The 57,183-nt window shown below is 69.5% G+C and carries 48 protein-coding genes and 1 tRNA gene (1 of these 49 only partly in view); 30 read left to right on the top strand and 19 right to left on the bottom strand.

Annotation, left to right across the window (positions count from 1 at the left end):
• Positions 1–93: 93 nt before the first annotated feature.
• A complete protein-coding gene (locus tag ABZS61_RS28095) occupies positions 94–306 on the bottom strand; it encodes a hypothetical protein (protein ID WP_356427015.1) in 213 nt (70 codons plus the stop codon).
• On the opposite strand from ABZS61_RS28095, the gene ABZS61_RS28100 reads away from it, so the two are divergent.
• Positions 274–349 (top strand) — tRNA-Thr (locus ABZS61_RS28100). The genes ABZS61_RS28095 and ABZS61_RS28100 overlap by 33 nt on opposite strands.
• A gap of 164 nt (positions 350–513) precedes the next feature.
• On the opposite strand, the gene ABZS61_RS28105 is transcribed toward ABZS61_RS28100, so the two are convergent.
• A complete protein-coding gene (locus ABZS61_RS28105; RefSeq protein ID WP_356427018.1) occupies positions 514–3,141 on the bottom strand; it encodes a SpoIIE family protein phosphatase in 2,628 nt (875 codons plus the stop codon).
• 401 nt (positions 3,142–3,542) lie between these two features.
• Here ABZS61_RS28105 and ABZS61_RS28110 point away from each other — a divergent pair, with 401 nt between their 5' ends.
• The 11 genes from ABZS61_RS28110 to ABZS61_RS28160 all read left to right on the top strand — a co-directional run bounded on the left by ABZS61_RS28110 (position 3,543) and on the right by ABZS61_RS28160 (position 18,609).
• Positions 3,543–8,975 carry a HAMP domain-containing protein gene (locus ABZS61_RS28110; RefSeq protein WP_356427022.1) on the top strand — a complete coding sequence of 1,811 codons (5,433 nt, stop codon included), beginning with the start codon at positions 3,543–3,545 and terminating at the stop codon, positions 8,973–8,975.
• Positions 8,976–9,219: 244 nt separating this feature from the next.
• Positions 9,220–9,900 (top strand): response regulator, encoded by a 681-nt coding sequence (locus ABZS61_RS28115; RefSeq protein ID WP_356427025.1) that lies wholly within the window; start codon positions 9,220–9,222, stop codon positions 9,898–9,900.
• A gap of 109 nt (positions 9,901–10,009) precedes the next feature.
• Positions 10,010–12,772, top strand: a complete 2,763-nt coding sequence (locus ABZS61_RS28120) for a DNA translocase FtsK (RefSeq protein WP_356427028.1) — start codon at positions 10,010–10,012, stop codon at positions 12,770–12,772.
• A 213-nt stretch (positions 12,773–12,985) separates the two neighbouring features.
• Positions 12,986–13,786, top strand: coding sequence for a helix-turn-helix domain-containing protein (locus ABZS61_RS28125; RefSeq protein WP_356427032.1), 801 nt, complete (start codon positions 12,986–12,988; stop codon positions 13,784–13,786).
• Positions 13,787–13,942: 156 nt separating this feature from the next.
• Positions 13,943–15,424: a 30S ribosomal protein S12 methylthiotransferase RimO gene (gene rimO / locus ABZS61_RS28130; protein ID WP_356427035.1), complete on the top strand. Its 1,482-nt coding sequence runs from the start codon at positions 13,943–13,945 to the stop codon at positions 15,422–15,424.
• Positions 15,421–16,200 carry a CDP-diacylglycerol--glycerol-3-phosphate 3-phosphatidyltransferase gene (gene pgsA, locus ABZS61_RS28135; protein WP_356427038.1) on the top strand — a complete coding sequence of 260 codons (780 nt, stop codon included), beginning with the start codon at positions 15,421–15,423 and terminating at the stop codon, positions 16,198–16,200. The genes rimO and pgsA overlap by 4 nt, the downstream gene beginning before the upstream one ends.
• Entirely contained in the window at positions 16,197–16,709 is a 513-nt protein-coding gene (locus ABZS61_RS28140; RefSeq protein ID WP_356427041.1) for a CinA family protein, read from the top strand. The genes pgsA and ABZS61_RS28140 overlap by 4 nt, the downstream gene beginning before the upstream one ends.
• 109 nt (positions 16,710–16,818) lie before the next feature.
• On the top strand, positions 16,819–17,202 hold the full coding sequence (locus ABZS61_RS28145; RefSeq protein ID WP_356427045.1) for a helix-turn-helix transcriptional regulator: 384 nt from the start codon (positions 16,819–16,821) through the stop codon (positions 17,200–17,202).
• Positions 17,203–17,399: 197 nt separating this feature from the next.
• Positions 17,400–17,870 carry a DNA starvation/stationary phase protection protein gene (locus ABZS61_RS28150; protein ID WP_356427048.1) on the top strand — a complete coding sequence of 157 codons (471 nt, stop codon included), beginning with the start codon at positions 17,400–17,402 and terminating at the stop codon, positions 17,868–17,870.
• 55 nt (positions 17,871–17,925) lie between these two features.
• Positions 17,926–18,120, top strand: coding sequence for a CsbD family protein (locus ABZS61_RS28155; RefSeq protein WP_356427051.1), 195 nt, complete (start codon positions 17,926–17,928; stop codon positions 18,118–18,120).
• Positions 18,121–18,399: 279 nt separating this feature from the next.
• Positions 18,400–18,609, top strand: coding sequence for a hypothetical protein (locus ABZS61_RS28160; protein ID WP_356427054.1), 210 nt, complete (start codon positions 18,400–18,402; stop codon positions 18,607–18,609).
• A gap of 57 nt (positions 18,610–18,666) precedes the next feature.
• On the opposite strand, the gene ABZS61_RS28165 is transcribed toward ABZS61_RS28160, so the two are convergent.
• Both ABZS61_RS28165 and ABZS61_RS28170 read right to left on the bottom strand, forming a co-directional pair.
• Positions 18,667–19,473: a DNA-formamidopyrimidine glycosylase family protein gene (locus tag ABZS61_RS28165; protein ID WP_356427057.1), complete on the bottom strand. Its 807-nt coding sequence runs from the start codon at positions 19,471–19,473 to the stop codon at positions 18,667–18,669.
• 91 nt (positions 19,474–19,564) lie between these two features.
• A complete protein-coding gene (locus tag ABZS61_RS28170) occupies positions 19,565–24,250 on the bottom strand; it encodes a DEAD/DEAH box helicase (protein WP_356427061.1) in 4,686 nt (1,561 codons plus the stop codon).
• A gap of 102 nt (positions 24,251–24,352) precedes the next feature.
• Between ABZS61_RS28170 and ABZS61_RS28175 the strand changes: the two genes are divergently transcribed.
• The 3 genes from ABZS61_RS28175 to ABZS61_RS28185 are packed head-to-tail and all read left to right on the top strand — an operon-like array spanning position 24,353 to position 26,305.
• Positions 24,353–25,216 (top strand): AraC family transcriptional regulator, encoded by an 864-nt coding sequence (locus ABZS61_RS28175; protein WP_356427064.1) that lies wholly within the window; start codon positions 24,353–24,355, stop codon positions 25,214–25,216.
• A gap of 10 nt (positions 25,217–25,226) precedes the next feature.
• Complete coding sequence (locus ABZS61_RS28180) at positions 25,227–26,003, top strand: AzlC family ABC transporter permease (RefSeq protein WP_356427067.1); 777 nt, start codon at positions 25,227–25,229, stop codon at positions 26,001–26,003.
• Complete coding sequence (locus ABZS61_RS28185; RefSeq protein ID WP_356427070.1) at positions 26,000–26,305, top strand: AzlD domain-containing protein; 306 nt, start codon at positions 26,000–26,002, stop codon at positions 26,303–26,305. Before ABZS61_RS28180 ends, ABZS61_RS28185 begins: the two co-directional genes overlap by 4 nt.
• A gap of 15 nt (positions 26,306–26,320) precedes the next feature.
• On the opposite strand, the gene ABZS61_RS28190 is transcribed toward ABZS61_RS28185, so the two are convergent.
• Positions 26,321–27,235 carry a hypothetical protein gene (locus ABZS61_RS28190; protein WP_356427073.1) on the bottom strand — a complete coding sequence of 305 codons (915 nt, stop codon included), beginning with the start codon at positions 27,233–27,235 and terminating at the stop codon, positions 26,321–26,323.
• 79 nt (positions 27,236–27,314) lie between these two features.
• Here ABZS61_RS28190 and ABZS61_RS28195 point away from each other — a divergent pair, with 79 nt between their 5' ends.
• Together ABZS61_RS28195 and ABZS61_RS28200 are read left to right on the top strand one after the other, a co-directional pair.
• Positions 27,315–27,509 (top strand): DUF3046 domain-containing protein, encoded by a 195-nt coding sequence (locus ABZS61_RS28195; RefSeq protein ID WP_356427076.1) that lies wholly within the window; start codon positions 27,315–27,317, stop codon positions 27,507–27,509.
• Between the two features lie 163 nt (positions 27,510–27,672).
• Positions 27,673–28,791 (top strand): AI-2E family transporter, encoded by a 1,119-nt coding sequence (locus tag ABZS61_RS28200; RefSeq protein WP_356427334.1) that lies wholly within the window; start codon positions 27,673–27,675, stop codon positions 28,789–28,791.
• A gap of 81 nt (positions 28,792–28,872) precedes the next feature.
• On the opposite strand, the gene ABZS61_RS28205 is transcribed toward ABZS61_RS28200, so the two are convergent.
• Complete coding sequence (locus ABZS61_RS28205; protein ID WP_356427079.1) at positions 28,873–29,790, bottom strand: SDR family oxidoreductase; 918 nt, start codon at positions 29,788–29,790, stop codon at positions 28,873–28,875.
• A 268-nt stretch (positions 29,791–30,058) separates the two neighbouring features.
• Here ABZS61_RS28205 and recA point away from each other — a divergent pair, with 268 nt between their 5' ends.
• Positions 30,059–31,189: a recombinase RecA gene (recA, locus tag ABZS61_RS28210; protein ID WP_356427082.1), complete on the top strand. Its 1,131-nt coding sequence runs from the start codon at positions 30,059–30,061 to the stop codon at positions 31,187–31,189.
• A gap of 3 nt (positions 31,190–31,192) precedes the next feature.
• Positions 31,193–31,885, top strand: coding sequence for a recombination regulator RecX (gene recX / locus ABZS61_RS28215; protein WP_356427085.1), 693 nt, complete (start codon positions 31,193–31,195; stop codon positions 31,883–31,885).
• A gap of 160 nt (positions 31,886–32,045) precedes the next feature.
• On the opposite strand, the gene ABZS61_RS28220 is transcribed toward recX, so the two are convergent.
• From ABZS61_RS28220 to ABZS61_RS28260, 9 genes are all read right to left on the bottom strand, one after another.
• Positions 32,046–32,681 carry a hypothetical protein gene (locus ABZS61_RS28220; protein WP_356427089.1) on the bottom strand — a complete coding sequence of 212 codons (636 nt, stop codon included), beginning with the start codon at positions 32,679–32,681 and terminating at the stop codon, positions 32,046–32,048.
• A 224-nt stretch (positions 32,682–32,905) separates the two neighbouring features.
• Entirely contained in the window at positions 32,906–33,313 is a 408-nt protein-coding gene (locus ABZS61_RS28225; RefSeq protein ID WP_356427090.1) for a rhodanese-like domain-containing protein, read from the bottom strand.
• Complete coding sequence (locus ABZS61_RS28230; protein WP_356427091.1) at positions 33,310–33,861, bottom strand: cysteine dioxygenase; 552 nt, start codon at positions 33,859–33,861, stop codon at positions 33,310–33,312. Before ABZS61_RS28230 ends, ABZS61_RS28225 begins: the two co-directional genes overlap by 4 nt.
• 76 nt (positions 33,862–33,937) lie before the next feature.
• The gene (locus tag ABZS61_RS28235; RefSeq protein WP_311605579.1) at positions 33,938–34,024 is read right to left on the bottom strand and encodes a putative leader peptide; all 87 of its coding nucleotides are present in this window, start codon (positions 34,022–34,024) and stop codon (positions 33,938–33,940) included.
• 32 nt (positions 34,025–34,056) lie between these two features.
• A complete protein-coding gene (locus ABZS61_RS28240; protein WP_356427094.1) occupies positions 34,057–35,691 on the bottom strand; it encodes an FAD-dependent monooxygenase in 1,635 nt (544 codons plus the stop codon).
• Positions 35,692–35,879: 188 nt separating this feature from the next.
• Complete coding sequence (locus ABZS61_RS28245) at positions 35,880–36,794, bottom strand: amino acid ABC transporter permease (protein ID WP_356427097.1); 915 nt, start codon at positions 36,792–36,794, stop codon at positions 35,880–35,882.
• Positions 36,791–37,459, bottom strand: coding sequence for an amino acid ABC transporter permease (locus tag ABZS61_RS28250; protein ID WP_356427100.1), 669 nt, complete (start codon positions 37,457–37,459; stop codon positions 36,791–36,793). Before ABZS61_RS28250 ends, ABZS61_RS28245 begins: the two co-directional genes overlap by 4 nt.
• A gap of 98 nt (positions 37,460–37,557) precedes the next feature.
• Positions 37,558–38,403: a glutamate ABC transporter substrate-binding protein gene (locus tag ABZS61_RS28255; RefSeq protein WP_356427103.1), complete on the bottom strand. Its 846-nt coding sequence runs from the start codon at positions 38,401–38,403 to the stop codon at positions 37,558–37,560.
• Between the two features lie 64 nt (positions 38,404–38,467).
• Positions 38,468–39,253 carry an amino acid ABC transporter ATP-binding protein gene (locus ABZS61_RS28260; protein ID WP_351167801.1) on the bottom strand — a complete coding sequence of 262 codons (786 nt, stop codon included), beginning with the start codon at positions 39,251–39,253 and terminating at the stop codon, positions 38,468–38,470.
• Between the two features lie 343 nt (positions 39,254–39,596).
• Between ABZS61_RS28260 and ABZS61_RS28265 the strand changes: the two genes are divergently transcribed.
• A complete protein-coding gene (locus tag ABZS61_RS28265) occupies positions 39,597–40,289 on the top strand; it encodes a response regulator transcription factor (RefSeq protein WP_356427107.1) in 693 nt (230 codons plus the stop codon).
• A 15-nt stretch (positions 40,290–40,304) separates the two neighbouring features.
• Positions 40,305–41,699 carry a HAMP domain-containing sensor histidine kinase gene (locus tag ABZS61_RS28270; RefSeq protein ID WP_356427110.1) on the top strand — a complete coding sequence of 465 codons (1,395 nt, stop codon included), beginning with the start codon at positions 40,305–40,307 and terminating at the stop codon, positions 41,697–41,699.
• A gap of 10 nt (positions 41,700–41,709) precedes the next feature.
• Here the strand turns inward: ABZS61_RS28270 and ABZS61_RS28275 are convergent, their stop codons facing one another.
• The gene (locus ABZS61_RS28275) at positions 41,710–42,708 is read right to left on the bottom strand and encodes a TAXI family TRAP transporter solute-binding subunit (RefSeq protein ID WP_356427113.1); all 999 of its coding nucleotides are present in this window, start codon (positions 42,706–42,708) and stop codon (positions 41,710–41,712) included.
• A gap of 99 nt (positions 42,709–42,807) precedes the next feature.
• On the opposite strand from ABZS61_RS28275, the gene miaB reads away from it, so the two are divergent.
• Both miaB and ABZS61_RS28285 read left to right on the top strand, forming a co-directional pair.
• Positions 42,808–44,328 (top strand): tRNA (N6-isopentenyl adenosine(37)-C2)-methylthiotransferase MiaB, encoded by a 1,521-nt coding sequence (gene miaB / locus ABZS61_RS28280; RefSeq protein WP_356427116.1) that lies wholly within the window; start codon positions 42,808–42,810, stop codon positions 44,326–44,328.
• A 108-nt stretch (positions 44,329–44,436) separates the two neighbouring features.
• Entirely contained in the window at positions 44,437–45,156 is a 720-nt protein-coding gene (locus tag ABZS61_RS28285; RefSeq protein WP_356427119.1) for a class III extradiol dioxygenase subunit B-like domain-containing protein, read from the top strand.
• An 83-nt stretch (positions 45,157–45,239) separates the two neighbouring features.
• On the opposite strand, the gene ABZS61_RS28290 is transcribed toward ABZS61_RS28285, so the two are convergent.
• The gene (locus tag ABZS61_RS28290; RefSeq protein WP_356427122.1) at positions 45,240–45,494 is read right to left on the bottom strand and encodes an antitoxin; all 255 of its coding nucleotides are present in this window, start codon (positions 45,492–45,494) and stop codon (positions 45,240–45,242) included.
• A gap of 163 nt (positions 45,495–45,657) precedes the next feature.
• Between ABZS61_RS28290 and miaA the strand changes: the two genes are divergently transcribed.
• The 6 genes from miaA to hflX all read left to right on the top strand — a co-directional run bounded on the left by miaA (position 45,658) and on the right by hflX (position 53,726).
• Positions 45,658–46,596, top strand: a complete 939-nt coding sequence (gene miaA / locus ABZS61_RS28295) for a tRNA (adenosine(37)-N6)-dimethylallyltransferase MiaA (RefSeq protein ID WP_356427125.1) — start codon at positions 45,658–45,660, stop codon at positions 46,594–46,596.
• Between the two features lie 108 nt (positions 46,597–46,704).
• Positions 46,705–47,142: a hypothetical protein gene (locus ABZS61_RS28300; RefSeq protein ID WP_356427337.1), complete on the top strand. Its 438-nt coding sequence runs from the start codon at positions 46,705–46,707 to the stop codon at positions 47,140–47,142.
• Positions 47,143–47,245: 103 nt separating this feature from the next.
• Positions 47,246–48,118, top strand: coding sequence for a diaminopimelate epimerase (gene dapF / locus ABZS61_RS28305; RefSeq protein ID WP_356427128.1), 873 nt, complete (start codon positions 47,246–47,248; stop codon positions 48,116–48,118).
• A 140-nt stretch (positions 48,119–48,258) separates the two neighbouring features.
• Complete coding sequence (locus ABZS61_RS28310) at positions 48,259–50,406, top strand: HD domain-containing protein (RefSeq protein ID WP_356427131.1); 2,148 nt, start codon at positions 48,259–48,261, stop codon at positions 50,404–50,406.
• Between the two features lie 176 nt (positions 50,407–50,582).
• Entirely contained in the window at positions 50,583–52,073 is a 1,491-nt protein-coding gene (locus tag ABZS61_RS28315; protein ID WP_356427135.1) for a M1 family metallopeptidase, read from the top strand.
• A gap of 132 nt (positions 52,074–52,205) precedes the next feature.
• Positions 52,206–53,726, top strand: a complete 1,521-nt coding sequence (gene hflX / locus ABZS61_RS28320) for a GTPase HflX (protein WP_356427138.1) — start codon at positions 52,206–52,208, stop codon at positions 53,724–53,726.
• A 111-nt stretch (positions 53,727–53,837) separates the two neighbouring features.
• On the opposite strand, the gene ABZS61_RS28325 is transcribed toward hflX, so the two are convergent.
• Both ABZS61_RS28325 and ABZS61_RS28330 read right to left on the bottom strand, forming a co-directional pair.
• Positions 53,838–55,022 carry a hypothetical protein gene (locus ABZS61_RS28325; protein WP_356427141.1) on the bottom strand — a complete coding sequence of 395 codons (1,185 nt, stop codon included), beginning with the start codon at positions 55,020–55,022 and terminating at the stop codon, positions 53,838–53,840.
• Positions 55,023–55,254: 232 nt separating this feature from the next.
• Positions 55,255–56,475 (bottom strand): hypothetical protein, encoded by a 1,221-nt coding sequence (locus ABZS61_RS28330; protein WP_356427144.1) that lies wholly within the window; start codon positions 56,473–56,475, stop codon positions 55,255–55,257.
• 340 nt (positions 56,476–56,815) lie between these two features.
• On the opposite strand from ABZS61_RS28330, the gene ABZS61_RS28335 reads away from it, so the two are divergent.
• Positions 56,816–57,183 carry the 5' portion of a diaminobutyrate--2-oxoglutarate transaminase family protein gene (locus ABZS61_RS28335; RefSeq protein ID WP_356427147.1) on the top strand. 1,033 nt of this gene lie beyond the right edge of the window, so the window shows 368 of its 1,401 coding nt (coding positions 1–368); it begins with the start codon at positions 56,816–56,818; its stop codon lies off the right edge, out of view.

Below are 57,183 nucleotides of genomic sequence, written 5' to 3' on the forward strand. Positions count from 1 at the left end.
TACTGCAGGGGGGACCCTGTGGGAGAGTAGGACGCCGCCGAACAATTATTCCGGGAAAGCCCCGTGCCCTTGTGGCACGGGGCTTTTCTGCGTTCATGCCCCGGTCGGGAAGGACGTGTGCACATCGCGACGCCGGCCCTGCCACACCAGCACCACCCGCCGTGCCCGGAACGCGGCAGGCAACCCATGAACCCAGCTGAGAAACGTCGATCGGATGGTTTTGAGCATCCCTTCGTCCAGGGTATGCTTTAGCTCGTTGCCGCAAGGCGACAGGCCCCAATAGCTCAGTCGGTAGAGCGTCTCCATGGTAAGGAGAAGGTCTGCGGTTCGATTCCGCATTGGGGCTCCACCAAAGAGAAAGGCCCCCGCCTATGGCGAGGGCCTTTCTCGTTCGTGGGGACGATAGGGGCGTCAACCCCGATCCGGGGCCGTCACCTGAATGAGGGCGGCGCGAGCCCTCATTGAGTCCTTGCCGGTCGGGCACGGGAGCCCGCACGACCGGGGGCGCACCGGTCAGAAGTTCTGCGGCTCCGGGACGCGCATGGCGAGGATGGCCATGTCGTCCGACGCGGGTTCCGCCGCGAAGCGTTCCACCGCCCGCAGGATGCGGCCGGCCACCGCACCGGCCGTCAGGCCCGTACACATGGCAAGGACATCGGCCAGGCCGTCGTCGCCCAGCATGCGGGTGCCCTCACGGCGTTCGGTGACTCCGTCGGTGACGCACAGAAGGACGTCGCCGGGCTCGAGGGTGACTTCCTGCTCGTAGAGCTCCAGGTCCTCGATCACGCCGAGCAGCGGCTGAGGTTCGGCCGCCGCCTCCACGGAGCCGTCCTGCCGCAGGCGCAGCGGGAGCGGATGGCCGGCGCAGACGACCTTGAGCAGCGCGCTGCCGTCCTCCTGGGGCCACAACTCCCCGTAGAGGAGCGTGAGGAACCGGCTGCGGGCGCCCTCGTCGAGGATGGCCGCGTTGAGCCGTTCCAGTACGGCCGGGCCGGCGAAGCCCTCGCGGGCCAGCAGCCGCAGCGCGTGGCGGGCCAGACCCGTGACGGCCGCCGCCTCCGGTCCGGTACCGCAGACGTCACCGATGGCGAAGCCGTAGGCGCCGTCACGGATGGGGAACACGTCGTAGAAGTCGCCCCCGACCTCGTTGCCCTCGCCCGCCGCGCGGTAGATGACCTCGATCTCGACGTTGGGCACGTCCGGCAGGCCGGGGGGCAGCAGGCTGCGCTGGAGGGACTGGCTGATCGCCATGCGCTCCGAGTAGAGGCGGGCGTTGTCGAGGGCCAGAGCGGCCCTGCGGGACAAGTCCTCGGCCAGTTCCAGGATTTCCTGACGGAAGTGGTCGTCGGAGGGCTTGCCGAGGGTCAGCATGCCGATCACGCGGTTCCGCGCGACGAGCGGCAGCACGACGGTCTCGCCGCCTACGGCGGAGGCCGTCGCGAGCGTGGTGCGCGCTGCCGCCCCCATGCTCGCGGGCGCATCCCTGCCGAGGCTGCGTGTGGAGGTGCGAAGGGCCGCCTTGTGGGCTGCCGCGGCCGGTGCGGGCCAGATGCGGGCTCCCGGGGCCGGGACGGGGTCCGGAGGCTCGATGGAGGACAGCAGGGCCTTGATGCCGTCGATGAGTTCCTCGTCCTCGTGGAGCACGTAGGAGAGGTACGGCTCCGAGGACTGGTCGGCGATGGTGTAGACGGCGCACCAGGTGGCCAGCGTAGGTACCGTCATCTGGGCCATCAGCGCCAGCGTCTGGTCCCTGTCCAGCGTGCCGGCCAGCAGATCGGACGCCTCGACGAGGAAGGACAGGGAGCCTCGGCGCAGGCGTTCCAGCTCGCCCAGCCGGGCCGACTCGACGGCCAGCGCGATGCGGTCCGCGGCGAACTGAAGGCGCAGGGCCTCCTCGTTCGTGTACCGGCCGGGTGCTTCGGCCGCGACGCCCAGGGAACCGGTGAGTCTGCCCTCGACCTTGAGCGGGACAGTGACGACGGAGCGCATCCCCGTGTCGCTGAGGAGCGGTACGGCACCCGGTACCGCGGTGAGGTCCTCGTGGACCGCCGGCATCCGGGCCGAGCCGTAGCGGCCCGTTCCGGCCTCGACGGGAACCCGGGCGAAGCGCTGGCGGGCCGAGGGAAGGCCGGTCGTCGCCCGTACCTCCAGCTCCGTCTCGTCGTCGGTGGCCAGCAGCAGGAAAGCGGAATCCGCGTCGAGCATGTCCCGCGCCCGTTCGACCGTGCGCTGCAGCAGTCCGTCGAGGTCGTCGGGAGCGGGGGAACCGATGAAGACCTCGAACGGGTCCGTGGCGCGATTCTCGGCCGATGTGTCCGTAACCGGGGCGCGCACCGGGCTCTGGAGCACCGCCCGCTCGTAGTCGCGAACGAGAAGGCAGACCGTGGACGGCTCGCCCTGGGTGTCGCGGACTCTGAGGTGGGAGGCGTAGACGGGGATGACGCGCCCGTCGGCGCCCCGGATGCCGTAACTGCCCTCCCAGCGGGAGAGCCGCAGGGCGTCGGCGATGCCGGTGTTGGTGCCTGGTGTGTGCGGCCAGGCCGCGAAGTCGGTGAGCTGTTTCCCGGTGACCTTCTCGGCAGCGTGTCCGAACAGGAAGGCGGCGTCGTCGTTCCACGCGGCGATGGAGCCGGAGCGGTCGATCTGGACGACGGCGACCCGTACACGCTCGTCGGTGACCGGGAGCAGCTCCGTGGGCAGTACGGGACCCGCGGAGCGGATGCCCACGGGGCGGTCCGGAAGGTCGAGCTGGAACCAGACCTGCTTGTGCGTCGGCGTGTACTCGACTCCCCAGCGGGAAGCGAGTGCGGCGCAGAGCAGCAGTCCGCGGCCGCCTTCACGGTCCGGGCTGCCGAAGTCCAGGCCGGAGCTCTGGAGCGGGATCTCGCGTTCCGGATAGTGGTCGGAGACCTCGACGCGAACGCCGTCCTCGGTGCGCAGGCAGAGCACATCCGCGGCGGTGCCCGCGTGCACCACCGCGTTGGTCACAAGTTCACTGGTGAGGACGACGGCGTCGTCGACGACGTCGGTGTACCCCCACCCCTGAAGGGTGTCGCGGACGAATGCGCGGGCGATCGCCACCGAGCGTCCGACCGGATCGAAGGTGGCAGCCGCACGCGCGGTGATCACAGCACTCCCCATTTGGTGTCTCGTCGCTTCCCCGAGTCCTGTGCCCGTTTCTCGCCGCTTCGATTCGCCTGCCAGGCTAGACGCTCGCCAGGCGTCCCGTGTACAGGAGGGCCGACTTGGGCGCGCAGGCCACCTGCGGATGTGCGGGGGGCGCACAAGTATGGGGTCCCCGGTGAGGGAATTGGGGCAACCGTGGGACCCTGCACGCCGTCTGGTTCAGGCCTGGTACGTTTCAACGATTTGACGTTCGCATAGTCACCCGTCGACGGTGTGCTGTGCCGGTGAGTCAAAGTGGAAGTGGGCAAGCTTCCGGTTAAGGCCCGAGCGATACGGTCAACCCCTGCGGGAGGGACACGGTGGAGTCTGGCGTGGCGGCGCGGGGTTCAGGAACGCGCACAAAAGGCGGACAGCCCGTGAAGAAACAGCGCAATGGGACCATCGACGTGGATGCGGCAGCTCTGAACAGACTGCTTGCGGCTCTCGTGGCGATGCGCGACGGCAATTTCCGCAGGCGGCTCACCGTCTCGGGCGACGGCGTGCTCACGGAGATCGCAGCGGTCTTCAACGAGGTGGCCGACCGCAATCTTCATCTGACCGGCGAGCTGGCGCGCGTCCGTCGTGTGGTGGGGCGTGAGGGGAAACTCACCGAGCGTCTGGAGACCGGCGCCTGCGAGGGCTCCTGGGCAGCTGCGATCGATGCCTCCAACGAGCTCGTCGATGATCTGGCGCGCCCGGTGTCCGAGGTCGGACGGGTCCTTTCCGCGGTCGCCGACGGTGACCTCGAGCAGCGGATGGAACTGCGGTCGCACACGGCCGACGAGACGGCGCGCCCGCTGCGCGGCGAGTTCCTGAAGGTCTCCCGCACGGTCAACAACCTGGTCGATCAGCTGTCCGCGTTCACCGAGCAGGTGACGCGGGTCGCCGTCGAGGTGGGCACCGAGGGCAAGCTCGGCGGACAGGCCCAGGTGCGGGGGATGTCCGGGTCGTGGAAGGACCTCACGGACTCCGTGAACACCATGGCCTACCGGCTGACCGCTCAGGTGCGCGATATCGCCCTGGTGACGACGGCCGTGGCCAAGGGCGATCTGTCGCGGAAGGTCACCGTCCATGTGGCCGGCGAGATGCTTCAGCTCAAGAACACCGTCAACACGATGGTCGACCAGCTGTCGTCGTTCTCCTCCGAGGTGACCCGGGTCGCCCGCGAGGTGGGCACGGAGGGCGAACTCGGCGGACAGGCGACGGTGCCCGGAGTGGCCGGGGTCTGGAAGGACCTCACGGACTCCGTGAACACGATGGCCGGGAACCTGACGTCCCAGGTGCGCGGTATCGCCGAAGTGACGACAGCGGTCGCCAACGGTGACCTGTCGCAGAAGGTCACGGTGAGCGCCCGTGGCGAGGTCGCCCAGCTCGCCGAGACGATCAACCAGATGACCGAGACGCTGCGTACCTTCGCGGACGAAGTGACACGTGTGGCGAGCGAGGTCGGCGGCGAGGGGCTGCTCGGCGGCCAGGCACAGGTGCCCGGAGCGGCGGGCACCTGGAAGGACCTCACCGACTCGGTGAACACGGTCTTCCGGAACCTGACGACACAGGTGCGCGACATCGCGCAGGTGACGACCGCGGTGGCCAGCGGAGACATGACCCAGAAGGTCACCGTCGACGTGGCCGGCGAGATGCTGGAACTGAAGAACACCGTCAACACGATGGTCGACCAGCTCCAGGCCTTCGGTTCGGAGGTGACCCGGGTCGCCCGGGAGGTCGGCGTCGAGGGCCGGCTGGGCGGACAGGCCGAAGTGCCGGGCGCGGCGGGCACCTGGAAGGACCTCACCGACTCGGTGAACACCGCCTTCCGGAACCTGACGGGCCAGGTCCGTGACATCGCGCAGGTGACGACCGCGGTGGCCAACGGTGACCTGTCCCAGAAGGTCACCGTCGATGTCGCCGGCGAGATGCTGGAACTGAAGAACACCGTCAACACGATGGTGGCGCAGCTGTCGAACTTCGCCGACCAGGTGACCCGGATGGCCCGCGACGTGGGCACCGAGGGCCGCCTCGGCGGTCAGGCGCGTGTCGACGGCGTCTCCGGTACGTGGAAGGAACTCACCGACTCCGTCAACTTCATGGCGGGGAACCTCACCTCCCAGGTCCGTCAGATCGCCCAGGTGACCACGGCGGTGGCCCGGGGCGACCTGTCGCAGAAGATCGACGTGGACGCCCGGGGCGAGATCCTGGAGCTGAAGAACACCATCAACACGATGGTCGACCAGCTCTCGGCCTTCGCCGACCAGGTGACCCGGGTGGCCCGCGAAGTGGGCACGGACGGGCGGCTGGGCGGCCAGGCCCAGGTGCCCGGTGTGGCCGGTGTGTGGCGTGATCTGACCGACTCGGTGAACGGCATGGCGGGGAACCTCACCGCCCAGGTCCGCAACATCGCTCAGGTCGCCACGGCGGTGGCGCGGGGTGACCTGTCGCAGAAGATCGACGTGGATGCCCGGGGCGAGATCCTGGAGCTGAAGAACACCCTCAACACGATGGTCGACCAGCTCTCGAACTTCGCGGAGCAGGTGACCCGGGTTGCCCGCGAGGTGGGCACGGAGGGGATCCTCGGCGGGCAGGCGGAGGTGCAGGGCGTCTCCGGTACGTGGAAGGACCTCACCCAGTCCGTCAACGGCATGGCGAACAACCTGACCCTCCAGGTCCGCAACATCGCCGAGGTGACCACGGCGGTCGCCAAGGGCGATCTCTCCAAGAAGATCACCGTCGACGCCAAGGGCGAGATCCTCGAACTGGTGACGACGGTCAACACGATGGTCGACCAGCTGCTCAACTTCGCCGACGAGGTGACGCGAGTCGCCCGCGAGGTGGGCACCGAAGGGATCCTCGGCGGTCAGGCCCGGGTGCGCGGTGCGACGGGCATCTGGAAGGACCTCAGCGACAACGTCAACCTGATGGCCAACAACCTGACCAGCCAGGTGCGCAACATCTCCCGGGTCTCGTCCGCGGTCGCCAACGGCGACCTGACGAAGAAGGTCACCGTCGAGGCACGCGGCGAGGTCGCGGAGCTCGCCGACACCGTGAACACGATGGTGACGACCCTGTCCTCGTTCGCCGACGAGGTGACCCGTGTGGCGCGTGAGGTGGGTACCGAGGGTGAGCTGGGCGGCCAGGCACGTGTCCCGGGTGTCGCGGGCACCTGGAAGGACCTCACCGAGTCCGTGAACTCGATGGCGTCCAACCTGACCGGTCAGGTCCGCCAGATCGCGACGGTCACCACGGCGATCGCCAAGGGCGATCTCACGAAGAAGATCGACATCGATGCGCGCGGTGAGATCCAGGAGCTGAAGAACACCATCAACACGATGGTCGACCAGCTCTCGTCCTTCGCCGACCAGGTGACCCGGGTGGCCCGCGAAGTGGGTACCGAGGGACAGCTCGGCGGTCAGGCCCGGGTCCGCGACGTCGACGGGACGTGGCGCGACCTCACCGAGTCGGTGAACGAGATGGCCGGGAACCTGACCCGTCAGGTGCGTGCCATCGCCGCGGTCGCCACCGCGGTGACCCGGGGCGATCTCAACCTCAAGATCGACGTGGACGCGGCCGGCGAGATCCAGGTGCTGCAGGACAACATCAACACGATGATCGCCAACCTGCGTGACACCACCCTGGCCAACAAGGAGCAGGACTGGCTCAAGGGCAACCTCGCCCGGATCTCGGGCCTCATGCAGGGCCGTCGCGACCTGGACGACGTCGCCTCGTTGATCATGAGCGAGCTGACGCCGGTCGTGTCCGCCCAGCACGGTGCGTTCTTCCTGGCCATGACCACCGGTGACGCGGCCGAAGTGGGTGCGGACGGCGGCAAGGACAGCTCGTACGAGCTCCGCATGCGCGGCAGTTACGGCTACTCCGCGGGCTCCATGCCGACCTCCTTCCGGCCGGGGGAGACGCTCATCGGGACGGCGGCCGAGGAGAAGCGGACGATCCAGGTGGACCATGTGCCGCCGGGTTATCTGAAGATCTCCTCCGGCCTCGGCGAGGCACCGCCCGCGCACGTCATCGTGCTGCCGGTGCTGTTCGAGGGCAAGGTGCTCGGTGTGATCGAACTGGCGTCGTTCCAGCCGTTCACCCACATCCAGCGTGACTTCCTCAACCAGCTCGCAGAGATGATCGCGACGAGCGTCAACACCATCAGCGTGAACACGAAGACCGAGAAGCTGCTGGAACAGTCCCAGGAGCTCACCGAGCAGCTGCGCGACCGCTCCGAGGAGCTTGAGAACCGGCAGAAGGCGCTCCAGGCCTCCAACGCCGAACTGGAGGAGAAGGCCGAGCTGCTGGCCCAGCAGAACCGCGACATCGAGGTGAAGAACACCGAGATCGAGGAGGCCCGGCAGGTCCTGGAGGAGCGTGCCGAGCAGCTCGCGGTCTCGATGCGCTACAAGTCCGAGTTCCTCGCCAACATGTCGCACGAGCTGCGCACCCCGCTCAACTCGCTGCTGATTCTGGCCAAGTTGCTCGCGGACAACGCCGAGGGCAATCTCTCACCGAAGCAGGTGGAGTTCGCCGAGACGATCCACGGGGCGGGGTCCGACCTTCTTCAGCTGATCAACGACATCCTCGACCTGTCCAAGGTCGAGGCGGGCAAGATGGACGTCAGCCCGACCCGGATCGCACTGGTCCAGCTGGTCGACTACGTGGAGGCGACCTTCCGGCCGCTCACCGCGGAGAAGGGGCTCGACTTCTCCGTACGGGTGTCTCCGGAGCTGCCCGCCACGCTGCACACCGACGAGCAGAGGCTGCTCCAGGTGCTGCGCAACCTGCTGTCCAACGCGGTGAAGTTCACCGACGGCGGCGCCGTGGAACTGGTGATCCGGCCGGCCGGCGCGGATGTGCCGAACTCGATCAGGGAGCACCTGCTCGAGGCCGGTTCGCTGCGTGACGCCGACGGGGACCTCATCGCCTTCTCGGTCACCGACACCGGAATCGGCATCGCGTCCAGCAAGATGCTGGTCATCTTCGAAGCCTTCAAGCAGGCGGACGGCACAACGAGCCGCAAGTACGGCGGTACGGGCCTCGGCCTCTCGATCAGCCGCGAGATCGCCCGGCTGCTGGGCGGCGAGATCCACGCCGCCAGCGAGCCGGGACGCGGGTCGACGTTCACGCTGTACCTGCCGCTGCACCCGAGCGAACTGCCGCCGCAGGGCTACCCGCAGATGGGGCCCGGGCCCATCGAGGCCCACGGGACCGCCGGCGGGGGAGCCCTGCACCTGGAGGCCTCGCAGCGGACCGGCGCCGAACTGCCCCTGGGCGATCCGGCCAACTCCGCCGGGATGTTCCGGCGTCGGCGCAAGGCGCTGGGCGGAGCGGCGCAGCGCCCGGCCCTCGCGAACGGCAGGGCCGCCGAGGAGAGTTCCCCGCAGGGGGAGTGGATCCAGGGAGCGCAGGACGAGCCCGAGCAGCGCCGGACCTTCCGCTTCCGCGGGGAGAAGGTGCTGATCGTCGACGACGACATCCGCAATGTCTTCGCGCTCACCAGTGTGCTGGAGCAGCACGGTCTGTCGGTGCTGTACGCGGAGAACGGGCGCGAGGGCATTGAAGTCCTTGAGCAGCACGACGATGTGACGATCGTTCTGATGGACATCATGATGCCCGAGATGGACGGATACGCCACGACCACGGCGATCCGCAGGATGCCGCAGTTCGCCGGACTGCCGATCGTCGCGCTGACGGCGAAGGCGATGAAGGGCGACCGTGAGAAGGCCATCGACTGCGGAGCGTCCGACTACGTCACCAAGCCGGTCGATTCCGATCACCTGCTGTCGGTGATGGAGAAGTGGATGAGCGGAGAGTGACCGGGCGCGGGGGGAATTCCCGTGCGGTGTCGACCCGCTCCGATCGAAAGGGTGTGAGGGCCGGTTTTCCGGGGAACCTTCTGGTCTTCCACCGCGTTTTCGGTACGTGCACAGTGACATCTCGGTGACAGGGTGTGGCGACGGGCGGGGTGCGGCTACCATGACCGGCACAAGGACGGACGGCGTAAGGGAGTCGTCCCCTGGGGCGGCACCCGGTGCGATCCCGGGGCGAGGAGGACGGGCCATGATGCAGAAGGCCAAGATCCTCCTGGTCGATGACCGGCCGGAGAATCTGTTGGCGCTGGAGGCCATTCTCTCTGCGCTCGATCAGACACTGGTACGGGCATCGTCAGGGGAGGAGGCGCTCAAAGCGCTGCTCACGGACGATTTCGCGGTCATTCTGCTGGACGTCCAGATGCCGGGCATGGACGGGTTCGAGACGGCCGCGCACATCAAGCGGCGCGAGCGCACCCGGGACATCCCGATCATTTTCCTCACCGCGATCAACCACGGTCCGCACCACACCTTCCGGGGCTATGCGGCGGGAGCGGTGGACTACATCTCCAAGCCCTTCGATCCCTGGGTGCTGCGGGCCAAGGTCTCGGTGTTCGTCGAGCTGTACATGAAGAACTGTCAGCTGCGTGAACAGGCGGCGCTCCTGCGTCTCCAGCTCGAGGGCGGTGCCCACGCGGGTGCCGACGAGAAGGAGCCGGCCGGCCTGCTGGCCGAACTCTCGGCGCGGCTCGCCGCGGTCGAGGAACAGGCGGAGGCGCTCTCCAAGCAGTTGGACGACGAGTCGGCGGATGCCGCGGCCGTGGCGACGGCCGCCCACCTGGAACGCAAGCTCACCGGACTGCGCCGCGCACTCGACGCGTTGGAGCCCGGCGCAGGCGCCTCCGGAGCCGCTCTGCCCTCGCAGGGCTGACCTGCGGCGGTTGAGGGGGCGTCAGTTCGGCGCCTGCGCAGGACGACACGGTCGGGTGAAGCGGTAGGCACACGTGTCCCATGCCGTAGACACCGGTAACCTCAGGCACATGGCCTCACGTACGTCCGGCAAGGGTTCCCAGGGCACGGCGGGCACCGCGAAGCGTGCCGGCCGTACCCCGGGACCGGCGAAGAAACCCGCGCCCGCGAAGAAGACCGCGCCCGCGAAGAGAGCCCCCGCCAAAAAGGCCGTGGCCAAGAAGCCCGTGCCCAAACCCGCGCCGTCCCCCACCGGGGGCGTGTACCGGCTCGTCCGTGCCCTCTGGCTGGGGACGGCACACGGTGTGGGTGCGGTGTTCCGCTCCATAGGGCGCGGCGCGAAGGGACTCGACCCCGCGCACCGCAAGGACGGCCTCGCCCTGCTGCTGCTCGGTCTCGCGCTGATCGTGGCGGCGGGTACCTGGTCGCATCTGCAGGGACCCGTCGGTGATCTCGTCGAGATGCTCGTGACGGGCGCGTTCGGCCGGCTCGATCTGCTCGTGCCGATACTGCTGGGCGCCGTCGCGGTGCGGCTGATCCTCTATCCGGAGAAGCCCGAGGCCAACGGCCGTATCGTCATCGGCCTCTCCGCCCTCGTCGTCGGAGTGCTCGGCCAGGTCCACATCGCCTGCGGATCGCCCGGCCGTGAGGACGGCACCGGCGCCATGCAGGACGCGGGCGGGCTGATCGGATGGGCCGCTTCCAAGCCGCTCGTCTTCACGATGGGCGAGGTCCTCGCCGTACCGCTGCTCCTGCTCCTGACGGTCTTCGGCCTGCTGGTCGTCACCGCCACGCCGGTGAACGCCATTCCGCAGCGGCTGCGGCTGCTCGGCTCCAAGCTCGGCATCGTCGAGCCTGTGCACGTGTACGGCGAGGAGGGGCTCGACGACGACCGGTACGACGAGCAGTGGCGCGAAGCGCTGCCCGAACGCTCGCGGCGCTCCCCGGGGCGCCGTTCGGAGACGGGCGGCGACCACGACCCGGACCTTGCCGAGGGCGAGGCGCTGGCCAGGCGGCGCCGACCGCGCAGGCAGACCGTCCAGCCCGCCATGAACCGAACGATGGATGCCGTGGACGTGGCCGCCGCGGCTGCGGCAGCGCTCGACGGTGCGGTCCTCAACGGAATGCCGCCTTCGCCGGTCGTGGCCGATCTGACGCAGGGCGTCTCCACCGATCGGGACCGTGAGCGGACGGGAACGCCCGTGCCAGGGGCCCGGGCGGGCGAGAAGGCCCCTTCGGGCGACCGGGCCGGAAAGGCCGCGTCGCAGTCCTCCGGCGGCGTACCCGACCTGACCAAGTCGGCCCCCGAGCGGTCCCAGCCACTGCCTCCGCGCGCCGAGCAGCTCCAGCTCTCGGGCGACATCACCTACTCCCTGCCCTCGCTCGACCTGCTGGAGCGCGGCGGTCCCGGCAAGACGCGCAGCGCCGCCAACGACGCGGTCGTCGCCTCACTGACGAACGTCTTCATGGAGTTCAAGGTCGACGCGGCCGTCACCGGGTTCACCCGCGGCCCGACGGTCACGCGGTACGAGGTGGAGCTCGGCCCGGCCGTCAAGGTCGAGCGGATCACCGCCCTGACCAAGAACATCGCGTACGCGGTCGCCAGCCCTGACGTCCGGATCATCTCCCCGATCCCGGGGAAGTCCGCTGTCGGCATCGAGATCCCCAACTCCGACCGGGAGATGGTCAATCTCGGAGACGTGCTGCGCCTCGCGGACGCGGCCGAGGACGACCACCCCATGCTCGTGGCGCTCGGGAAGAACGTCGAGGGCGGCTACGAGATGGCGAATCTCGCGAAGATGCCGCATGTCCTGGTCGCGGGTGCGACGGGGTCCGGCAAGTCCTCCTGCATCAACTGTCTGATCACGTCGGTCATGGTGCGCGCGACCCCGGAGGACGTCCGGATGGTGCTGGTCGACCCCAAGCGGGTCGAGCTCACCGCGTACGAAGGCATTCCGCACCTGATCACACCCATCATCACCAACCCGAAGAAGGCCGCCGAGGCACTTCAGTGGGTCGTACGGGAGATGGACCTGCGCTACGACGACCTCGCGGCGTACGGGTACCGGCACATCGACGACTTCAACCACGCCGTGCGCAACGGCAAGGCCAAGGCGCCCGAGGGCAGCGAGCGCGAGCTGTCCCCGTACCCCTATCTGCTGGTGATCGTCGACGAGCTCGCGGACCTCATGATGGTCGCACCGCGTGACGTCGAGGACTCCATCGTCCGCATCACCCAGCTGGCGCGCGCCGCCGGCATCCATCTGGTGCTCGCCACCCAGCGGCCCTCGGTCGACGTCGTCACCGGACTGATCAAGGCCAATGTGCCCTCACGGCTTGCCTTCGCCACCTCGTCCCTCGCCGACAGCCGCGTCATCCTCGACCAGCCCGGTGCCGAGAAGCTCATCGGAAAGGGTGACGGACTGTTCCTGCCGATGGGTGCGAACAAGCCCACGCGCATGCAGGGAGCGTTCGTCACCGAGGACGAGGTCGCGGCAGTCGTCCAGCACTGCAAGGATCAGATGGCGCCGGTCTTCCGCGAGGACGTGGTGGTCGGCACGAAGCAGAAGAAGGAGATCGACGAGGACATCGGCGACGACCTCGATCTGCTCTGCCAGGCCGCCGAGCTGGTCGTCTCCACCCAGTTCGGTTCGACGTCGATGCTCCAGCGCAAGCTGCGGGTCGGCTTCGCGAAGGCGGGCCGGCTGATGGACCTCATGGAGTCGCGCAACATCGTGGGCCCCAGCGAGGGGTCCAAAGCACGCGATGTTCTGGTGAAACCGGACGAGATCGACGGAGTGTTGTCCGTCATTCGTGGGGAATCCGCTTCGTAAGAGTTTTGCGGGCAACCGTTTCGCCCGGTCGTACGTCAAGTTGAAGGAAGGAGCAGCGGGATGATCCATCTTCTGCTCCATCCCCTGCATTGCCCAAGGGGCTGTCCGGCGAACCCGATGGCGTACAAAGTCGTCCCTCCCGGTTGCCCCACCCTTTCGTACCACCCCTAGACTGAACATCCAGCAGGTGGCTCACGCTCGAAAGGCGCCCCCGTGTCCATCGGCAACTCCCCCGAAGACGACCGTCCTTCGATCGGTCGCGCGCTTCAGCAGGCTCGCATCGCCGCAGGTCTGACGGTCGAGGAAGTCAGCAGCTCCACCCGGGTGCGCATCCCCATCGTGCACGCGATCGAGGACGACGACTTCTCCCGCAGTGGCGGCGACGTGTACGCGCGCGGTCACATCCGAATGCTCGCCCGCGCCGTCCGGCTGGAGCCGGATCCGCTGATCGCCCAGTTCGACGCCGAGCACGGCGGCCGTCCTGCGCCCACGCCCGCGGCGCCGCTGTTCGAGGCGGAACGGATCCGTTCCGAACCCCGTCGGCCCAACTGGACCGCGGCGATGGTCGCGGCGATCGTCGCCGTGATCGGATTCGTCGGCTTCACCCTCTTCAACGGCGACGACGACTCCGGAACCGCACAGGTCGCGGAGGGCTCCACGCCCGACAAGACGACTCCCGAGCCCACCACCACAACCAAGCCCGCCGACCCCAAGCCCGTGCCCTCCGAAAGCGCCATCGCCGCAGCTCCGCGCGACAAGGTGACGGTGAAGCTCAGCGCCACCGAGCGCAAGAGCTGGATCTCGGCGAAGGACCACAACGGGCGGCAGCTCTTCGACGGGATCCTGCTCCCGGGCGACTCCAAGACCTTCCAGGACAACGAGCGCGTCGACCTGGTCCTCGGGGACGCCGGGGCGATCGAGCTCTTCGTGAACGGCAAGAAGGTCGACGACCGCTTCGAGCCGGGTCAGGTCGAGCGGCTTTCGTACACGAAGGGCGACCCCGAGGTCGGCTGATCTCCCGCCCCACACCCTCATCGGTGAGTGCCCGGCAGTCGCGCCGGGCGCTCACCGTCCTTGTTTTCCCTGCGCTTCAGGCGGCGTCCGGTCACTCCCTGTAGCAGCGAACCCTGCACGGCAGGACGAGTGCTGGGACAAAGTAGTCTTGAGCCCATGCCCGAACGCCGTACCGTCGCCCTTGTCACTCTCGGCTGCGCCCGTAACGAGGTGGACTCGGAGGAGCTCGCAGGCCGCTTGGCAGCGGACGGCTGGGAGCTCGTCGAGAACGCCTCCGACGCGGATGTCGCCGTCGTCAACACCTGTGGATTCGTCGAAGCCGCCAAGAAGGACTCCGTCGACGCCCTGCTCGAAGCCAATGATCTGAAGGATCACGGCAAAACCCAGGCCGTCGTGGCCGTCGGCTGCATGGCCGAGCGCTACGGCAAGGATCTCGCCGAGGCGCTGCCGGAAGCGGACGGGGTCCTCGGTTTCGACGACTACGCCGACATCTCCGACCGCCTGCAGACCATTCTCAACGGCGGCATCCACGCCTCCCACACCCCGCGCGACCGGCGCAAGCTGCTCCCGATCAGCCCGGCCGAGCGGCAGGACGCCGCCGTCGCGCTGCCCGGACACGCCCAGGAGGAGGTCACGCCGGCTCCTGCGGACCTCCCGGAGGGTCTCGCACCCGTATCCGGTCCGCGGGCACCGCTGCGCCGCAGGCTGGGGACCAGCCCCGTGGCGTCGGTGAAGCTCGCGTCCGGCTGCGACCGCCGCTGCACCTTCTGCGCCATTCCCTCCTTCCGGGGCTCCTTCATCTCCCGGCGCCCGTCGGATGTCCTGGGGGAGACGCGCTGGCTCGCCGAGCAGGGCGTCAAGGAGGTCATGCTGGTCTCCGAGAACAACACCTCGTACGGCAAGGACCTCGGCGACATCAGGCTCCTGGAGACCCTGCTGCCGGAGCTCGCCGACGTCGACGGGATCGAGCGGATCCGGGTCAGCTATCTGCAGCCCGCCGAGATGCGCCCCGGACTGATCGACGTACTCACGTCCACGCCGAAGGTCGCCCCCTACTTCGACCTCTCCTTCCAGCACTCCGCCCCCGGAGTGCTGCGGGCGATGCGACGCTTCGGCGACACGGACCGTTTCCTGGAGCTCCTGGACACCATCCGCGGCAAGGCGCCGCAGGCCGGTGCCCGGTCGAACTTCATCGTGGGCTTCCCCGGCGAGACAGAGGCCGACCTCGCCGAGCTGGAACGCTTCCTCACCGGAGCGCGCCTGGACGCCATCGGGGTGTTCGGGTACTCCGACGAGGAGGGCACCGAAGCCGTCGGTTACGAGAACAAGCTGGATGCCGACGTCATCGCCGAGCGGCTCGCCCACATCTCGCAGCTGGCCGAGGAGCTGACCTCGCAGCGTGCCGAGGAGCGGGTCGGCGAGACGCTTCAGGTTCTCGTCGAGTCCGTGGAGTCCGAGGAGGACGGGCCCGTCGCAGTGGGCCGCGCCGCGCACCAGGCGCCCGAAACGGACGGACAGGTCGTCTTCACGGCACGCGAGGGTCTCGTCCCGGGCCGTATGGTCGAGGCGAAGGCAGTGGGCTCCGAGGGAGTGGACCTCGTGGCCGAACACCACGAGCTTGCGGAGGCAGCCAGATGACGGGAGCCCCGGCATCCGCGGCAGGCGGCTCCGGCGCTACGCCGGCGCACCGAGGCGGCAAGCTGGGCGCGGCGGCAGTCAACCAGGCCGGCCTGTGGAACATCGCCAACATCCTCACGATGGTGCGACTGCTGCTGGTCCCGGGTTTCGTCGTGCTGCTCCTGCACGACGGCGGCTATGACCCCGTCTGGCGGTCCTTCGCCTGGGCGGCGTTCGCCGTCGCGATGATCACGGACATCTTCGACGGCCATCTGGCACGCACGTACAACCTGGTCACCGACTTCGGGAAGATCGCCGACCCGATCGCGGACAAGGCGATCATGGGCGCGGCGCTGATCTGCCTGTCCTCGCTCGGGGACCTGCCGTGGTGGGTGACCGGCGTGATCCTCTTCCGGGAGCTCGGCATCACGCTCATGCGCTTCTGGGTCATCCGGCACTCGGTGATCCCGGCCAGTCGCGGCGGGAAGATGAAGACCCTGGCCCAGGGCATCGCGGTGGGCATGTACGTCCTGGCGCTGACGGGACCCCTGGCCACCCTGCGCTTCTGGGTGATGGCGGCCGCCGTCGTGCTGACGGTCGTCACCGGCCTCGACTACGTGCGCCAGGCCGTCGTGCTGAGGCGCCAGGGGCTTGCGGCGGAACGGTACGCGGCCATGGAGGCGGTCACGGCGGCAGCGGATTCGGGCGCATGCCCGGGCGCTGTGAGCGCGGAGGCCGGCGCAGGAGCCGCGGAGCCCGTGAGGGGCAGCCGGGGCGCTGCGGAGGCCGAGCGGTGACTCCCGTGGCGGCCCGGGTGCTGCGGCGGCTCGAGGAGCGGGGCGAGACACTTGCCGTCGCCGAGTCACTCACCGGCGGCATGGTCGCCGCGGAGCTCACCTCCGTACCCGGCGCCTCGCGGTCCTTCCGCGGGTCCGTCACGGCGTATGCAACCTCCCTGAAGCATGACGTGCTGGGAGTCGACGGGCTGCTTCTCGCCGAGCGCGGCGCGGTGGACCCCGACGTCGCGCTCGCGATGGCAGCAGGCGTACGCCTGACCCTGGGCGCAGACTGGGGAGTGTCGACCACCGGGGTGGCGGGCCCCGAGCCGCAGGACGGCAAGCCCGTCGGAACGGTCTATGTGGCGGTCTCCGGGCCCGGTGGCGTACAGAAAGTCGCCGAGCTGAGGTTGAACGGTGAGCGGGCGGACATCCGTAGAGAGAGTGTGCGGAGCCTGCTCGAGCTGCTCTCCGGCGAACTCGGCGACAATGCGAGGGCACAGGATACGGAACAGAACGGGGGGAATTGATGTTTGCAGCCCTGAGTGAACACGACATCGCTCCCCGCACGGCCGCAGCGCAAGGCGGTACGGTGGGGCGTGAAGGATGCGGCTACGCGGTCCGAGGAGGGAGCCACCGATGATTCTGCTCCGTCGCCTGCTTGGTGACGTGCTGCGTCGGCAGCGCCAGCGCCAAGGCCGTACTCTGCGCGAAGTCTCCTCGTCCGCCCGAGTCTCGCTCGGTTATCTCTCCGAGGTGGAGCGGGGGCAGAAGGAGGCATCCTCCGAGCTGCTCTCCGCCATTTGCGACGCGCTTGACGTACGGATGTCCGAGCTCATGCGTGAAGTGAGCGATGAACTGTCTCTGGCAGAGCTGGCCGAGTCGGCAGCAGCCAGCGACCCGGTGCCTGTGCCGGTACGCCCGATGCTCAATTCCGTCTCCGTGTCGTCGGTCGCAGGCGTGCCGACGGGACGAGTGACAATCAAGGTGCCTGCGGAAGCGGTGGATGTCGTCGCCGCCTGACCTGCGTGGTTCATTGAGAACCGGGAGCCCCGGTCGACCCTGATGGGTCGGCCGGGGCTTTTGGTGTGTGCGGGGCTGTTAGCCGGGCAGGCGCGGAGTGAGGCGCTGTTCGCCATAGCCGTCCGATGAGTGTTTTATGACATATGTGCCATCGTGGACGGGTGGCACGCCGAACAGCAATCTGATCGGAGAATCGCATGTCTGTCGTGAAGAGTCCGTTGTCGGAGAGCGATCGCAAGGTCGTGGGGGATGCTCTGCAAGGCGCCCTGGTCGACCTGATCGACCTTTCCCTGGCGGCGAAGCAGGTCCACTGGAATGTGGTCGGTCCGCGCTTCCGGTCCGTGCACCTTCAGCTCGACGAGGTCGTGGACACAGCGCGGCAGCATTCGGACACGGTCGCAGAAAGGGCTTCAGCGGTCGGTGTCAATCCCGACGGGCGGAGCCGGACCCTCGCCAAGACCACGGCCATCGACTCCGTTCCGGAGGGCTGGATCAAGGACGTGGACGCGGTACGGGCACTCGTGGACGCCCTTCGTGTGGTCATCGACCGCATGCGGGAGCGGATCGACGCGACCGGTGAAGCGGATCCTGTCAGCCAGGACATCCTGATCACACTGACGGCGGATCTCGAGAAGCACGCGTGGATGTTCCAAGCCGAGAGTGCCTGACCAGCGACCCAGCTGTCAGCCGTCGGCTGTCAGCGGTGAACGAGGAGGAGTCGACATGCGCGACAAGAACGCCATGGGCAAGGCAAAGGGCAAGGCAAAGGAAGCGACCGGCAAGCTGACCGGTGACCGCCGTATGGAGGCGGAGGGCAAGACCGACCAGGCGAAGGCCAAGGCCAAGGATGCCCTGGACGCGGCCGGTGACCGCGCCAAGGGTGCCAAGGACTCGATGACCGACGGCGACGGACGCTAGTCCTCGTCAGGGCGGCCCGTAGGCCGCGTACGCCCCCGCTGACTCCGGTCGCGGGGGCGTACGCATGTCGGCAGGCGCCCTGGGGCGCGGGATGCAGGCGGCGCCGTATCGGGGGAAACTGCGGGGAGGGCCGCGCGGTCTACCCTCTCTCCCAGCGGCCCGCTGGAGAGCGCGCGTCACCGCCCTGTTCGTGCCGCGCACGCCGGTGGTGCACCGGTGCGCCCTCCCCTCAGCAGATCGTGCCGTACTAGCGTCCAGCGTCGGCCGGAGGAGGCAGCCATGGTGCGGCGGTGGGCGCTGGTGCTTGTCCTCGGCGGAGCGTGGTGGTGGGCCGTGCTCCGCCTGATGCTGGAGCCGGAACAGGCCGGACTGGTCGAGGGCGCGGTGGCCGCCGGCGGCTGGGGGCTCAGCCTGCTGCCCGTCCATGTGACGGCGACTGCCCGACCGCGTCGCGCGGAGCGGGCAGAACCAGGCGGTCGCGCGGAGTGAGTTCGGGGCCGCAGTGACCTGGGAGGGGGGTGGCCGGTGCCGCTGCGGGCCGTTCTCCTAGCGCGTGGGCCCCGACTGGCAGCGTGGACACCAGTACGTGGGCCGGTCCGCCTGGTCCGCTTTCCGGATCGGTGTGCGGCACCTCAGGCAGGGGCGGTGGGCCCGGCCGTAGACGAAGAGAAGCTCCCGCGTGGGGGCCCGGCCGCGAGCGGCGACCGGGCCTGTCGTCGTCCGTGTGGGGCGGTCACGGTTGGCTTCGAGGAGCTGCTTGGCGGTCGTCACCAGCAGGCCGGCCGTGGGCACGGGAAGCTCACCCACGGGCAGCCACGGGGTGGCGCGGGCCAGGAAGCAGAGCTCGCACTTGTACACATTGCCGATGCCGGCCAGGTTGCGCTGGTCCAGGAGCGCTTCCCCGAGGGAGCGTGCGGGGTCGCTGAGCAGATTGCGCAGAGCAGTGTGCGGTTCCCAGTCGGGCCCCAGCAGATCAGGGCCGAGATGGCCGACGGCCTGCTCCTCGTCCTGGGTGCGGAGCAGCTCGAGGACGGGGAGCCGGTAGCCGACGGCGGTGTGCTCCGCGGTGGAGAGGACGGCTCGGATCTGGTGTTCGGGCCCGCCGCGCCAGCGTTCTCCCGCACCGTAGACCCGCCACGAACCGTCCATCCGCAGATGGCTGTGAAGGGTGAGACCGTCCTCGATGCGGGTGAGCAGATGCTTGCCCCGCGCGGTGACATCGAGCACAGCACGGCCGGTCAGGTCCGCGGTGGCGAACCGCGGGACCCGTAGATCGGAGCGGATCAGCACATGACCTGCGAGCGCCGCATCGAGACGCTTCGCGGTCTGCAGGACGGTGTCACCTTCGGGCATGTCTCCATGATGCGCGGCCCCCGCCACGGACGGGAGCCGGCGGCCGCCACCGTCACCCGAGGGGCCCAGGCGCACTGCCCTGTCGGAGGTCTCAGGCGCGCAGACGCAGCCCTCTGGGCGTGGCGAGGAAACCTGCGGCTTCCAGGGTGCGGCCCAGCGGGGAGGTGAGGGAGGAGGCACCGTTGGTGCGCTCCACCGTCACCGTGCCGAGGGTCCCGGCCCGAGCCGCCGACGCGAGCGCCTCGGCCGCCGCCAGGAGTGCGGGATCGGCGGGGTCGGTCGGCCATGCCAGCAGGGTCTTGCCGCCGCGCTCCATGTACAGCGTCAGCTCACCGTCGACGATGACCACCAGCGCGCCGGCCTTGCGACCGGGCTTGTGCCCCGCGCCGTCCGGGGAATCGGGCCAGGGCAGGGCCGCGCCGTACGCATTGGCCGGATCGGCCGCCGCGAGAACGAGCGCGCGGGGAGTCGCCCCGGGGTCCGTACGGTCACGGGCGGTCGACGTCGCCCTGAGCCGGTCCACGGCACCGTCCATCGCGAACTGGGCTGCTCCCAGGCCCTCGACGACGTACCCCCGGCGCGCCTGGCCGCTGTCCTCGAACGCGGCGAGGATGCGGTACGTCGCGGAGAATCCGCCCTCGACGCCCTCCGCCTGCACGGCTCCACGGGTCACCACACCGTGGCGGTCCAGGAGCGTGCGGGCCAGGGCGTGTGCGCGGTGGGTCGGTTCGGGCTCGGCCGGGGGCAGCAGGGACCAGCGGCCCGAGACGGTCGGCGGGCCGGTGCGGGACGCCGGACGGGCGGAGGTGGTCAGTGAGCCGTAACGACCGCGCGGGACACTGCGCTTCGCGCGGTGGGCGGTGGATCCTGCCGTGCGCCCCGAGCCCAGGAGCGAGCGGAGCGGGGCGAGTGTGTCGTTCGTGAGGCGGCCGGACCAGACAAGGTCCCAGAGTGCGTCCGCCAGTTGCGGATCGGTGCAGTCGGGGTGGGTGGTGGCGCGGACCTGATCGACGATCTGCCGGAAGAACAGGCCGTACCCGCCCAGCAGGATGGTGAGGACCGACTCGTGCAGGGCGGTCTGCTCCAGCGGATGGGGCGGTGGCAGGAGCAGAGGCGCACTGTCCGCAGGATAGAGGGAGAGCCAGCCGTCCTTCCCGGGCAGCGCGCCCGCGCCGGCCCAGACGACCTCGCCGGTGGTCGTGAGCTCGTCGAGCAGGGCGGGGGTGTACCCCGCGACGCGGCTCGGCAGGATCAGCTTCTCCAGAGCCGATGCGGGGACCGGGGCACCCTGCAACTGCTCGATGGCGCGGGCCAGTCCGTCGATCCCGCGCAGGCTGTTGTCGCCGATGTGCTGCCACTGGGGGAGGAAGCCGGCCAGGGCGGCGGGCGGCACGGGTTCCAGCTCATGGCGGAGTGCTGCGAGCGAGCGGCGTCGCAGGCGTCGCAGGACCGTGGCGTCGCACCACTCCTGTCCGATTCCTGCCGGGTGGAACTCGCCCTGGACGATCCGGCCGGAGGCGGCGAGCCGTTGCAGCGCGCCGTCCGTGACAGCGCTGCCGAGACCGAACCGTGCGGCGGCCCGGGTGGTGGTGAACGGGCCGTGGGTACGGGCATGGCGGGCCAGGAGGTCGCCGAGAGGATCCTTCACCGGCTCGGTGAAGGCCTCGGGAACCCCCACGGGCAACGCGGTTCCGAGGGCGTCGCGCAGCCGGCCCGCGTCCTCGATGGCCGCCCAGTGAGCGGACCCGCCGATGCGCACCTGGATCGCGCGCCGGGCCGAGGCGAGCTCGGGCGCCCATTCGGGCTCGGCTCCGCGCGCGGCCAGTTCGTCGTCGGTGAGCGGACCGAGGACGCGCAGGAGATCGGCGACGCCTTCGATGTCCTTGATCTTCCGGTCGTCCGTCAGCCACTGCAGCTCCCGCTCCAGTTCGTCGAGGACATCGACGTCGAGCAGCTCGCGCAGTTCCGCCTGGCCGAGCAGTTCGGCCAGGAGGTGGGAGTCGAGCGAGAGCGCGGCGGCACGCCGCTCGGCGAGCGGGGAATCACCCTCGTACAGGAACTGCGCGACGTAACCGAAGAGGAGCGAGCGCGCGAAGGGCGAAGGCTCGGTGGTCGTCACCTCGACCAGACGGATACGACGTGCCTCCAGGTCGCCCATCAGCTCTGTGAGACCCGGGACGTCGAAGACGTCCTGGAGGCACTCACGGACCGCTTCGAGAACGATCGGGAACGAGCCGAACTCGGAGGCCACCTGCAGCAACTGGGACGCTCTCTGGCGCTGCTGCCAGAGCGGCGTGCGCTTCCCGGGGCTGCGGCGGGGCAACAACAGGGCACGCGCCGCACATTCACGGAACCTGGATGCGAACAGGGCCGAACCGCCCACCTGATCGGTGACGACCTGGCTGATCTCCCCCTTGTCGAAGACCACATCGGTGGCGCCGACGGGAGGCTGTTGACTGTCGTACCCTCCGGCACCCGGGAAACCCGGGGTGTCGCCCTGCCCGGACTCGGAACCCGCCTGATGTCCGGGATCCGCCTGCACCGGATCGAAGTCGAGCAGGTCGAGGCCCATCAGATCGGCGTCCGGAAGCCGCAGCACGATGCCGTCGTCCGCATGCATGATCTGGGCGTCCATGCCATAGCGCTCGGCGAGCCGGGCGGACAGGGCGAGCGCCCAGGGGGCGTGCACCTGGGCGCCGAACGGCGAATGCACCACGATCCGCCAGTCGCCGAGCTCGTCGCGAAACCTCTCGACGAGGATGGTCCGGTCATCGGGGACATGACCGCAGGCACGACGCTGCTCGTCCAGGTACGACAAGATGTTGTCCGCAGCCCAGGTGTCGAGGCCGGCGGCGAGCAACCTGTGCCGGGCGTCCTCGGGCGACAGCACGCCGACCTCCCGGAGAAAAGCGCCCAGGGCACGGCCCAGCTCCAGTGGCCGCCCCAGCTGGTCGCCCTTCCAGAACGGCAGGCGCCCCGGGACACCGGGGGCGGGCGAGACCAGGACCCGGTCCCTGGTGATGTCCTCGATCCGCCAGGACGTGGTGCCCAGCGTGAAGACGTCGCCGATCCGGGACTCGTACACCATCTCCTCGTCCAGCTCGCCGACCCGCCCGCCGCCCTTCTTGGGGTCCGCTCCGGCGAGGAAGACCCCGAAGAGCCCGCGGTCGGGGATGGTGCCGCCCGAGGTGACGGCGAGCCGCTGGGCACCGGGGCGGCCCGTGACCGTACCGGCGACGCGGTCCCAGACGACGCGCGGGCGCAGCTCCGCGAAGGCGTCGGACGGATAGCGCCCGGCCAGCATGTCGAGGACCGCGGTGAACGCGGATTCGGGGAGCGAGGCGAACGGAGCGGCCCGCCGGGCGAGGGCCAGCAGATCATCGGCCTGCCAGGAGTCGAGCGCGACCATGGCGACCAGCTGCTGGGCCAGCACGTCCAGGGGGTTGGACGGGATCCGCAGAGCCTCGATGGCACCCTGGCGCATCCGCTCGGTGACCACCGCCGCCTGCACGAGATCGCCGCGGTACTTGGGGAAGACCACCCCGGTGGACACGGCACCGACCTGGTGCCCGGCGCGGCCCACCCTCTGGAGCCCCGAGGCGACGGACGGCGGGGACTCGACCTGGATCACCAGGTCCACCGCACCCATGTCGATACCGAGCTCCAGGCTCGAGGTGGCGACCACAGCGGGCAGCCGGCCGGCCTTGAGGTCCTCCTCGACCTGGGAGCGCTGCTCCTTGGACACCGAACCGTGGTGCGCGCGGGCGAGCAGAGCGGGTGCACCCTTGGCCGCCCCGGACTCGGCCATGATCTCGGCGGGGGAGTGGGCCTCGGGCATGGCTTCGCCCGTTGCCCGCTCGTAGGCGATCTCGTTGAGCCGGTTGCAGAGGCGCTCCGCCAGCCGCCGTGAGTTGGCGAAGACGATGGTGGAACGGTGGGACTGGACGAGATCCGCGATCCGCTCCTCGACGTGCGGCCAGATCGACGGCTTCTCCGCCTGGTCCGCCCCGCCGTCAGTGGCGGGAGAGCCGCCCAGTTCACCGAGATCCTCGACAGGAACCACGACCGAAAGGTCGAACTGCTTGGTGGACGGAGGCTGGACGATCTCCACCTTCCGCTGCGGCGACAGGAAGCGCGCCACCTCGCCGACCGGGCGCACGGTCGCCGACAGCCCGATGCGACGCGCAGGCCGCGGCAGCAGCTCGTCCAAGCGCTCCAACGACACGGCGAGGTGGGCACCACGCTTCGTGCCCGCGACGGCATGCACCTCGTCCAGAATCACCGTCTCGACTCCCGCGAGCGCCTCCCGGGCCGATGAGGTGAGCATCAGGAACAGCGACTCGGGAGTGGTGATCAGGATGTCCGGTGGCTTGGTCGCCATCGAGCGTCGCTCGGCCGGAGGGGTGTCGCCGGAACGGATCCCGACCCGCACCTCCGGCTCGGGAAGCCCCAGACGCACCGACTCCTGGCGGATCCCGGTCAGTGGCGAGCGCAGATTGCGCTCCACGTCGACGGCGAGAGCCTTCAGCGGCGATACGTACAGGACCCGGCAGCGCTTCTTCGCCTCGGCCGGCGGCGGGACCGCGGCCAGCCGGTCCAGCGAGGCGAGAAAGGCGGCGAGCGTCTTGCCCGAACCTGTCGGCGCGACGACCAGAACGTCCGAACCCTCGCCGATGGCACGCCAGGCACCCTCCTGCGCCGCGGTGGGCGCGTCGAAGGCACCTGCGAACCAGCTACGGGTCGCGGGTGAGAACGAATCGAGTGCGGAACCGGCCATGCCCCCCATCGTGCACCCCATCACTGACAACGGCCGCCGAGCCTGCCCGATGTCCACCGACCGGACCTGCGGGCACCGGCCCGGACCTGTGAGAATGCGGGCATGGCGGCAGCGGGAGCGACGAAGGAATGGGCGAGGTACTGGCAGCACGCCGAGCTGCCCGAGCTCGATCTTCTGCGCGCCCGGTATGTCCGTCACACCTTCCCGCGCCACAGCCACGAGGGTTACGTCTTCGGCACGATCACCCGGGGGATCGAGGACGTCGGACTGCCCGAAGGCACTGTGCACGCCGGCCCGGGAACCGTGGTCATGATCAACCCGGAGGTGCCGCACACCGCCCGCGCGGGAGATCCCGAAGGCTGGGTGTATGCCACGCTCTACCCGTCCGCCCAGGTGGTCAACGACATCGCGGCCGACCTGACCAGCCTGCGCGGCACCGTCGGTTTCGCCGAGACCAGCACGGTGGACCCGGAGGCGGCCAGGCTGATCACCGAGGTCCACCGGGCGGCGGAGGAGAGCAACGCGCTTGCGGCCGACAGCCTGCTGAGGGTTCTGGTCGCCCGGCTGCTGAACAGCCATGGCCGGGTGCTGCCCACCCGCGCCCCCCGCTCCGCAGCCGTCGGCGACGCAGCCCGTGCGCGGGCGGCACTGGAGGCGCGGATGGAGCGGCCACCCACCCTGGAGGCGCTCGCCGCCGAGCTCGGCACCAGCCCTTTCGCGCTGCTCCGGGCCTTCAAGAAGCAGTACGGCATGCCACCGCACACCTGGCTCACCGACGCCCGGGTCCGCCGGGCACGGCAGTTGCTGGATGCGGGGACCACGCCGGCCGATGCCGCCACGGCCGTCGGCTTCACCGACCAGCCTCACCTCAACCGCCACTTCACCCGGATCGTGGGAGTGCCCCCGGGCGCGTACCGGCGCGAGCGTGCAAGAACGTACAAGACCAGCACGCAGCTCGCCACGTAACGTTCCGGGCGTGGCAGAACAGACAGCACCCACCGAAAGTGTCGGCGTCATAGCCGGCAACCCGCCCGCCGTCGAGGAGAAGACGGACGCGGCGGTCGTCCGCGACGCGCTCGGCGTGGGTGTGGCCGTAGGGCTCTCCGGCTTCGCGTTCGGGGTCACCTCGGCCGGTTCCGGGCTGACCCTCCTCCAGACCTGCGTACTCAGCCTCCTCGTCTTCACCGGCGCCTCGCAGTTCGCCCTCGTGGGCGCGCTCGCGGCCGGCGGCAATCCCTACACCGCCGCGGCCGGGGCGTTCTTCCTCGGCGTACGCAACGCCTTCTACGGGCTGCGGCTGTCGCAGCTGCTCGCCCTGCCGCGCGCGGTACGGCCCTTCGCCGCCCACTGGGTCATCGACGAGACGACCGCGGTCACTCTGCCCCAGCCCACCCGCCGGGCCGCCCGCATCGGCTTCACGGTCACCGGACTCACCCTCTACGTGCTGTGGAACCTGACCACGCTGGTGGGCGCACTCGGCGCTGAGGCGCTCGGCGACACCGACACCTGGGGGCTGGACGCGGCGAGCCCCGCCGTGTTCCTCGCCCTGCTCGCGCCGATGCTGAAGAGCACCACGGAGCGCGTCACGGCCGGCGTCGCGGTCCTGCTGGCCCTCGGGCTGCTGCCGGTACTGCCCGCCGGTGTGCCCGTACTGCTGTCCGCGCTGGCAGCCCCCGTAGTCCTCTTTCTGAGGGGACGCGGGAAGACCGCACAGACCGAAACCGCCACAGAAGAGCCCGAGGAGCGCCGATGAACGTCTGGATCGCCATCGGACTCACCGTGGCCGGCTGCTATCTCGCCAAGCTCGCGGGGCTGCTGGTTCCCGCCGGAGTGCTGGAGCGACCGGTCGTCCAGCGACTGGCCGCGCTGCTGCCGGTGGCGCTGCTCGCGGCCCTCACCGCGCAGCAGACCTTCGGCGACGGGCAGCACCTGGTGCTGGACGCCAGAGCGGCCGGGCTCGCCGCAGCGGCTCTTGCACTCGTTCTACGAGCACCCTTCCTGGTCGTCGTCGGCGCCGCCGTCGTGGTCACCGCGGGGGTACGCGCCCTGGGATAGGCGGCCGGCAGCGGTTCAGCGGAGGCTGCGCCCGTGCGCCCGTAAGGTCTGCAGGGCCCTGAGCGTCACGATCGGGCGCCCCTCCAGAGCCGTGCCCGGTGCCCACTGCCGCCAGGTGACCGGCCAGCCGCCGTCCTCCTGCTGACCGGTCTCCAGATGATCGAGCGAACGGTCCAGCTCGGCGTCGCTGAACCAGCGGCGCGCGAGCGACCCGGGCGTACGCACGTAGTCGTAAGGGAAGTGGTGCTCACCCGGCGCATATCCGGGAGCGACCGGATGGTGCGCGCACCGCTGCGGATCCAGCACCACCAGCCGCTGCTCGCGCACCAGCCGCCCCAGACGGTCGGCTGCGGCTTCGGCGCGCGCCCGGTCCGGGACACCGTCCAGGAAGGCGACGGCCGCCTCGATCTCGTACGGGTGGGACTGCTCCAGTGCATCCACGGCGGACCAGCAGAAGTCGGTGGCCCTGAAGAGCCAGGCGTGCCACACCTGATTGCGGTGCAGCAGCCCGACGACGGGACCCGTGGCCAGCAGTTCGGCGGGCGGATCGTCGACGACCGGGATGAACGGGGCGGCGGGATAGCCGCGCTGAGAGGGGTGGAGTGCCGGCAGTGCGCCCTCTTTGGTCGACACATCGGTCAGATAGCGACAGATGCGTTCCATGCGCAGACCGCTGCAACGGCCGATCGAATCGAGAACACTCAGGGCGTGAGCGGTGTGCAGCGGCTGGCTCACGGGACCGCGGAGATCGGGTTCGAGCGCGTGCCCGTAGCCGCCGTCCTCGTTCAGATAGGCGGCGAGCGCGGTCTCGACCGCATCCGCACCCCCGTCCAGGAAGTGGTGGGCGAACCGCCGCTGCTCGAGGACACGTGCGGTGAGCCAGATGAACTGCTCGGCGCGGGCGAGGGAATTTGCTCCGGTTCCAGCCATGGACCGACCGTAGAGGGGAAAGCACCGCCGGCAGGGCGTACCGGCTCGGCTGCACCCTCAGGAGCGGGATACTGAAGGCATGCGGTTGACGATTTTCTGGGAGCGGATGGCGGACCACTTCGGTGAGGGGTACGCGGATTCCTTCGCGCGCGACCACGTGATGGCCGAGCTCGGCGGCCTTACGGTGCACGAGGCACTGGCCGCGGGCTGGGAGACCAAGGACGTCTGGCGCGGGGTCTGTTCGGCGGTCGGCATCCCCGCTGACAAGCGCTGACCGGAAGGTCCGGCACCGGGGCGGACAACCGGCTGTCACCGGAGTGAGCGAGACTTGTCCCGTGGCACCGACAGACGAGACCGCCGAGATCCAGCCGCCCGACCCACCACCCGTCCCGCCCGCCGAGCCACCGACCCCGTCGCCCGGCGGCGGTCCGGCCCGCATGCCTGCCTGGCTGCCGCGCGCGATGATCCTCGCCCTGGCTCTCTACGGGTGCTTCCAGCTCGGCAGCTGGGCGTTCGACCAGCTCATCGGGCTGCTGACCAACGTACTCATCGCCTTCTTCCTTGCGCTCGCCATCGAGCCGGCGGTCAGCCGCATGGCGACGCGCGGGATGCGCCGTGGACTTGCCACCTTCCTGGTTTCCCTCGGCGTGCTGATCTTCGGGGTCGGCTTCGTCGTCCTGCTCGGCTCCATGCTCGCGGGCCAGATCGTCGACATGGTCGAGGACTTCCCCCAGTACCTCGACTCGGTGATCAACTGGGTCAACGAGACGTTCCACACCTCGCTCTCGCGGGTGGAGGTGCAGGACAGCCTGCTCCACTCGGACTGGCTCCAGAAGTACGTCCAGAACAGCGCGACCGGAGTGCTCGACGTCTCCACGACCGTGCTCGGCGGGCTCTTCCGGCTGCTGACGATCTTCCTGTTCTCGTTCTACTTCGCGGCTGACGGCCCCCGGCTGAGGCGCGCGCTGTGCTCCGTACTGCCGCCCGCCCGGCAGGCCGAGGTGCTGCGAGCCTGGGAGATCGCGGTCGACAAGACCGGCGGCTACATCTACTCGCGGGGCCTGATGGCGCTGATCTCCGGAGTGGCGCACTACATCCTGCTGGTGATCCTCGGAGTGCCGTACGCTCCGGCGCTCGCGGTCTGGGTCGGTCTGGTCTCACAGTTCATCCCGACGATCGGTACGTACCTCGCGGGTGCGCTGCCGATGCTGATCGCCTTCACCGTAAATCCCTGGTACGCGCTGTGGGTGCTCGGATTCGTCGTGGTCTACCAGCAGTTCGAGAACTACGTGCTGCAGCCCAAGGTCACCTCGAAGACGGTCGACATCCACCCCGCCGTCGCCTTCGGATCCGTGGTCGCGGGTACCGCTCTGATGGGCGCAGTCGGTGCGCTGATCGCCATTCCCGCGGTGGCGACGCTCCAGGCATTCCTGGGGGCCTATGTGAAGCGCTACGCCGTGACGGACGACCCGAGGGTGCGCGGCCACGGCCGGCGCCGCGGTGAGCCGGTGCTGTCAAGGATCCGCCGTGCGATCAGGCGCCGCCGCGACCGGTGACGCGGGGCTGCCGGCTCAGTGATAGCCGCAGACCTGTGACGCGGGGATGTCGCCCCGGACCGGCGAGGCGGGGCTGCCGGCTCAGCGGTAGCCGGAGACGTCGGCGGGCAGCCCGGGGTCCTGGACCTCGGTGAGGTACCTCCAGGCGTCGGGCCGGCTGCCGTCGAGGTCGGTGAAGCCGTAGATCTGCGCCAGTTGCCCGCTCGACAGCGAGTCCCCGTTCCAGCGAGCCGCCTCGGGATCCTGGGCGAGCGCGGCCACGGCCCGTCCGACGAACGCCGGTGACTCGGAGATGGCGAAGTGGGGCGACTGGGCGACGGCGTCACGCCAGTTCGCCTCGGTGACGCCGTGGGCCTGGAGCATGGCCTCGGACCTGAGCCAGCCCGGAGTGAGCGACACGGCGGTCGCCCCGTGCGGTTCGATCTCGTGTGCGAGGGCGAAGGCCATCCGGTTAACCGAGGCCTTCGCAAGGTCGTAGAAGAACGACACCCGGTAGTTGGTGGCGTTGTACTCGTCCGTGCCGTCCGTCACCTCGACCACCAGGCCGCCCGGCTTCGCGATGAGGAGCGGGATCGCGAAGTGGCTGGTGATCGCGTGGGTGTCCACGGCCAGGCGCAGCGTGTGCAGCCCGGTGTCCAGGGACGACTCCCACACGGTCTTGTTCCACTCGATCTCGGCGCCCCAGATGTCGTTCACGAGGACGTGCAGAGCACCCTGCTCGCTCCGGATGCGTGCCACCAGCGCGCTGACCTGGGCGGGCACGAGGTGATCGACCCGGACGGCGATGCCCTGACCGCCTGCCTCGTCGACGAGCGCCGCGGTCTCCTCGATGGTCTCGGGGCGGTCCATCTCCGACCGCTCGGAGCCACTGGTGCGTCCGGTGACGTACACGGTCGCTCCGGCCGCTCCCAGCTGTACGGCGATTCCCCGGCCCGCACCGCGTGTAGCACCGGCGACAAGAGCGACTTTCCCTGACAGACCACTCGGAGGGATCTCCATGACGCCGGAACCTAGCATGGCGCCTGTCACTTTTCGTTGACTCGGTCGACCTCGACTGTTATAAGCCGCTACTCTCGGCTGTGCCGGCCCGGCGTGGTGTGCTTGACACCAAAATCGAACATCCATTCTCATTGGATTCCGGCCGGGTTTTCCCGGGCACGACCGTGGAGTTGTCCACAGGTCGGGAGGACGTCGAGGCCCATTGTCAGTGGCAGGGGTTAGCGTCTTTGACGTGAAGCGATCGACTCAAGCAAATCGGGTGGAACCCATGGCAGGTAACGACCGCGAGAAGGCGCTGGACGCCGCACTCGCACAGATTGAGCGGCAATTCGGCAAGGGCGCGGTGATGCGCCTCGGTGAGCGGCCGAACGAGCCCATCGAAGTGATCCCCACCGGGTCGACGGCACTCGACGTCGCGCTCGGCGTCGGCGGCCTGCCGCGCGGCCGTGTGGTGGAGGTGTACGGACCGGAGTCCTCCGGTAAGACGACGCTGACGCTGCACGCCGTGGCGAACGCGCAGAAGCTCGGCGGCACGGTGGCCTTCATCGACGCGGAGCACGCCCTCGACCCCGAGTACGCGAAGAAGCTCGGCGTCGACATCGACAACCTCATCCTGTCCCAGCCGGACAACGGTGAGCAGGCTCTCGAGATCGTGGACATGCTGATCCGCTCGGGCGCCCTCGACCTGATCGTCATCGACTCCGTCGCGGCCCTGGTGCCCCGTGCGGAGATCGAGGGCGAGATGGGTGACTCGCACGTGGGTCTGCAGGCTCGTCTGATGAGCCAGGCGCTCCGGAAGATCACCAGCGCGCTCAACCAGTCCAAGACCACCGCGATCTTCATCAACCAGCTCCGCGAGAAGATCGGCGTGATGTTCGGCTCGCCGGAGACCACCACCGGTGGCCGCGCGCTCAAGTTCTACGCCTCGGTACGCCTGGACATCCGACGGATCGAGACGCTCAAGGACGGCACCGACGCCGTCGGCAACCGCACCCGCGTCAAGGTCGTCAAGAACAAGGTCGCGCCGCCCTTCAAGCAGGCCGAGTTCGACATCCTCTACGGCCAGGGCATCAGCCGCGAGGGCGGTCTGATCGACATGGGCGTGGACCACGGCTTCGTCCGCAAGGCCGGCGCCTGGTACACGTACGAGGGCGACCAGCTCGGCCAGGGCAAGGAGAACGCCCGCAACTTCCTCAAGGACAACCCCGACCTCGCCAACGAGATCGAGAAGAAGATCCTGGAGAAGCTCGGCATCGGTGTGCGGCCGAAGGATCCGGCGGCAGAGCCCGCTGCGGACGCGACGGCCACCGCGGGTGGTGCCGCCGACGCGACGGCGAAGTCGGTGCCCGCTCCTGCGACCAAGGCCAAGCCCGCCAAGGCTGCGGCGGCCAAGAGCTAGACCGTGACGCGTCGCACGGAGTGGCAGGACGGCGCCGCCGGCGCGGGTCCCGGCCCCGAATTCGCCGCAGAGTCCGCAGACGGTCCCCCGGGTTCCGGCCCGGGGACCGGGTTCGGTGAGGGGGCGGGCCGTCGTTCCCGCTCCCGTTCCAGAAGCAGCGGTTCCCCCGCCCCGTCGAGGGCCGGGAAGGGGGAACCGCTCGACCCGGTCGAGCAGGCACGCAACATCTGCCTGAGGCTGCTGACCGGGACCCCGCGCACGCGCAAGCAGCTCGCCGACGCCCTGCGCAAACGGGACGTCCCCGACGAGGCGGCCGAGGAAGTGCTGTCGCGCTTCGAGGACGTCGGGCTGATCAACGACGCGGCGTTCGCGGGCGCCTGGGTCGAATCCCGGCATCACGGCAGGGGGCTGGCCCGTCGTGCTCTCGTGCAGGAGCTGCGCACCAAGGGCGTGGACTCCACGCTGATCGACGAGGCGGTCGGACAGCTCGATGCCGAGCAGGAGGAGGAGACCGCCAGGGAGCTCGTCGCGCGCAAGCTTCGCTCCACCCGAGGGCTGGACCGGGACAAGCGGCTGCGTCGGCTCGCGGGCATGCTCGCGCGCAAGGGGTACGGGGAGGGGATGGCCCTGCGGGTGGTCCGTCAGGCGATCGAGCAGGAGGGCGAGGACGTGGAAGGGCTGGACGAGACCTACTGAGAGTGGTCGGCGGTAGCGGAGGGGGCTGTCGCCGGTCGGTGTCGGAGGGGATCGACACCCCGCGTGCCTGGTCCGAGTCGCGCAGGCCGCGGGTGTGCGGCCGGTTCGGGGGCCCGCATGCCCGGCATGCGGTGTGCGGCCGGTTCCGGGTCCCGCAGACTCAGTGTCCGGCCAGGGAGGCCCGGCGGATCGTGGCATCGAGCAGGGCCAGCGCATCCGAGGCGGTACGCCCGGGATGGCGGTTCCACGGGCCGATCAGTCCGGTCCAGCCCTGTGAGCGTAGTTCGGTGATCAGCCAGGCACCCGCCCGGTCCACGGTGTCCAGAGAGCCGTAGCCGAGCCTGTGCGCGGTCAGCATGGCCCCACACACGCAGCGGGCACCACGGGCGTTGCGCAGACGGTACGGCGTGTTCTGCCAGCCCCACTCGGTCAGGATCTGCCGCGCGTAGCCGAGGTGGGTGGAAGGGCGGACATCCGGCTGCCCGATGCGGCGCCACGCGTGAAGGCGCTCGGGCAGGACCGCCCCCAGCCGCCCGGGGAGCGGGCGTTCACGGGGGAGGGCGACAGGCATCGCCCGCAGCGAGTCGTCGATGAGCTGGTCGACGGGCACGGACAGCAGATCCCGCCAGTCGGCCGGGGGCCGGGACGGTGCTGCGTGTGAAGGCGCAGGCGCCGGGAGGTCCGGCTCGGGGGCGGTGCGCTCCCAGCCTGTGACGATCCGCTGCCACGCCTGCGTGTCATGGAGCAGCGAGGCCTGGGCGTCGAGCTGGTCAGGGGTGAGGTGAGCGGTTTCCATCGGCGCGACATCTCCGTACATTCCGATCCTCAGTGATGAGGCGAATGTCCGTCGCGCGAGGCGAATGCTCCACCGGGGAGCGTCGTTCGGGTGGGTCGGGGCACCGTTCGGTCCAGTGAGCGGCCGGGTCGGCTGCCCCGCTGTCGCTCGGACGGCGACCGATGACTGGGGCCTCCGGGCAGAGGCCCCAGCGCCTGTAGGGGTTCAGCTGCCAGGACCGCCGGTCAGAGCTCGACCGGGAGCCCGGCGGAACGCCACGCCTGGAAGCCCCCGACCAGGTCGGTGGCCCGGTGCAGTCCCAACTGCCGCAGGGAATCGACCGCGAGACTGGACGCGTACCCCTCGTTGCAGATCACCACGACCTGCAGATCGTGGCTCACGGCCTCCGGAGCGCGGTGGCTCCCCTGCGGATCGAGGCGCCACTCCAGCTCATTGCGCTCGATGACCAGTGCCCCCGGGATCAGGCCGTCCGCCTCGCGCAGCGCCGCGTAGCGGATGTCGACCAGCAGCGCTCCGTCCGCCGCCGCGGCAGCGGCCTCCTCGGGGCCGATCCGCTCGTAGTCGGCCCGGACCCGGTCCAGCAGCTCGTCGATCCCGACGCGCTCCGTCCGCTGCTCCTGTGCGTTGCTCACTGCCAGTCCTCCGGTCGTTCGGTCTGCTCCAGGCGGAGCACCGCACCGGTCCGGCTGAACCGGCGGATCTGCGGCAGTGGCGGGTAGTAGGCGTGCACCGATACGGCGTGTTCGTGGTCGGACCCGTTGAGGACCTCGTGCACATGGTGCTTGCCGAACGCCCTGCCCCGGCCCTTCGCCAGCTGCCGGGTGCGGTCGATCCCGTCCGTCAGCTCAAGGGTCTTCCAGCCGTCGGTGGGCAGCCGGGCGGCCAGCGAGTGCTCGGTGAGGGCACCTGCGGCCAGTGTGAACGCGCCGATCGACTCGGCGTGGTCGTGCCAGCCGGTGCCGGTGCCCGGCGGCCAGCCGATCAGCCAGGCCTCGCTGCCGCCAGGGCCGTCGAGCCGGAGCCAGGTGCGGCCCTCGGGGTCGAGCGGGAGCGAAGCGATGAGTGCGGCGTCGTCCGCGGTACGGCGGACGAAGTCGAGGAGCTCCGTGGCCGTCGGCGCGGGGGCGCCGGTGCCGACGGCGGACGCGGGCGTGGGTACGGAGGGGGAAGGCGCAGACACGGTGACCGTCCTGAGAGTTCGCTTGGAGGCACGCGTCCGTCCGCGAAAGCGGCACGGCGCGGCATGACGAGGCGATTCAGCAGGACGGGCGACACACGCAGCCCGCGTAGCGGACGAGGTCCATATGGACCCTCCGCCACAGGCGCACATCGGTGTCGGTCATGATCTGGAGTACACCATGTGCGCGTGAGACGGTCAATTGACGTCCGCGGTCCGGTCGGAGCTCGTGCTCGTGCGAGCCGTATCCCCGTCAGCGGAGTCGATCGCACCGCCGCGTGCCGCGTCGGCCGCGGCGAAGAGCTCCGCCGGCCGGACCCCGCTGAACGCCGCCACCAGGTGTCCGTCCGGCCTGACCAGCAGGACGGTGTGCGCCGTTGCCCCCGGATAGCTCTCGGTCACCAGGAGCTCGGCCTTCACGGGCAGCGCGTCCACCGCCTCGACGAGCCTGGGCATGACCCCGGCGGTCAGCCAGTGCCGCCGGTCCCACACCCCGGTTCCCGGGGCGACCAGGATCACCAGCAGGTGCCCCTGCCCCAGCCGGTCGCGCAGCCGCACGGTCTTCCCGTCGGGAGCCGTCACCCGCGCGTCGGCGACCGGCGCACCGGGGGGCGTTCCCACTGCGGTGTGCGCCCCGGCGCGTTGAGGTGAAAGAGGGGACTGAGTGTACGAGGGGGGCGCACCCAGGGGGCCGCATCCCAGATGGCCATCGGCCAGCAGGGTGTCGTGCCCGCGTCCGCTGCCCGGTACCAGCGTCCGCAGGCCGGGTCCGCCACGCAGTATCGGCAGTGACTGATCGGCGGCGCGCAGCCGGGAGGCGACGGCAGCCCTCCGCTCCGCCTGGTAGCTGTCGAGCAGCAGCTCCGAGGCGCCGTGGTGCCAGGCCTGCGCGAGCTTCCAGGCCAGGTTCTCGGCATCCCGCAGTCCCTCGTCCAGCCCTTGGGTGCCCAGAGCCCCCAGCAGATGGGCGGCGTCGCCGGCCAGGAAGGCCCGCTTCGACCTCCAGCGCAGGGCGAGGCGGTGGTGCAGCGTGTACACGCCGGTGTCCAGCAGCTCATACGCCGGGGTCTCGCCGCACCAGCCCGCCAGGGTGTCGCGGATGCGGGTGACGAGGGCGTCAGGGGTGACGAGCTCACCGCGTGGCGGAAGAAGCCAGTCCAGCCGCCAGACGCCGTCGGGCAGGGGCCGTGCGGTGACCTCCGCACCCCCGGTACGCCACGGCGGCGCACGGTGCAGCACGGCCTCGTCGGGCCAGGGCAGCTCCGCACGGAGCGCGGCCACGGCATGACGTTCCACCGCCGTACGGCCGGGAAACCTGATGTCCAGGAGCTTGCGCACGGTGGACCTCGCGCCGTCGCAGCCGACCAGGTAGCTGCCGCGCCACCACGTCGAACCGGGCTCCCTGGTGTGCACGGTGACACCGTGCGGGTCCTGCTCGAGCGTGTCGATCCTGCTGAACGGGACCATGCTGATCAGGGGCTGCGCGGAGGCTGCGGCCCGCAGCCCTTGGGTGAGAGCGTGCTGGGGAAGATGAACGGGCGAGGGCAGCGGAACAGGACCTTCCGCGTCACCGAGAGGAACCGCGCGCACCAGCTGCTTGCGCCGCACCGAGCGCCACCCCGCCCAGCGCAGCCCCTCCTCGCGGAGGCTCTCGCACCCGAGCCGCCCGACCAGGTCCGCGGTGTCCTCGCGCAGAACCACGGTGCGGGCGGGGCGGGGTTCGTCCTTGCCCGGCCCTTCGTCGAGCACGACGGAGGGGACGCCCTGAGCGGCGAGGGCGAGCGACAGTGCCAGGCCGACCGGCCCGGCACCGACGACGATCACCGGGTCCACGGTGTGAACCCTCCGGCGCTGACGGTCGACGGCGTGAGGGAGGAAGGGGTTGCGGCGGCGGAGGCTCGGGGCGCGATCACAGAACGTATGCAACCTATTGCCGGTGCTTGCGTCAAGTGACAACGGAACGTGGCGGGGGGCGCGGCAACTGCGCCGGCGCCCCCCGTGGGTCAACTATCGACGGACCGTCAGGACCCGTGCCCGTCCTCGATCACGAGCGACGGTGTACCGATGGTCTCGATGCCCCCGCCGGGTCCGGCACCGATCACCGTGCCCGTGCTCTTCTTCGCGCGGCGGAGCCTGCGTTCGAGCCAGCTCGCGAACGAGGTGAGTGCGAAGTTCACCGCGATGTAGATCAGCGCGATGATCGTGAAGCACGCGATGGTGTTCGCACCGTAGTTGGCGCTCATCGGACGGACCGACGCGAGCAGCTCGGGGAAGGTGAGCACCGCACCGCCGAGAGCGGTGTCCTTCACGATGACGACGATCTGGCTGACGATCGCGGGCAGCATGGCGGTGACCGACTGCGGCAGCAGTACGTACCCCATGGTCTGGCCCTTGCGCATACCGATCGCCTTCGCGGCGTCGGTCTGTCCCTGTGGGAGGGACAGGATCCCGGCCCGCACGATCTCGGCGAGGACCGAGGCGTTGTACAGCACCAGACCCGTGACGACGGCGTACAGCGGGCGCACGTCGCTGGCGATGTCGGTGAACTCGGAGTACGCAGCGTTCGCCGTGATCATCAGGATCAGGACGGGGATGGCGCGGAAGAACTCCACGACGATGCCGGACGGCATCCGCATCCAACGGTGGTCGGAGAGCCGGCCGATACCGAACAGCGCCCCGAGCGGCAGAGCGATCAGCAGGGCGAAGAATGCTGCCTTGAGCGTGTTCTGGAGCCCCGGCCAGAGGTAGGTCTCCCACGGCTGGGAGCTCGTGAAGAACGGCTCCCACTTGACCCAGTCGAGCTGGTGCTTCTCGCTGAGGGCGCCGTAGACCCACCAGACCACCGCGGCGAGAGCCACGACGAAGATGGCTGTGTACAGGACGTTGCGCCGCTTGGCGCGGGGCCCCTGTGCGTCGAAGAGGACAGACGTCGTCATCGCTTCACCGCCACCTTCTTGCTCACCCAGCCGAGGAGGAGCCCGGTCGGAAGGGTGAGGCAGATGAATCCGAACGCAAAGATGGCGGAGATCAGAATCAGTTGAGCCTCTGCTTCGATCATGTCCTTCATCAGGAACGCCGCTTCGACCACGCCGATCGCCGCAGCGACGGTGGTGTTCTTGGTCAGCGCGATCAGCACGTTGGCCAGCGGGTTCACGACCGATCGGAAGGCCTGCGGGAGGATGATCAGGCGCAGGACCTGGGTGAAACTCAGTCCGAGTGCCCGTGCCGCCTCGGCCTGGCCCGCCGGCACCGTGTTGATGCCCGAGCGCAGCGCCTCGCAGACGAAGGCGGCCGTGTAGAGGGCGAGCGCGAGTACCGCGAGCCGGAAGTTGATGACCTCGAAGTTGTCGCCGCCCCCGAGGGTGACCTGCAAGGTCTGGAAGAGGCCCAGTGACGCGAAGACGATGATCACGGTCAGCGGGATGTTGCGGACAACGTTCACATAAGCGGTACCGAACCCGCGCATCAGAGGGACCGGGCCAACCCGCATACCGGCCAGCAGCGTTCCCCATATGAGGGAACCGAGGGCGGAGTAGACGGTGAGTTTCACCGTCACCCAGAAGGCCCCCAGTAGGTCGTAACCTTCAAGAAAGTCGAACACGATCTCCCGTGCTTCCAGGTGTGGGGAGGGCTCGGTGCGCCGCCTCGACGGCGGCGCACCTCATCAGCCCGGCTTCGGACCGCTCAGCGAGGGGAGCCCTACTTGACGATGTTGCCGATGGCCGGCGCGGGCTCGTTCTTGTAGCCGGCGGGACCGAAGTTGGCCTCGACAGCCTTGTCCCACGAGCCGTCCGAGACCATCTTGGTCAGCGCGGCGTCGATCTTCTTCTTGAGGTCGGCGTCGCCCTTCTTCAGGCCGATGCCGTAGTTCTCGTTGGTCATCTTGAAGCCGGCCAGCTTGAACTTGCCCTTGTGGGCCTCCTGCGCCGCGTATCCGGCGAGGATGGAGTCGTCTGTGGTCAGCGCGTCGATGGCCTTGTTCTCCAGGCCGGTGAGGCACTCGGAGTAGCCGCCGTAGTTCTGCAGCTGAGCCTTGGGGGCCAGCTTCTCCTTGACGTTCTTCGCGGAGGTCGAACCGGTGACGGAGCAGAGCTTCTTCTTGTTGAGGTCCTCGGGCGACTTGATGGTGTTGTCATCGGCCCGGATGAGGACGTCCTGGTGAGCCAGGAGGTACGGGCCCGCGAAGTCGACCTTCTGCTGACGCTCGTCGTTGATGGAGTACGTCGCGGCGATGAACTTCACGTCGCCGCGCTCGATGGCGGTCTCGCGGTCGGCGCTCTTCGTCTCGACGAAGTTGATGTTCTTGGCGTCGTAGCCGAGTTCCTTGGCGATGTACGTGGCGACATCGACGTCGAAGCCGGCGAACTTGCCGTCGGGCGTCTTCAGACCCAGGCCGGGCTGGTCGATCTTGATGCCGATGGTGATCTTCTCGCCGCCGCCACCGGATCCGGCGCCGTCGTCCTTGGTGTCGGAACCACAGGCGGTGGCGGCGAGGGCGAGCGCGAGCACGGCGGCCGAGGCGGCGGTGACCTTACGAAGCTGCATGGTGATATTCCCTGGGTTGACGCGATGTGAGTGTTCAGCTGGTCCGAAGAACAGTCGTGCGGGATCAGTGGTGAAGGATCTTCGACAGGAAGTCCTTGGCCCGGTCACTGCGCGGGTTGCTGAAGAACTGGTCGGGCACTGCCTCTTCGACGATCTTCCCGTCCGCCATGAAGACGACCCGGTTGGCCGCCGACCTGGCGAAGCCCATCTCGTGGGTGACGACGACCATGGTCATCCCGTCCCGGGCGAGCTGCTGCATGACCTCCAGCACCTCGTTGATCATTTCCGGGTCGAGCGCGGACGTCGGCTCGTCGAACAGCATGACCTTGGGGTCCATCGCCAACGCACGTGCGATGGCGACGCGTTGCTGCTGACCGCCGGAGAGCTGCGAAGGGTACTTGTCGGCCTGTGTTGCCACGCCCACCCGGTCGAGCAGCGAACGTGCCTTGTCCTCTGCGACCGCCTTGTCCATCTTGCGGACCTTGAGCTGGCCCAGCATCACGTTCTCGAGCACCGTCTTGTGCGCGAAGAGATTGAACGACTGGAAGACCATGCCGACGTCGGCACGCAGCCTGGCCAGCTCCTTGCCCTCCTGGGGCAGCGGCTTGCCGTCGATCGTGATCGCGCCCGAGTCGATCGTCTCCAAGCGGTTGATCGTGCGGCACAGCGTGGACTTCCCGGACCCGGAGGGCCCGATGACGACGACGACCTCGCCACGGGCGATGGTCAGGTCGATGTCCTGGAGCACATGCAGCGCGCCGAAGTGCTTGTTGACGTTGCTCAGTACGACAAGGTCGTCTCCCGCAGGTGCGGCATCCTCGGCGGCCTTGGTCACTGAAACTCCGCTCATCGGCTTTTTGCTCCGTCCTCCTCGGTTAGGGAAAGACCCTAGTGACGCAGTGCTACCAGCGTCATTACATCTGAGCGGAAATTGAGCATAACGATCCGGCCGCAACCGGACACACCGCGTGAACAGGGCGTCACGAGGCGCACGTCGGAGTACCGGGTGGGTAACGGAAACCCAGTGGTAACGGGCTGGGCCTTGACTGGCATACCCGTCATCGGAGTGGATGCCCTGGTACGGGATGGCGTGAATCGTCGCCGTACGAGAAGGTTCGCGAGGCGGAACGCCTGCGCAACAACATGTGTTGTTATTAATCGTCCCGAAATGTCGGGAAGCGGAGAGGGGGGCCATGAGACTGCTGCTCGTCGAGGACGACGATCACGTCGCGGCGGCCCTGTCCGCCGTGCTCGCACGGCACGGATTCAAGGTCGTGCACGCCCGCAACGGCGAGGAGGCCCTGCACGCGCTGCTGCCCGCGGACAAGGAGCCCTTCGGAGTCGTACTCCTCGACCTCGGGCTGCCCGACCAGGACGGCTACGAGGTGTGCGGGAAGATCCGCAAGCGCTCCGCGATCCCGGTGATCATGGTGACCGCGCGTGCCGACGTACGCTCACGGATCCACGGCCTCAACCTCGGCGCGGACGACTACGTCGTCAAGCCCTACGACACCGGCGAGCTCCTCGCCCGGATCCATGCGGTCGCCCGGCGCAGGACGGCCGGCGAGGACACCGGGCAGACCCCTCTCGCGGCGCTGCGGATCGGCCCGGTGCGCATCGAGCTGCCGACCCGCAGGGTCAGCGTCGACGATCACGAGGTCCAGCTCACGCGCAAGGAGTTCGACCTCCTCGCGCTGCTCGCCCAGCGTCCCGGTGTCGTCTTCCGCCGGGAGCAGATCATCAGTGAGGTGTGGCGGACCAGCTGGGAGGGGACGGGGCGGACCCTCGAGGTGCATGTCGCGTCGCTGCGTTCCAAGCTGCGCCTTCCCGCGCTGATCGAGACCGTGCGGGGCGTCGGCTACCGGCTCGTCCCGCCGACCGCGTAGAGGCGAACCCTCCCTGTGCGTACGCGTCTGCTTCCCCTGCTCATCGTCCTGATGGCCGCCGTGCTGCTCGCGTTGGGCTTCCCGCTGGCCGTGCGGGTCGCCGCCGCCGAACAGCAGCGGGTCGTCATCGACCGGATCGACGACACGGCGCGGTTCGCCGCACTCGCCCAGTTCGTCAGCGAGCCCGCCGGGGGCAACGACGAACGGCAGCGGATCCTCCAGACCGAACTCGAGGCCTACGACTCGGTGTACGGGATCCGGGCAGGGGTCTTCTACCGGGACGACAGAGCCCTCGCGAAGGCACCCGCCTCCTGGGCCCTGCCACTTGAGGGGGAGGGGCGTGAAGCGTTCAAGGAGGCCCTTCTCGGGCGCCGCTCCCATGACCCGCCCCAGGTATGGCCGTGGCAGAGCGGCCGGGTCGTCGTCGCTTCGCCCGTGGTGCGTGACGGTGACGTGGTCGCTGTCGTCGTGACCGACTCGCCCACCGGTGAGATGCGATCCCGCACACTGCGCGGCTGGTTGCTGATCGTTCTCGGCGAGGCCGCGGCGATGCTGGTGGCCGTCGGCGCCGCGTTCCGGCTCACCGGTTGGGTGCTGCTGCCCGTGCGGATCCTGGACGCGGCGACCCACGACATCGCCAGCGGCCGGATGAGGTCCCGGGTCGTCGCGTCCGGAGGCCCGCCCGAGCTCAGGCGACTGGCACGTTCGTTCAACGAGATGGCCGACAACGTCGAGGACGTACTGGAGCAGCAGCGCGCCTTCGTCGCGGACGCCTCGCACCAACTGCGCAACCCGCTGGCCGCCCTGCTGCTGCGGATCGAGCTCCTCGCGCTCGAACTCCCCGAGGGCAACGAGGAGATCGCCTCGGTGCGTACGGAGGGCAAGCGCCTGGCCCACGTCCTGGACGATCTGCTGGACCTGGCACTGGCCGAACACGCCGCGGCGGATCTGCAGCTCACGGACATCGGGGCGCTCACCGCCGAGCGCGTGGCCTCGTGGCGTCCGTTGGCCGAGGAGAAGGGCGTACGGCTCGTCCTGGACGGTGCGTCCGCGGTGACCGGCTGGGCCGACCCGATCGCGCTCTCCAGCGCCCTGGACGCCGTCGTCGACAACGCACTGAAGTTCACCCCGGAGGGCGAGGAGGTCCGGGTCACCGTCGCCTCCGACGGTACGGTCGCCACGGTGGTCGTCGCCGACCGCGGGCCCGGGCTGACCGAGCACGAACTGGAGCGCATCGGTGACCGCTTCTGGCGCAGCAACCGGCACCAGAACGTCAAGGGGTCGGGCCTCGGGCTTTCGATCGCCGGGGTGCTGCTCGCCGCAGGGGGAGGGGCGGTCGCCTACGAGAAGCACGAACCGCACGGACTGCGGGTGACGGTCAGCGTGCCGCGCAACCTTCCGCACGCGTGACGCGGAGGTGTCAGGGCTTGGCCGAGCGGTAGTAGCGCTTGGCGCCTTCGTGCAGCGGCAGCGGATCGGTGTAGATCGCGGTCCGCAGGTCCACCAGTTGCGCCGCGTGCACCTCGCGGCCTATCCGGTCCCGGCTGTCGATCACGGTCCGGGTGAAGGCCTCGGTCATCAGCGGATCCGTGCGATCCGTCGTGATCAGCAGATTGGCGACCGCGACGGTCTGCACGGCCTGACCCTGTTGGGCGTGAAGGTACGCGTCGGCGGGCATCACGGCCGAGCGGTAGTGGCGGGTGGACCCGCCGGCTGCCTGGAGCTCGGTGATCAGCGAGTCCCCCAGCGGCACCAGGCGGATGGCGAACCGCTCCGACAGTTCCTGCACCGCACCGGTCGGCAGGCCACCCGACCAGAAGAAGGCGTCCAGCCGGTCTTCCATGAGCCTGGCGGGCATCGTGTCGATGCCGGCGGGGACCGGCGTGATGTCCTCGGCCGGATCGACGCCTGCCGCCGTCATCAGCCGGTCGGCGACCAGGCGCACCCCCGATCCCTCCTGGCCCACACCCACCCGCTCGCCGCGTAGATCGGCGACCTTCCGGATCTTCGAGCCCCTGGGCACGATCAGCTGGACGTAGTCGTCGTACAGCCGGACGCAGCCGCGCAGCCGCGCGCCACCGGGCTTGCCGCTCTGCAGATAGGTGGTCACGGCATCGGCGGTGGCGATGGTGAAGTCCGCCTTCCCCGTCGCAACCCGTTCGATGTTCTGCTGCGACCCCTCGCTGGTCTGCAGCTCTATCGACACCTTGGGCATGTCCTTGGCCAGCGCACCCTCGAGCCGCTGCCCGTAGCGCTGGTAGACCCCGCTCCGTACACCGGTGGAGAAGGTCAGCGATCCGCTCGGCTCCGGCTCCCCGAGCGGGAGCACCCACCACAGCAGCAGCCCGAGAACGACAGCGGCGGCAGCGCCCCCCTGAAGGGTGCGTCGTCGGCCGAATCGGGACAGTGCGTGCAGCATGGCGCGATCCTGCCAGGCCGCCCCCCGTCCTGGCCAGGCCGGACGGCGGGCAGAGGCTCCGGCGGCGGGAGGGGCGTCGCCAGCGCCTACCCTTGTCCCATGAGCAGCGGCAACCGGAGCGAAGCAGTGGACGTCCAGAAGAGCTACGAGGTACGCACTTACGGGTGCCAGATGAACGTCCACGACTCCGAACGCCTGTCGGGGCTGCTCGAGGACGCCGGATACGTGCGCGCCCCGGAGGGCTCCGACGGTGACGCCGACGTCGTCGTCTTCAACACCTGCGCGGTACGTGAGAACGCCGACAACAAGCTCTACGGCAACCTCGGCCGGCTCGCCCCGATGAAGACCAAGCGCCCCGGGATGCAGATCGCCGTCGGTGGCTGCCTCGCGCAGAAGGACCGCGACACCATCGTGCGTCGGGCGCCCTGGGTGGACGTGGTCTTCGGTACGCACAACATCGGCAAGCTGCCGGTGCTCCTGGAGCGTGCGCGCGTCCAGGAGGAGGCGCAGATCGAGATCGCCGAGTCCCTGGAGGCATTCCCCTCCACACTGCCCACCCGCCGCGAGTCCGCGTACGCCGCATGGGTGTCGATCTCCGTGGGCTGCAACAACACCTGCACGTTCTGTATCGTCCCGGCGCTGCGGGGCAAGGAGAAGGACCGCCGCACCGGCGACATCCTGGCCGAGATCGAGGCGCTGGTCGCCGAGGGCGTCAGCGAGATCACGCTGCTCGGCCAGAACGTGAACGCCTACGGTTCCGACATCGGTGACCGCGAGGCCTTCTCCAAGCTGCTGCGCGCCTGTGGCGGGATCGACGGGCTCGAGCGTGTGCGGTTCACCTCGCCCCACCCGCGCGACTTCACCGACGACGTGATCGCGGCGATGGCCGAGACGCCGAACGTGATGCCGCAGCTCCACATGCCGATGCAGTCGGGTTCGGACACGATCCTGAAGGCGATGCGGCGCTCGTACCGTCAGGACCGCTTCCTCGGGATCATCGAGAAGGTGCGCGCCGCGATGCCGGACGCGGCCATCTCCACCGACATCATCGTGGGCTTCCCCGGGGAGACCGAGGAGGACTTCGAGCAGACGATGCACGCGGTGCGCGAGGCGCGTTTCGCGAACGCCTTCACCTTCCAGTACTCCAAGCGTCCCGGGACCCCGGCCGCCGACATGGAGGGGCAGATTCCCAAGGAGGTCGTCCAGGAGCGCTACATGCGCCTGTCCGCCCTCCAGGAGGAGATCTCCTGGGAGGAGAACAAGAAGCAGGTCGGCCGCACCCTGGAGGTCATGGTCGCCGAGGGTGAGGGGCGCAAGGACGGTGCCACGCACCGCCTCTCCGGCCGGGCACCGGACAATCGCCTGGTCCACTTCACCAAACCGGACCAGGAGGTGCGTCCCGGGGACGTGGTGACCGTCGAGATCTCCTACGCGGCTCCGCACCACCTCCTTGCCGAGGGTGCTCCCCTGGGCGTACGGCGTACCCGGTCGGGAGACGCCTGGGACAAGCGGGCGGGGGCTGCTGCCGCCCAGCCCGCCGGAGTGATGCTGGGGCTGCCCGGCATCGGCGCTCCGGCTCCGCTGCCCGCCGCCGCAGCCCCGGGGTGCGCCCGCGACTGACGGCCGGAGGCGACCCGGGGCATGCATGCCCCGGGGGATCCCGCAGCGGACGCCTCGGGATGGCCGCCCGTAGCAGCCGCCCGGGGTGGCAGCAGTACGCTGACCGGCATGCTTGCCGCCGCCGCCGTCTGTCCCTGTCCGCCGCTCCTGGTTCCCGAGGTGGCTGCCGGAGCCGCGCCCGAGCTCGACCCCGCGAGGGCCGCGTGCGTCGACGCACTGGGGGTGCTGGCCGCCGCGCGGCCTGATCTGCTGATCGTGGTCGGGCCCGCAGGGCCTGGGGCGCGTGGGCCGTTTCCCGCAGGCTCGCCCGGTTCCTTCGCGGGGTTCGGCGTCGACCTCACCGTGCGGCTGGGGGAGGTACCCGCGGGGTCGTCGGCTCCCGCACGCCCGCTCCCGGAATCCCTTGCCGTCGGTGCGTGGCTGCTGGCCCGCGCCCGCTGGGCCGGCGCCCCCGTCGAAGGGCTCGGGGTGGGGGAGCCGCTGGCCGCCGACCGCTGCGCACAGGCGGGACGGGACCTGGCCGGCAGGGCGGACAGGGTGGCCCTGCTGGTGATGGGTGACGGCAGCGCCTGCCGCACGGTCAAGGCGCCCGGCTACCTGGACGAGCGTGCGATCGACTTCGATACCGCCGTCGCCCGTGCGCTGGGTGGCGCGGACCTCGCCGCGCTGGGCGCGCTGGACGAGTCGCTCGCGTACGAGCTGAAGGCGGCGGGCCGGGCGCCGTGGCAGGTGCTCGCGGGTGCTGCGCAGGGGGCCGGACTCGGCGGGCAGCTGCTGTACGAAGAGGCTCCCTACGGCGTGGGCTATGCCGTTGCCGCCTGGTCGTGATCAGGAGGAGTGAGGAACGGCCGACACACACCTGAGGCCCGTGGGACGCTCGCGCGCCACGGGCCTCGTTGTTCACTCCCGGGTCAGGTAGTGGGGGGTGCGGGCGGTGGCGGAGGCGTACCACCCTCGTTCTTGTGACCCAGGCGGTCGACCGCGTCCTTGGCCTTCTGCGTGCCGGTCACGATCTTGTCGCTGTACTTGCCCTTGGTCTTTTGGTCGACTGTCCGAGCGGCCTTGTCGAGACCCTGGTCGATCTTGCCCCCGTGTTGCTGCGCGAGGTCGCCGACCTTTTCCCTGGCCGGGGCCAGCTTGGCCTTCAGGTTGTCCAGAAAACCCATGGGTCACCTTCCGTGCTGAGGGACTGACGTCACATTTTACTCGTGTGGGACGGAGAGTGCGTTACTCGGAGTGTCCGATTGAGCCGACCGGGCTGGGATCCGGCGTCCGGTGTGCGAAACGCACCTGTCCGGGAAGTGACCCGGGGTTTGGGACACTGTCGCGGTGAGAAGACCAGCTCCCGTTCCCCGCGTCATCACCGTCGTCGGTCCCACCGCAGCCGGAAAGTCCGATCTGGGTGTGTTCCTCGCCCAGCAGCTCGGTGGTGAAGTGGTCAATGCCGACTCCATGCAGCTCTACCGGGGGATGGACATCGGCACAGCGAAGCTGACGGTCCCCGAGCGCGGTGACATTCCCCACCATCTGCTGGACATCTGGGACGTCACCGAGGCCGCCAGCGTCGCCGAGTACCAGCGGCTCGCCCGTGCGGAGATCGACCGGTTGCTCGCCGAAGGGCGTACGCCCGTCCTGGTGGGCGGCTCCGGCCTCTATGTGAAGGGCGCGATCGACGCCCTGGAATTTCCCGGTACGGATCCCGAGGTGCGCGGGCGGCTCGAACAGGAACTGACGGAGCATGGCGTCGGCGCGCTGCACGCCCGGCTCGCCGAGGCGGACCCTGACGCCGCCCGGGCCATTCTGCCCAGCAACGGACGCCGCATCGTCCGCGCCCTGGAGGTCATCGAGATCACCGGCAAACCCTTCACGGCCAACCTCCCTGGGGACGAGGCCGTCTATGACGCCCTCCAGATCGGTGTGGACGTCGAGCGCCCGGAACTCGACGCGCGGATCAGCGCCAGGGTGGACCGGATGTGGGAGGCCGGCCTCGTCGAGGAGGTGCGTTCCCTGGAGGCCCTGGGGCTGCGGGAGGGGCGCACCGCCTCCCGTGCGCTCGGCTATCAGCAGGTACTCGCGGCACTCGCCGGGGAGTGCACCGAGGAGGAGGCGCGCGCCGAGACGGTACGCGCCACCAAACGCTTCGCGCGCCGCCAGGACTCATGGTTCAGGCGCGACCCGCGAGTCCACTGGCTGAGTGGCGCCGAGGAACGACGCGGGGAACTCCCGCACCGGGCGCTGGCGTTGGTCGAACGAGCGGTTACAGCCTGATCACGTGATGGCATCGGGACGCTCAGCGCGTCATTTCGGTGCCCGGGGCCGTGCCATCATCGAGCATCGATCGACCAGTGGAGTCCGAGTACGGGAGGGCGCGTGGCGATGGAGGCCGGCCCTCGCGATACAGACCAGGACGCACCGGATACGCAGCACGAGGCAGGACGACTGAGCCCTGACGGGCCGGACGAGCACGACGTGACCCCCGAGGTCGAAGTCGAGCTGCGTCCCGCCCGCCGCATGCGGATCTGGCAGCTCGCACCGATCGTCGTGCTTGCCGCGCTCGGCTCCCTGATGTTCGCCTTCCCGCTCGCCTTCGAGTTCGGGGACGGTGGCGCGGTCGTGGCCATGCTGGGGCTGCTCATCAGTTGCTGCGCCGCGGGCTGGGGCATGATGGCGGCCCGCCGTGTCGGCCATACGTGGCCCGGGCTGCCGTCCAGAGGATCGAGCGAGCGCCCCGACTGGCGGGTGATCGGTCTGTACGTCGCCGTGTGCGCCGGACTCGTCGCCCTGGCCGTCTGGCGCGTGGCGCGGCTCCGCTGACCGAGCGGCACAGGTCCTGCTGAGGAGATGGGTCCCGCCTGCCGGATCCGGCTCGGCCGCCCCGGCTCTGCGGACTGTCGGCGAGGCCTCGTACAGTTGGCTCGTGAGCACTTCGCAGATCCCCTTCCTCAAGGGCCACGGCACGGAGAACGACTTCGTGATCGTTCCCGACCCCGACAACGCCGTCGACCTGCCGGCCTCCGTCGTCGCCCGGCTCTGTGACCGCCGGGCGGGCATCGGCGGCGACGGTCTGCTGCATGTCGTTCGCTCCGCGGCGCACCCAGAGGCGCACGGCATGGCGGACCGGGCCGAGTGGTTCATGGACTACCGCAACGCCGACGGCTCGATCGCCGAGATGTGCGGCAACGGAGTACGCGTCTTCGCCAGCTACCTGCAGCGCGCCGGACTCGTCGCCGAAGGCGATCTGGCCGTTGCGACCCGGGCCGGCGTCAAGCAGGCGCACATCGCCAAGGACGGCGACGTCACGGTCTCCATGGGACGCGCCGTGCTTCCCGAGGACGATGTCACGGTCTCGGTGAACGGCCGCAACTGGGCCGCCCGCAACGTGAACATGGGTAACCCGCACGCTGTCGCCTTCGTCGACGACCTGGCACATGCGGGGGACCTGCTCTCGGTGCCGCCGTTCAGCCCCGCCTCCGTCTACCCGGACGGCGTCAACATCGAGTTCGTCGTGGACCGCGGGCCGCGCCACGTCGCGATGCGCGTCCACGAACGCGGCTCGGGGGAGACGCGCTCCTGCGGTACGGGCGCCTGCGCCGTCGCCGTCGCCGCCGCTCGCAGGGACGGTGCCGACCCCGCGGAGACCGGTACCCCCGCCACGTACACGGTGGATCTCCCCGGTGGCACTCTGGTGATCACCGAGCATCCGGACGGCGGCGTCGACATGACCGGGCCCGCCGTGATCGTCGCCGAAGGCACGATCGACCCGGCCTGGCTCGAAACGGTGATCGGGTAGGGCTTCGCTCGAATGGGTGATCCGTTTCACGCTGAGCGAGAGCTGGACTGCGCCGCGTGGTGGGGTCGGTAGCATCAAGCACCGGCCCGGAGGCGCATCCGCATCTCCTCACCGCCGGTCGACGTTGCCGGAGGTGCCCCATGAGCGCAGAGGCCACCAATCCAGGTGCTCCCCTTCGCAAGCGCAGTCGTCCGCGGATCGATCTGCGCAGGCTCGGCCGTGTCGCCCTGCTCGGGTCGGCCTACCGCGGCCGACTGCCGGACGCCATCGGACACGTTGCGGAGACCCACCGTGCCCACTACCCGGACGCGGACCTCGATAACCTCCGTCGGGCCTACGTGCTTGCCGAGTCGTCCCACCGCGGTCAGATGCGCAAGAGCGGTGAGCCGTACATCACGCATCCGCTGGCCGTGACCCTGATCCTCGCCGAACTCGGCGCCGAGACAACGACGCTGACCGCCTCTCTCCTCCACGACACCGTGGAGGACACCGAGGTGACCCTCGATCAGGTGCGGGAGGAGTTCGGCGACGAGGTCTGCTATCTGGTCGACGGAGTCACCAAGCTGGAGAAAGTCGACTACGGCGCGGCAGCCGAACCCGAAACCTTCCGCAAGATGCTCGTCGCCACCGGAAACGATGTCCGGGTCATGTCGATCAAACTGGCGGACCGGCTGCACAACATGCGGACCCTCGGTGTCATGCGTCCCGAGAAGCAGGAACGGATCGCCAAGGTCACCCGCGACGTGCTGATTCCGCTCGCCGAACGGCTCGGCGTGCAGGCACTCAAGACCGAGCTCGAGGACCTCGTCTTCGCGATTCTCCATCCCGAGGAGTACGAGAACACCCGGGCCCTGATCACCGCGTCGGAAAGCGCGCAGGACCCGCTCGCGGAGATCGCCGACAGCGTCAGGTCCACACTGAGGGATGCCGGCATCAGCGCCGAAGTCCTCATCAGACCGCGTCACTTCGTCTCGGTGCACCGGGTCAGGACCAAACGGGGCGAGCTGCGCGGCACCGACTTCGGACGACTGCTGGTGCTGGTCGGGGAGGACGCCGACTGCTACGCCGTCCTCGGTGAACTGCACACCTGTTTCACCCCGGTGATCTCCGAGTTCAAGGACTTCATCGCCGCGCCCAAGTTCAACCTCTACCAGTCGCTGCACACTGCCGTCGTGGGCCCCGAGGGCGCGGTCGCCGAAGTCCTCATCCGGACGCACCAGATGCACAGGGTGGCGGAGGCGGGTGTCGTCGCGCTCGGCAACCCGTACACCGTCGACAACGCGAGCGCCGCGCTGCAGGCCGAACCCGTCGACGGCGAGCGCGCCGACCCGACCCGGCCCGGCTGGCTCTCCCGGCTCCTGGACTGGCAGGAGTCCGCCACCGACCCCGACACGTTCTGGACCACGCTGCGGGCCGATCTCGCCCAGGACCGGGAGATCACGGTCTTCCGCACCGACGGCGGGACGCTCGGCCTGCCCGCGGGGGCCAGCTGTGTCGACGCCGCGTACGCGCAGTACGGCGAAGAGGCGCACGGCTGCATCGGCGCCCGCGTCAACGGCCGCCTGGCCACGCTCAGCACCGTTCTGAACGACGGCGACACCGTGCAGCTGCTGCTCGCCCAGGACGCCTCCTCCGGCCCCTCTCCCGAGTGGCTCGACCATGCCCGTACCCCCGGGGCGCGGATCGCGATCACCGGCTGGATCGAGGCCAACCCCGGCGACGCGCAGGGACCCCATGGAAGCAGCCCGGCCTCCCCGAGGCCGCAGGCCCAGCCCGCCGACGACCCGGCGAACGACCGCGGCAAGGCGGGAGGCCGGGCAGCGAGCGTGGCCGTCGACGGGCCGGCTGCCCCGGTCCGTCTCGCCGGCTGCTGCACTCCTGTTCCCCCCGACGACATCATCGGATTCACGGTGCGCGGAGGAGCCGTCACCGTGCATCGGGGTGAATGTCCGGCGGTGGCCCGGATGCGGTCGGTCGGCCGGGTGGCTGTCGGGGCCCGCTGGAACGACACGGGTGACTGGAGCGACACCGCCGACTACCGGGTCACCCTCGTCGCCGAATCCTTCGGACGCCCCCGGCTCCTCGCCGATCTCACCGAGGCCATCGCGACGGCGGACGCGGCCATCGTCGCAGCGACCGTTGAGCCGCCGAGCGAACAGCGCGTCCGGCACACCTACACGCTGCAACTCCCGGACGCGGCCGGGCTGCCCGGCCTGATGAGGGCGATGCGCGACGTACCGGGTGTGTACGACGTGAGCCGGGCCCAGCAGCCCGCCGCCACGGCCTGACCCGCGCCCGCAGCGGTCCCTCTGTCCCGTGACGCCACGTCCTGTCGGCTCCGGTCGTTTCATCGGACCGCGTCGGAGCCCGTGCATCCAGCCGTGAGGATCCCTCCCCGAACCCGTTCGGGTGGCGCGGCGCGCGGCACCCCCGCGTGGGACGTTCCCGCTGGTAGCCGTAGTCCATGCCGCTCATCTCCCGTCGACTGCGGGCCGCTCTGCTCGTCACCGCGTCGGCCACCCTTGTCGCCGCGACCGCGCCCACGCCCGTACCGCTCGGCATCGGCGACCGCCTGTTCCCTCAGCTCGGAAACCCCGGGTACGACGTCCTCTCGTACGACATCTCGCTCACCTACCACGGCAGCAACACCAAGCCGCTCGATGCCGTCACCAGGATCGGGGCGCGGACCACCGCGCCACTGGAACAGATCAATCTCGACTTCGCCCGCGGCGACGTCCGCGCCGTGGAAGTCAACGGACTGCGGTCCGAGTTCGCACTCAAGGACGAGGACCTGATCGTCCGGGCACCCGCCCGGCTCCCCGCCGGCGTACCCGTGAACATCACCGTCCGGCACACGAGCGATCCGTCCGGGGAAAGGGCCGACGGCGGCTGGGTCCGCACGGCCGACGGCCTGGCCATGGCCAATCAGGCCGACGCGGCGCACCGGGTCTTCCCGGGGAACGACCATCCGTCGGACAAGGCGTACTTCACCTTCCGGGTCACCGCCCCGAAGGACCTCACGGTCGTGGCGGGCGGGCTGCCCGGCGGAACGCGGCGAAACGGCACCGTGACGACCTGGACATACCGCACGGAGCACCCGATGGCCACCGAGCTGGCGCAGGTCTCCATCGGCCGCTCCGCCGTCCTGCGGCGGAGCGGCCCGGACGGGCTGCCCGTGCGCGACGTCGTCCCGGCGGCGGACCGGGAGAAGCTGGAGCCGTGGCTGCGGAAGACCCCGGGGCAGCTGGCCTGGATGGAGGAGCAGGTCGGCCCCTATCCGTTCGAGACGTACGGGCTGCTCGTGGCGGACGCGGAGACCGGCTTCGAGCTGGAGACCCAGACGCTGTCGCTCTTCGAGCGATCCCTGTTCACCACGGCCGGATACCCCGCGTGGTACATCGACTCGATCATGGTGCACGAACTGGCCCACCAGTGGTTCGGCAACAGTGTCTCCCCCCAGGCGTGGTCCGATCTGTGGCTCAACGAAGGCCACGCCACCTGGTACGAGGCCCTCTACGCGCAGGAGCACGCCCAGAAGCCCATGGAACGGCGGATGCGCGAGGCCTACACCCGGTCCGACACGTGGCGCGCCGCCGGCGGTCCGCCTGCGCACCCCGACGCTCCGCCCCCGGAGAACAAGATCAGCCTGTTCAGGCCCGTGGTGTACGACGGCAGCGCGCTCGTCCTGTACGCGCTGCGCCAGGAGATCGGCGCGGAGGCCTTCGACCGGCTGGAGCGGACCTGGGTGCGTAGGTACCGGGACGAGTCGGCGAGCACCGCGCACTTCACGACACTGGCGTCGAGGGTCGCGGGGCGGGACCTGACCGAGTTCTTCGACGGTTGGCTGTACGGGGAGAAGACCCCTCCGATGCCGGGGCACCCGGACTGGCGCAGCGCGAAGCCGCAGCAAGCGGCGGGCCCGAAGGGTTCGGCACGCACAGCGAAACCCGAGTGACGCGTCCGGCGGGGACATGCCACTATCAGGGCGTCGGCACCGCGGCCGGCCGGGAAATCCCCCCACGGGAATCTTCCGGCGGGGTCACGCGTTGTGACTGACGTATCGGACTTCTATCGACGTAAGGATCCAATGACCTCCTCTTCTTCCCTTCCCCAGGACGCGCAGGACGCGCAGAGCGCCACGGAAAGCAACTCCGAGAGCCTCAACGAGAGCCTTCGGGCCGACGCCCTGATGGAAGAGGACGTCGCCTGGAGCCACGAAATCGACGGCGAGCGGGACGGCGACCAGCTCGACCGCTCCGAGCGCGCGGCACTGCGTCGCGTGGCCGGGCTCTCCACCGAGCTCGAGGACGTCACCGAGGTCGAGTACCGGCAGCTGCGACTCGAGCGCGTCGTGCTGGTCGGTGTCTGGACCTCGGGCACGGTGCACGACGCGGAGATTTCGCTCGCGGAGCTTGCGGCACTGGCCGAGACGGCGGGCGCGCAAGTGCTCGACGCCGTCTTCCAGCGGCGCGACAAGCCCGACTCTGCCACCTACATCGGCTCGGGCAAGGCGCTGGAACTGCGCGACATCGTTCTCGAATCCGGGGCCGACACCGTCGTCTGCGACGGTGAGCTCAGCCCGGGTCAGTTGATCCATCTGGAAGACGTCGTCAAGGTCAAGGTGGTCGACAGGACCGCCCTGATCCTCGACATCTTCGCCCAGCACGCCAAGTCCCGAGAGGGTAAGGCGCAGGTGTCGCTGGCACAGATGCAGTACATGCTGCCGCGACTGCGCGGCTGGGGTCAGTCGCTCTCCCGGCAGATGGGCGGTGGCGGATCCAGCGGCGGCGGGGGCATGGCGACCCGTGGTCCCGGTGAGACCAAGATCGAGACGGACCGGCGTCGTATCCGCGAGAAGATGGCGAAGATGCGCCGTGAGATCGCGGAGATGAAGACCGGCCGCGAGATCAAGCGCCAGGAACGCAAGCGCAACAAGGTGCCGTCGGTCGCGATCGCCGGTTACACCAACGCCGGAAAGTCCTCGCTGCTCAACCGCCTCACCGGTGCGGGCGTCCTCGTGGAGAACTCGCTGTTCGCCACCCTTGACCCGACCGTGCGCCGGGCGGAGACACCGACCGGCCGGATCTACACCCTGGCCGACACCGTCGGCTTCGTGCGTCACCTTCCGCACCACCTCGTCGAGGCGTTCCGCTCCACCATGGAGGAGGTCGGCGAATCCGACCTGATCCTGCATGTGGTGGACGGTTCCCACCCGGTGCCGGAGGAGCAGCTCGCTGCTGTGCGCGAGGTGATCCGGGAGGTCGGGGCTGTCAACGTGCGCGAGGTCGTCGTGATCAACAAGGCGGACGCGGCGGACCCGCTCGTGCTCCAGCGGCTGCTGCGCACCGAGAAGCACGCCATCGCCGTGTCGGCCCGCACGGGTGCCGGCATCGACGAGCTGCTCGCTCTGATCGATGCAGAGCTGCCGCACCCGTCCGTCGAGATCGAGGCGCTCGTGCCCTACATCCAGGGCGGACTCGTCTCCCGGGTCCACGCCGAGGGCGAGGTGATCTCCGAGGAGCACACCGCGGAGGGCACACTGCTCAAGGCGCGGGTGCACGAGGAACTCGGAGCGGAGCTCGCGATGTTCGTGCCGGTGACCGGCTGACAGCACCGATCTGCTTCCGGGGACATGTTCTCCGGGCAGTGCGCAGACCGAAGGCCCGGACCCCTCAGGGGGCCCGGGCCTTCGGCCATGGCGCGTGCGGGCCCGGCCCGACTACCGGCCCGCGAACTTCTCGCTCATCATGGTGAAGATGCTCCGCGCTCCCTCACCGAGCTGAGGACCTGCCAGCCAGCCCGCCGTGACCGGGCCGATGGAGGTGTTGGAGACCAGGACGGACTTGCCGTCGGGGCCTGCAACGAACCAGCCGCCGCCGGAGGAGCCACCGGTCATGGAGCAGCCGATGCGGTACATCGTCGGCGTCCCGGGACTGACCGAGAGGCGGCCGGGGCGGTCGACGCACTTGTGCATGAGCAGTCCGTTGTACGGCGGACCCGCCGGGTAGCCCCAGGCGCCCATGCCGCTGATCTGCTGGATCTCGGGGGCGTCGAAGTCGACGGTGAGGGCGTTGCCCACTGTTTCCTCGAGCGACTTGGTGCCCTTCTCCGGTTTCACGTGGAGCACCGCGTAGTCGTACGGGGCTCCCGCGCCGCCCGTGTGGCCCCCGTCGGCGATCCACTCGCCGGAGGACGCGGCCCAGTCCGCCCAGTACGCACCGTACGGAGCGATCTCCTGAGGCTGTGCGCTCTCCAGTGCGGCGGCGGACTTGCCCTGGTCGTTGTACGAGGGGACGAAGACGATGTTGCGGTACCAGCCGCCCTCCGAGCCGGCGTGGACGCAATGTCCGGCGGTCCAGACGAGGTTGGACCTGCCCGGGTTCTCCGGGTCCTTCACCACGGTGCCCGAACACACCATGGAGCCCTCGGGGGAGTCGAAGAAGACCTTGCCGACCGGGGCCGCATGCTTGTGATAGGGCAGCTTCTCGGGCTCGGCCCGGACCGGTGCGGGCTCCGGGTCGCTCACGCCCTGGTCGCCGGAGAGGTCGCCGGCCGACATGGTCCTGGCCGGGTCCTTGGCCGTCTTCATCCGGTCGGGCTTCCACAGCCCCTCGATGACAGGGTTGACGAAGTCCTTGGCTTCACGCAGCCACGTGTCCTCGTCCCAGTTCTTCCATTCGCCCTTCTTCCACTTCTCCGGATCGACGCCGTGCTTCTTGAGGGCGTCGGCCAGGTCCGCGGGCGTATCACCCGGGTCGGACCCCCCGGTGGATCCGGTGGATCCCGCGGTTTCGGCTGCAGGTTTTGCTGCGGCGTTGTCCTCGCTCGGACCGCAGGCCGTGGCGCTGAGTGCGAGCGCCGCGACGAGGCCGGTGGCAGCCAGCAGCGGACGTATCGGTCGCATGGAAAAGATCCCCCTGAATGCTGTGCGAATTGCCATGAGCGCGTCATGTGGGTGCGTCGGCGCACCCCTGACCATTCGTGGTGCGGAGCCCACCTTATGACGTGGCGGCACTCCGAAGCCTTCCGTGGGGCCCGCACACCCACCCAGGCGCCACGGCCCCCGGTACGTCAACTGCCGTACCGGGGGCCCGATGTGCTGCCGCTCGTGCGAGAAGGAGCGGACGCGACCGGATCTACCGGCCCGCGTACTTCTTGCTGACCGCCGTGTAGATCCCCTGAGCCTCCGAACCCAGGCGGGGTCCGGCCAGCCAGCCCGCCGTGACCGGGCCGATGGAGGTGTTCGAGACCAGGGCGGGCTTACCGTCCTGGCCCGCCGCGACCCAGCCACCGCCGGAGGAACCACCGGTCATCGTGCAACCGATGCGGTACATCGTCGGATCGTCCTCGGCGATGGAGAGGCGGCCCGGCTTGTCGGAGCACTGCAGCGCCTTCTGGCCGTCGAACGGCGGCGCCGCCGGATAGCCGGTGGCCGTCATGGTGTCGATCTCCGGGACGGCCGGGGCGTTGAAGTCGACCGGCAGCGCCGAACCGACGGTCTCCTCCAGGGACTTGCCCGTCGCACCCTTCTCCGGCGTGACCTGCAGGACCGCGAAGTCGTACGGAGCGCCCTGCCCGCCCGTCGAGGCGCCCTGGGCGATCCACTGCTCGGAGGTCTGTGCCCACTGGCCCCACCACACGCCGTACGGGGCGATCTCCTCCTTGGTCGCGTCCTGCAGCTCGGCCACCGACAGGCCGCTGTCGTTGTACGACGGTACGAAGGCGATGTTGCGGTACCAGCCACCGTTCTTGCCCGCGTGCACGCAGTGCCCCGCGGTCCACACCATGTTGGACTTGCCGGGGTGGGCCGGGTCCTTCACCACGGTCGCCGAGCAGACCATCGAGCCCTCCGGCCCGTCGAAGAGCAGCTTCCCCGACTCGGGCGCGTTGCTGTTGTACGGGGTCTTCACGCCCGCGGCCCGGACCGGAGCGGGAGTCGGATCCGTCACGCCCTCGTCGCCCGAGATGTCGTTGTCGACAGGCTTCTCCGGGGACTTGTCGGCATCCCGCATCCGGTCCGGGTCCCAGAGGTCCTCGATGATCGGGTTGACGTAGTCCTTGGCCTCACGCAGCCACTTGTCCTTGTCCCAGTTCTTCCACTCGCCGTCCCTCCACTGCTCGATGTCGATCCCGTGCTCCTTGAGCCGGTCCTTCAGATCGTCAGGGATGGTGACCTTGCCGTCGGACGAGTGCTCGGCGGCGGCGCTCGGCTCACTGCTCGCCGCGTCCTCCTCCGGGCCGCAGGCGGTCGTGGTGAGCGTCAGAACAGCGGCCAGGGCGGCTGCGGCGAACACGGGGGAGATGCGGCGTGCGCTCCTCCCGCGGCGTGCGGTATCGATCTGGCGGATGGGTCGCATGTGGTGATCCCCCTGGGACTTCGTCACTTACTCGGTACTGCACTGCGGACTGCTGGGTGCACGCGGCCTTGCCCGGTGGTACGGCGGCGCGCGCACCGAGGGCGTAGGAGCGGCAGCCCGTCCTGAGTGCGGCCCCCACTATGCCGGTGCCGTGGGGGACGGTACGCGGCAGGGCCACGGTTCCGTCTCCGCAAGGATCTTCCGATTTACCCGTGATCCCCGGCGTCCCGCGTCGTTGGTACGTACGGGGGACCCCCGGACAGCGTTCACCCACGTCGTCCGTTCCCGGGGCACCGTACTGACGTGCAACGCAACTGTTACAGCAGGAGGACGACCAGCCGTGGCCGTGACCGAACCAGCTCCGGTGGCTCCGCCCGCTGCGCACGAGGGGATTCTGCGACGACAGGCACTGCGTGAATCGGCGGCCCGTACGTACGCACGATCTCTGCCGATCGTGCCCGTGCGGGCGAGGGGTATGACCATCGAAGGTGCCGACGGGCGGCGCTATCTCGACTGCCTGTCCGGAGCGGGCACCCTGGCTCTCGGACACAACCACCCCGTGGTGCTCGAGGCCATCAGAAAGGTCATCGACTCCGGAGCACCCCTGCACGTGCTCGATCTGGCCACACCGGTCAAGGACGCCTTCACGACCGAGCTGTTCGCCACCCTGCCCCGGCAGTTCGCCGACAACGCGCGGATCCAGTTCTG

It is taken from the genome of Streptomyces sp. NPDC005566, from assembly GCF_040605575.1.
Taxonomy (GTDB): domain Bacteria; phylum Actinomycetota; class Actinomycetes; order Streptomycetales; family Streptomycetaceae; genus Streptomyces.

Excerpts from the sequence above, each read along its gene's own strand:
- hflX (WP_356427138.1), top strand. The coding sequence starts at position 52,206 with ATGACCTCCTCTTCTTCCCTTCCCCAGGACGCGCAGGACGCGCAGAGC.
- pgsA (WP_356427038.1), top strand. The coding sequence starts at position 15,421 with ATGACGGGAGCCCCGGCATCCGCGGCAGGCGGCTCCGGCGCTACGCCG.
- ABZS61_RS28155 (WP_356427051.1), top strand. The coding sequence starts at position 17,926 with ATGCGCGACAAGAACGCCATGGGCAAGGCAAAGGGCAAGGCAAAGGAA.
- ABZS61_RS28170 (WP_356427061.1), bottom strand. The coding sequence starts at position 24,250 with ATGGCCGGTTCCGCACTCGATTCGTTCTCACCCGCGACCCGTAGCTGG.
- rimO (WP_356427035.1), top strand. The coding sequence starts at position 13,943 with ATGCCCGAACGCCGTACCGTCGCCCTTGTCACTCTCGGCTGCGCCCGT.
- ABZS61_RS28220 (WP_356427089.1), bottom strand. The coding sequence starts at position 32,681 with ATGGAAACCGCTCACCTCACCCCTGACCAGCTCGACGCCCAGGCCTCG.
- ABZS61_RS28330 (WP_356427144.1), bottom strand. The coding sequence starts at position 56,475 with ATGCGACCCATCCGCCAGATCGATACCGCACGCCGCGGGAGGAGCGCA.
- ABZS61_RS28190 (WP_356427073.1), bottom strand. The coding sequence starts at position 27,235 with ATGGCTGGAACCGGAGCAAATTCCCTCGCCCGCGCCGAGCAGTTCATC.
- ABZS61_RS28195 (WP_356427076.1), top strand. The coding sequence starts at position 27,315 with ATGCGGTTGACGATTTTCTGGGAGCGGATGGCGGACCACTTCGGTGAG.
- ABZS61_RS28260 (WP_351167801.1), bottom strand. The coding sequence starts at position 39,253 with ATGAGCGGAGTTTCAGTGACCAAGGCCGCCGAGGATGCCGCACCTGCG.
- ABZS61_RS28095 (WP_356427015.1), bottom strand. The coding sequence starts at position 306 with ATGGAGACGCTCTACCGACTGAGCTATTGGGGCCTGTCGCCTTGCGGC.
- ABZS61_RS28115 (WP_356427025.1), top strand. The coding sequence starts at position 9,220 with ATGATGCAGAAGGCCAAGATCCTCCTGGTCGATGACCGGCCGGAGAAT.
- recA (WP_356427082.1), top strand. The coding sequence starts at position 30,059 with ATGGCAGGTAACGACCGCGAGAAGGCGCTGGACGCCGCACTCGCACAG.
- ABZS61_RS28205 (WP_356427079.1), bottom strand. The coding sequence starts at position 29,790 with ATGGAGATCCCTCCGAGTGGTCTGTCAGGGAAAGTCGCTCTTGTCGCC.
- ABZS61_RS28325 (WP_356427141.1), bottom strand. The coding sequence starts at position 55,022 with ATGCGACCGATACGTCCGCTGCTGGCTGCCACCGGCCTCGTCGCGGCG.
- ABZS61_RS28290 (WP_356427122.1), bottom strand. The coding sequence starts at position 45,494 with ATGGGTTTTCTGGACAACCTGAAGGCCAAGCTGGCCCCGGCCAGGGAA.
- ABZS61_RS28315 (WP_356427135.1), top strand. The coding sequence starts at position 50,583 with ATGCCGCTCATCTCCCGTCGACTGCGGGCCGCTCTGCTCGTCACCGCG.
- ABZS61_RS28275 (WP_356427113.1), bottom strand. The coding sequence starts at position 42,708 with ATGCTGCACGCACTGTCCCGATTCGGCCGACGACGCACCCTTCAGGGG.
- ABZS61_RS28245 (WP_356427097.1), bottom strand. The coding sequence starts at position 36,794 with ATGACGACGTCTGTCCTCTTCGACGCACAGGGGCCCCGCGCCAAGCGG.
- ABZS61_RS28200 (WP_356427334.1), top strand. The coding sequence starts at position 27,673 with ATGCCTGCCTGGCTGCCGCGCGCGATGATCCTCGCCCTGGCTCTCTAC.
- ABZS61_RS28285 (WP_356427119.1), top strand. The coding sequence starts at position 44,437 with ATGCTTGCCGCCGCCGCCGTCTGTCCCTGTCCGCCGCTCCTGGTTCCC.
- ABZS61_RS28185 (WP_356427070.1), top strand. The coding sequence starts at position 26,000 with ATGAACGTCTGGATCGCCATCGGACTCACCGTGGCCGGCTGCTATCTC.
- ABZS61_RS28120 (WP_356427028.1), top strand. The coding sequence starts at position 10,010 with ATGGCCTCACGTACGTCCGGCAAGGGTTCCCAGGGCACGGCGGGCACC.
- ABZS61_RS28310 (WP_356427131.1), top strand. The coding sequence starts at position 48,259 with ATGAGCGCAGAGGCCACCAATCCAGGTGCTCCCCTTCGCAAGCGCAGT.
- ABZS61_RS28105 (WP_356427018.1), bottom strand. The coding sequence starts at position 3,141 with ATGGGGAGTGCTGTGATCACCGCGCGTGCGGCTGCCACCTTCGATCCG.
- ABZS61_RS28255 (WP_356427103.1), bottom strand. The coding sequence starts at position 38,403 with ATGCAGCTTCGTAAGGTCACCGCCGCCTCGGCCGCCGTGCTCGCGCTC.
- miaB (WP_356427116.1), top strand. The coding sequence starts at position 42,808 with ATGAGCAGCGGCAACCGGAGCGAAGCAGTGGACGTCCAGAAGAGCTAC.
- ABZS61_RS28265 (WP_356427107.1), top strand. The coding sequence starts at position 39,597 with ATGAGACTGCTGCTCGTCGAGGACGACGATCACGTCGCGGCGGCCCTG.
- ABZS61_RS28165 (WP_356427057.1), bottom strand. The coding sequence starts at position 19,473 with ATGCCCGAAGGTGACACCGTCCTGCAGACCGCGAAGCGTCTCGATGCG.
- ABZS61_RS28160 (WP_356427054.1), top strand. The coding sequence starts at position 18,400 with ATGGTGCGGCGGTGGGCGCTGGTGCTTGTCCTCGGCGGAGCGTGGTGG.
- ABZS61_RS28300 (WP_356427337.1), top strand. The coding sequence starts at position 46,705 with ATGGAGGCCGGCCCTCGCGATACAGACCAGGACGCACCGGATACGCAG.
- ABZS61_RS28150 (WP_356427048.1), top strand. The coding sequence starts at position 17,400 with ATGTCTGTCGTGAAGAGTCCGTTGTCGGAGAGCGATCGCAAGGTCGTG.
- ABZS61_RS28175 (WP_356427064.1), top strand. The coding sequence starts at position 24,353 with ATGGCGGCAGCGGGAGCGACGAAGGAATGGGCGAGGTACTGGCAGCAC.
- ABZS61_RS28235 (WP_311605579.1), bottom strand. The coding sequence starts at position 34,024 with ATGACCGACACCGATGTGCGCCTGTGGCGGAGGGTCCATATGGACCTC.
- ABZS61_RS28145 (WP_356427045.1), top strand. The coding sequence starts at position 16,819 with ATGATTCTGCTCCGTCGCCTGCTTGGTGACGTGCTGCGTCGGCAGCGC.